Raw genomic sequence first — 57,671 nt, forward strand, 5'->3', positions numbered from 1 at the left:
GCCTGACCAGGCACACCCAACCCACCCGGCACAGACGGACCCGAAACACCCGGCGAGTTGGACACATTCGGTTGTCCGGCGCTAGCGGATCGGCCGGGTGCCGGAGCGCCAGCTTGCCCCGGCGGAGGAAAAACGCTCGGTTGTCCCGGTACGGCCGTGCCCGGCCGTGACCGCTGCTGATCCGGCCGACTCGACCATGGCGTCGCCGGGCCGGTCTGCTGATCTTCCGCCGTCTCCGGCTCTTGCGCTGCCACCTCGACCCCGGCGGGCCAGATTTCAGCAGAGGTCATGATCGTCCCCCGGTTGTCGGTGCCATCGGCAGGTGGAGGATGCCCGAACGATAGGTTCGAGCGGTGGGTCGCAGACGTTCATCCAACCCATCCTCACAAGTCGCTGTGAACTCATCTGGCAGCCTGGACAATTCGCGCATGTCAGTGTAGACGGATTCGGACCGGCCTCCCGGTTCTGCCAGCGCGCTGCTTCCCGTAGTTGGGAAGCCTCGACAATGAAGACGTCGAAAGTAGGTCTCACTCATGGTCGATCACCGCGTACGCCGCTCCGGTCGACGATGGGGAGTTCGATCGAAAGGCGGACTTTGCCGTGGTGAGGCACGAGCCTTGCGAGCCTCTGACCCAGGTCGGGTCGGCCGCGATGGACGCACGTGAAGACCAGCAAGCCGCCGTGCACCGGCGCTCCGCCTAGCATCTCGAGGTGATCCCATGCCCTTCGGCGTTTCATGGTCGTCTATCGGTAAGTTCGCGGTCACCACTGGTATCACCTTTGCCGGTGGTGCGCTCGGGTCGGTCATCCCGGGTGTCGGCACGGCGATCGGCGTTGCGGCGGCCAGTGCTCTGAGCGGCTTCGTCGCCGAGACGCTCTGGGACAAGACTGTCGAACACAAAAGCTGGGGCGAGTCCTTGGATAACGGCGTCGAAACCGGCGCCTTGTCATTGCTCGGAGGCGGGGCCGGTGGGGCCATGCGGGCCATGGCGAACGCGGGGGGACGAAATCTGCTCGCACGGGCGGCTACAGGCGCATTCAACCCTGCCATCCGTAACCCGGCTGCGAATATCGGAGCCGCGTGGACTGGACGAGGCGTGTCCTTGAATGCGGCCCGCGGTTGGTTGACCGGCGCCAGCGTGACTGCCGGGATTTCGGGCGTCGGGCATCAAGGGGGGCCGGGCTCGGCTCCGGGACAAGGGCAGTCATATCCGGCGACGCTGCCGACCAAGCCACTCAATGCGTCAACGACATTCAGCACTAGCTGAGGGGCGGTTCCATGACGGACATGCACCCGATGTTGATGCCCGACCGGAAGAAGATCCAGGAGGGCAATTATCCGGCCGAATGGGTCTTCTCGGTCTTCACCGATTCCTGCTTCAAGAGCCTGTATCAAAACTTCGACGGGATCTGGAAGAGCCTCGGAAAAGATTCGAAGAGTGATCCACCCAAAGCTCCGGATGTGCCACAGGTCGCCCCTGCGAATATCGGCAGTTTTACGAACTACGCGGAAGTGGCGGTGCAACTGAAGCGGTCGTACAGCGACCTGAACGGCAACGTCACCGAATTGGTGAACTCGATACGCGAATCCGGAAAATGGTCCGAGGCGGGGCAGCAAGCGACCAACAAGGTAATCGACGAGAAGGTCGTGGCGATGGCGCCTACCACGCCACCCCAGGGCATACAAATCGACAGTTATATCTTGACCTGGGTGACGGCCGCCAACGATTCCCTTGCCACCGAGATCGATACCGTCAGGCAGGGGCAGAGCGGCGTGGCCAAGGACATCGATGATCAGACCAAGATGATCAAGGAACTGCAAGATCAGATAAAGAAGCTGGAGGCGGCGGCGAACAACCCGGCAGGCACTCCGCCTCCCGTCGACACATCGAACTGGCCGACGACCCCCGGTGTCAACGACCCGACGATCCCCCCGGCCGTGGACAACAGTACCTTTCCCCCCGGCCTGGACGGCCTCGACGACCCGACCACTCCCAGCACGACGTTGCCCGATCTGGACACCCCCGGCAGCCCCGGCTCGACCGGTCAGACGCCGAGCAGCCTGGACCCGACCGGGACCACTACGCCGGGCGTGACGACACCCACCACGCCGAGTGTGCCGCAGACCCCCGTCAGTTCGCCGATGGGCTCCGGCATGGACCTGATGAGTTCCATGCTGCCGATGATGATGCAGCAGGCGATGATGCGGAACATGGCCGACCAGGACTTGAACAGCCGTCGCAGGGATCTGGATCCGAGCCGCTACGACGACGAGCTCGATGCGGTGGCTCCGCCGCCGGTCGCACCGCCGGTCACGGCCCAGCCCGCGGTCGCGCAGCCGTCCACGACGGCCCCGGCGACGCAGCACAGCGGGGCGCCCACCGGCACGACATCCACCCAGCCGACGGTCGCGCCCGGACGAACTCCGGATGCGGACGGCAGCGTGACCTACACCTTCCCCGACGGACGTACGCAGAAGGTGTCCGCTATGGTCGCCCAGGTCCTCGACGCGGCGTTCGGCAACCACGCGGACACCTCCGCGCAGAAGGCATACGAGAAGACGCCGGCGAAGTGGTCGGACAAGAAGCAGATCGGCAAACGTGTGGGTGACTTCGAGCTGATGACCGGCGACGTCGCCACATGGACGAACTCGACCGCGGTCCTCGTTGTGTTCCCCGCCGATCAAGGTGGCACATTGGAGGTCATCGTCAAGGGCGAGCTGAAGCCTTTCGACCCGAAGATGCCCGAGATCGCCTCGGAAACGAACACTTTCGAGGGCTTCGCGCATCCGAGCGGCATCGAAGTGACCGCGCCGGCGGACGGGGGCGCGCCCTCGGGTACGCCGGGCTCGGCCGATCAGTCCGCGGCCGCGGCAATGCCGGTTGCCGCGGCACCCGCGGGCTGATCGCGCGAGCAGTGCGGCAGATGAGGAGAGGAGGTCGCGATGGCGCTGAAGGTGGATCCGCAGGAACTTGTCGCTGCGGCGTCGAAACTCGCCGCGATGGCGCGCGATACCGGTGCGGCGATGCCCGGGGGGTGGGTCGTGCCCGCGGGCGCTGACCCGATTTCCGCCGCGGCGGTACCGCAACTCAACGCGCAGGCCGCCTCGTTGTTCAACGGAATGGCGGGTGTCCTCACCGATATCCAGCGGACCGCGTACAACATCGGCGCGGCCGCCGCCGATTACACCGCGGCCGACGACGACGGCGCTCGCAGGATCAACGGCAGCGGCGGTGAGTTGCTCGCCAATCCGGTCGGCGAAGTACAGGAGATCGGCCAACGGCGCCCGCCGGGTCTGCGGTTCCCCGCCGCGGGCGGAGCGGTCGACCCGTTGACTTTCGCTCAGCAGTTGCACTCGGGCCCCGGGCCCGGTGCGGCGAAGGGATTCGCGGACGCGCTGCGTAAATTCGCCGGCGGTCCGCATCTCGCGGCGATCGAGGGCGTGACCTCGGCGGCGAAGTCGATGCAGAACTGGGAACCGGTCGGCTCCGCGGCCGCCGCGGAGCTCGGCCAGCGCCGGGGGTGGCTGGACCAGCTCGGCCTCGGCCTCGGGATGCTGGCCGACGGAATCGACACCTACAGCGACGCGTTCCGGACCGCGAAAGCCAAACACCCCACGCCGGAGGAGATCATCGCCGCGCGCAAGGAGCTCATCGCGGCGATGCGCTCCAAGAACGAGCTCGGCATCCAGGCCGCCCTGGCGAAGTTCAACGAGCAGAACGCGCGTTCGGCGGAGACGATCACCGGCTACTCCACCGAGGTCGGCTCGAAGGTGGGCGCGAGCGAGGGAACCAGCGAAAGCGCCGGAAAGGGCAGCGGCAGCAGCGACAGCAGCGCGTTGACCCAGATGCTGCCCGCCCTGATGAGCGCGATGGCCTCGGCCGGCACGCCGTTGAGTCAACTCGGACAGTCGGATACCTCGGACGCCTACGACGACTACGGCCTCGACGACTACGGTTACGACGACCTCGGCATCCCCAGCGGGCTCGGTACGGGCAGCCCGAGCGGGATGCCCGTCGGCAGTCCCGGCCTCGGCATCCCGGATGTCGAAGCGGAAACCGTTACGGCGAGCGCCTTGCCGGTGGCCGCCGCGGCCAGCCTGGGTTCGGGCATGCCGCGCACACCGGTGATCGAACCTCTCGGTACGTCGTCGGCGGCCACCGCTGCCGCCGCGCGCGGTGGATCGCCGATGATGCCGTACATGCCGATGGCGCCCGGCATGGGCAACTCGGGTGGCAACAACGACCGAAACCGCGTCGTGGCGTGGCACCCCGACCGCTTGATGTACGTGGACGACACACCGCACACCGAAGCGGTGATCGGGGAACGGCCGACCATTGCCCCGACCGTGACTCCGCCGACGCCGGCGCCGAGCAACCAAACCCCTTCCCAACCCGGAGGTAACGCATGAGTGAGCGCAGCGAGGTGGCGTCGTGAGTTCCATCCACCCGGACGTGCAGGCGGCCTTGGACGCCGCCCGGGATCTGCGGCACCGGATCGCCGAGATGCGGGAGAAGATCGACAACATTCGCGCCCGCAGGCCCTCGCCCGGCGGCGCGGTCATCCCGGAGGTCGACGCGATGGGCAGGCTGACCGATCTCTACCTCGCGCCGGGCACGGCCGACCGGCTCACCTGCCCCGAACTGGTCACCGAGATCATGGCCGCGATCCGGGAGAGCACCGCCGACGCGGCGCGGCAGTACCAGAGCGTGATGGAGCGCCCCATCGACGCAGACGAGCCGGTCACCACCGCTTCCGGGCAGGCCTGATGACCGAACCCGCACCAGAGGTCACCGTCGCGGATACGGTGCGGTGGCTGCACGACGAGGGGCTGGTCCGGCTCGCCGGGGTAGCGGACGGCATCTCGGACCTAATCGTCGCCTACACGATCGATGTCGCCACCGGAACCGTCTCCGCGCATCCCGCCACAGGTGGCGGTGTCGGCGCGGACGTGGTGTCCCTGGCTGCCGACGACCTGCCGTATCCGACGGGAACGGCCCGCCGTCTGGTGGTCGCCGGTGTCACAACTACCGACGCGGTCCTGGTGATCGACCTGGCCGCGACCTTGACGATCGCGATCAACGCCGACCGTCCCGAGCAGACGGCCCGATCGTGGGTCCTGCAACTGCTGTTGAATCCGGAGGTCACCGTCACCACCAACAGCGCCGACGTCGCGATCGGCAGCAGTGCCAGGCTGCGGCAGAGTTTCATTCCCGGCGGCGGCGCGACGCTGGTGAACGTCGACGACACCCGTCCGCCGGTGACGGCGGTGACGTTGAACCCGGCCACCGAAGGTCCCGACCATCTCGACGTGGCCCCGGACGGCACCGGCGAGTTGTATCTCGGGGCCCGGTTCTGGCAGATGCGCCAAGTCATGCGCATCGAGGACGCCGCCTGGTCCGCGCTGGCCGCGCGCCTGGAGTCGATGACCGACGACGCCGACTACTTGATCAATCCGCAGCCCGGTGAACGATTCTCGGAGAGCAGCCGATGACCGACATACATTCGATCCACATGGACGATTACGACGTCGACGATGTCGATGATCTCGACGAGCGGGAAGCCGCCGCACCGGACTGGCGGAAGATGACCTACGAGGTGTTCAACCCCGACCACACCGTCGGCGTCGGATGCGACCGGGACGGCGAGATCATCGGCTTATACATCACCGATGACGCCCGCGAGAACGGCGACGAGTGGTTGGCCTCGCAGATCGTCAAGCTGGCGCGGCTGGCGCACGCGAAGTCGCGCGTCGGGCTGCGGGCGGAGATGGAGTACAAGGGCACCCGCTCCTACACGATCGATTCGTTCGACCTTCCGACCGAGGCGTCTTATCGCGCTATGGAGGAAGCCGAGTTCCGACGCGACACCTGAGTGCCGACCGCCGCAACGGCGAGACAGGACAGCGACATGACCGACAAATTCGATACCGACGATCCGCACGAGGTCGTCGCCGCCGCGCAGAAGTTCCACACCGCGATCACCACGGTCGGCGGCCAAGTTCAGCAGATCAGTAGTGGTTTCGTCGCGCCGAGGCGTCCCGAATCGGAGATCGATCGGCGACTGGTTGCGCACACACAGTGGATCAAGACCACGTTCGAGCGTGCGGTGCGCGCCAACGGCCGTCGTGTGGACGCGACGACAGCGGTCACCGCCCAAGTGTCGTACACCCATGGTGACGCCGATCGCGCGGGCGCCGCCGCGGTGCGCAGCCGTACCGAGTTCGTCTGACTCGCTGATGGAACCGGAGCGCGACAGTCCGTACTGGGACGCCATCGTCGGCGACAACTGGCCGGCGATCTCGCCGGGGGACTGGAGTGCGCTGGAACGCCTCGCGCGGGACGGCGCGGGGGCGTTGGACCTGCTCGACGCCGACCGCAGACGGCGTGACTTCGACGAACGGGTCCGCTCCAGTGCCGGTCTGCAACCGGTCAAGGACGACATGGCGCGCCAGCGGATGAACCCGCAGGCGTTCGCCGACGCGCTGGAGGCCGCGGCGGACACCTTCCGGGACTTCTCCGACCTGGTGTATCGGACCCGCAACAAGATCCTCGACATCGTCGAGGAGGCCACGGCGAGGGTCAACGCGACCAAGCGCGCGGCCGCGGCGGAAGACGACGAATCCGACGCCCAGGCCATCCGTAGCCGGATTCCCGGAATGATTGCCGCCGCACGGGAAGACGTGGAGGATGTCGTCCGGGCGGCGCTCAGCTCGATCAGCCCCCAGGGGCTGCCCAGTTTGGGCTTGATCGCCGACGCGCTGGGGCAGCCGGGCCCCTGGGACCCGGGCCATCGCAACGCGGACGACCACAGCGGCGGCGACCACCGTGCAGGCGACCGGGGACAGCACCGGCCCGCGACCGACCACTCCGGCGATCCACGGCACAACGGATCCCCCCGGACCGATCGGCCGAAGGACGATACGCCCGTTGTGGTGTTCCCGGAGAACGCGGATGAGCAGCCGGTCGTGGCTACCGTGGACCCGTCGGCGCCCGGAGACGAGGTCGGCAGGCAGCCGGATCCTCGCACCACCCAGGACACTTCGACCGAATCTCCGGTCACGGACCCGGTGCCCGGCCAGTATCCGCCCGGGGGAACGACGGCCGTCCCCGTCGGTCATACGCCCGGCGGGGCATCCGACGGCGGACCCGGCCTGACCGCCGCGGGCGGCCCGCCTCGCGGACAGCTCACGGACACCGAGCCCATGACTTCGGATCGGGAAGTGCTGGCGGACGGCGGCGACCACGATGCGCCCGGCTCGGACGCGCACGATCCGCACGGAAGGGGTTCGGATGTCTCGGTCGACGAGGCCGAATCCGGGACCCACGACCGCTCCACCACCGTTTCGGCGGCGGAAACGCACGACGCCGCCGCACCCGACCAGACCGGCGATGTCGCTGTGTCCGCGGGCGGCCCGGCGGCGGCGGTGGCGCCGCCATTGGTCCTTCCGCCACCCGTGGTGACGCCGGGTTCCCTGGCAGCATCGGCACCGGCCGCCTCGGCAGTCTCCAGCGGCCCGTCCGGACCGGCGGTCTCCGCTCCAGCGGCACAGGCCGGCTCGGGTCCGCCGCAAGTGCAGGCGAAGCAGACCACGGCTCCACCCGGCGAATCGCGCGGACCGGCCGCCGCGCCCAAGGTCACGGCGGTGAGCGCGGGACCGCCCCCCGGTGCGGGCGCGGTGGGGAAGACACAGCCGCCCGAGCGGACCGAGCAGCGCGCGGACGCGGACAAGGACGAGGCGGACGACAGCGACGATTCGATGCGCAATGTCGTCGGCGCTGCCATGACCTCGGCGGCGGCCCCCGCGTTCGTCCTGGGCGCACGAGTGGACGGAGACCTGGTGCTGGCCCGCACACTGCTCGCGGGCGTCCTTGCCGCGGGCGGCGAGGCGGTCCTCGGACTCGGGTGGGCGGTTTCGGTGATGCGCCACCAGAGCGGGATCACCGCGTTCGTCACCTCGAACGAGGGGCGCGGCTGGATACCCGCCGGGCTGTACCTGCCGCGTGAGATGTCCACGCCGTGGGTGTGGGAGGTGGCCGAGAGCGCGTGGGAGGGCGTCGCGGATCCCGCGCGCGTGCTGGCGGAGTTCGGGATCGCCTGGGGGCGCAAGTCCGGTGCGCGGTTGACCGCCGTCGTCTCCTCCGAAGAGGTCGACGCCGAACTGCGACGGCAGTTGGGCGAGGTGCCGATCGAAGGGGAAGTGGCCGCCTCGTCGGCGATGGACTTCAGCGCGCCGCGGCCCAGTCTGGTCGACCGCCTCGAACTCGTCGCGGCCCCGGCGCTGGTGCAGCGCGCCGCGGCCACGCCGGAGTCGGAGATCGGGCTGCGCTGCTGGGAGTTGGCCTCCGACGCACACGTTCGGGTCTACAGCGCCGGCCTGGGTTCCCCGGCCGCGCTGGGAGCGCCCGCGGCACGCGAACGGATCCTCGGCGCGCTGCGGCAGCGCCGCGAAGTGCGGCAGGAGTGGTGGGAGGAGCTCCGGGATGCCGACGATCTGCTCACGGCGACGATGTTGTCGCGGCGCGCCGATGTCTCGCGGGTCGCGTTGGGTGAGTTGCGCGCCGACCGAGCCGACGGCCGATACGCGTCGGAGATGAGCGCCCTGCGGGCCATGGTCTTCGAACGGCGTTGCGACGAACTCGTGCTGCTGCTGGCGGAGGCGGCGACACGACAGGTTCTGCGCGACGCGATATACGCGCACACGCAGATCGTGGGTCATCCGGCCTTCATTGCACCGGCTCCCGCGCCCGCCGCGGCTGCGCCTCGCCGCCCGACCATCACCGCGGGGCCAGGCCGCTGATCAGTAGCTGGATACCTTCGATCGTCGAAAAGCGTTGCCGCCCAACGCCGCTGCGCAAGTGCCGGAACGAGTTACGGCTGCGTACTCCCCACTCATGGGAAGGATCGACAATAGGGGGACGTGTGGTGGGAAAGGATCTGATCGAGCATGCCGAACAGCATGGAAATCGACCCTGCGGTTTTGCGTCAGCTGGCCGACCAACACAGTCGGGTGGCCGCCGATACCAGGGAATGGGCCAAGCCGCCGGTGGATTGGCTCGCGAGCTTCCTGCCCACCTATGGCAAGATCGCCTACCCGGTCTATGAAGCGCTGGAGCGATACTACGACGCACGGCAGCGTGCGGGCGAGGCGCTGGCCAGCGAACACGATCGCACCGCCGCCTCGTTGCGTGCGTCCGCGGACGCCTACGAGCAATCCGACGACGAGTTCGCCCAGCACATCCGGCAGGTGGCCGGCCTCACCGATCAGCCGTCCCCGGTGCCGGGAAGCTCCGCCGCTCCGTTCGGTACGGACCGCCCCACGACGCCGTCCCTGTCGACGCCCGGTGCATCGCCCGATGCCGACCCCGTGACGGCCGGTCCCGGTTCCGCCGGTCGGGATTCGGCCGCCCCCGACGGCACTCAGACCGACCCGCTCGGCACTTCGCAGGGCAAACCCGGCGAGGCGTCCCCGGCCGGAGCGGGCGTGCCCGGCGCGACCGCCGCGTCGACGGACCCGGTGAGCGCCAACGGCACCGGCACGCCGAACGCGACGGGAACGACTACACCCGGTGGCCCGTCGAGCACCGGCGTGACAGCGCCCTCGACCGCGGGCATGCCGCCCGCCGGGGTCGGCCCGCTCAACGGAGCCCCGGACGATCGAGGCGCTACGCAACCGCCCACCGGCGCGACGGGCCGGTCCGATCTGCCGCCCATGCCGGTGCAGGTGGGGAGCCCGTTCGCGGCCGCCGTCGCCTCGGCGAAGGACAAGGAGGCCGAACCCGCGTACGTGGTTGGCAGCCAGGTGAACGACGATCTCGTGCTGGCCAGGACGCTGCTCGGCAGCGTGCTCGCCGCGGTGGACTCCCCGGTGGGCATGGCCTGGGCCGTCTCGGTGATGCGGGGTCCCGGTGGAACGGGTGTCTTCATCACGTCGAACGAAGGACGTGGGTGGTTGCCCGCCGGATTGTTCCTGCCGCGTGAGGTTTCCACGCCGTGGAACTGGGACGAGTTGCTCGCCGCCGACGACGGCGCCGGATCGCCGTGGGAAGGAGTCACCGATCCGGCCCGGGTCCTGGCGGAGTTTGGGTTGGCCTGGGGTGCGAAGGCGAACGCGAGTCTGTCCGCCCTCGTGTCCTCCGGTCCGATCGATCCGGGGTTGCGCAACCGCTTCGGTGAAGCGGCGATGGAGGGGCTCGTCGCTCCGTCCTATGACGTCGACTTGCGCGAGTTCACCCCGGATACGGCCGACCGCCTCGGCCTCGCCGGTTCGATCTCCGGCCTGGAACAAGTCTCGTCGGTGCCCGATGCGCAGGTGCGATCGCGGTGCGTGGAACTGGCGGCCGACGCCCACGGGCAGGTCGGACGCTCCGGACCGGCGCCCGTGGAAGCCGCGACTTCGCGCCGGGTTCGGGAGCGAATTCTCGCCGAGCTGCAAGCCGGGAGGCCGGTGCCGCGCGAGCTGTGGGACGAACTGCGGGATGCCGACGATCTGCTGGCGGCCTCGATGCTGGGGCAGCGGGTCGACGTGGGCCGGGTGGAGATCGGGCAGCTTCGGCTGGACGCCGGGGCATCCCCGCTGCGCAGCATGGTTTTCGAGCGGCGCTGCAACGAATTGGTGCTGCTGCTGGCGGACGAGACGAGCAGACAGACCCTGCGCGACGCCGTCTACGCCCACGAACAGGTCACGCTGCATCCACAGTTCGTCTCGACACCGGCGCCGGTCTCCACCGCCGTGCAGCCCGAGCGTGTCGCCCCGCCCACAGTGGTTCCTTCGGTCACCGCACCGGCGGTCACCGCACCCGCGGTCGCCGGAGGGCCGCCGCCAACCGTCGTGGCCGCGCCTTCGACCCCGCCGCCGGTGGCGCCTCCGGAGCAGTCGTGAAAGCTCCGCGAGCGTAGGTCGATTCATTGGTCCGGGCGTGGCGTGGTGGGTGCGATCCCGCCGCGCCACGAGCCGGGCGTCGGTACGTCTGTCGCTGAGGGTCCTTCCGTGGAGTCCGGCCATACCGGCAGCCGGATGGCAACGTGGTGACGCCCGTGCGGATCGCCACCATCCGCGCTGCCGAATCGGCATCGGTGACCGTGCACACGATGTGCGCTCTCGTACGCAGGCGGCACTGCCAGTAGCCGTCCGGAACCGGAATCCCGCTTCTCGCGGTGTAGTACGACCGCCGCACTGCGGTCAACCAGCCCGAGGCGCTGTGTGGGCCACAGGAAAGCCGACTGGGTGATCAATGCACGCCGCGAACACGGGAGCCGGAACCGGCGCATGCCGAACCCGCCGACGGACTCGAGATGTTCGAACGCCTTCCGAAAGGCGGCTCGACGCGGCTACGCCTCGATGACGGGACTTTCTTCCGGAGTCGGTTCGCCCTCGGCCTCCGCGTCCTGGGCGGTCTCGCTGCCCGTCCGGGCGGGCGCGGACCCGTCTCTGGTCCGCCGAGCCGGGATCACGCTGGGTGACGGGGTAGCGGCAGGAGCTCCATCCTGCTCGGCGGGCGGCGCGGTATCGGCAGCAGGCGCCGCGGTGATGCCGCCGGGCTGTGCGGTTTCCGGCTGCGCGGCGGCGGGTTGGGCATTCGGATCGCCCTGCGGCGGCGCGGCCGCGGGCTGGCCTTGATTGCCGGGCGGCGGCGCCTGCCCCGGCTTACCCGGCGCGCCGTTGTTCTGGTTCTCCTCGGCCTTCTTCGCCTTGTCCTCTTCGGCCTTGTGCAGCATCTCAGGTATCTGGGAGACCAGCGGCATAGCTGCCATCGGCAGCATCGCGAGCATCGGCAGCAGCGAGGAGAGGCCACCGTCACCGCCGCCGCTGGTACCACCGGCCGTGCCGCCACCGCTGTTCTGGCCGCCGCCTTTCGAGTTGCCGTTGCCGCTGCCGTTGGCCATATCCTCGTTGAGGTCGGCGATCGCGGTGACCTTGTCGTACACCGCCTCCACGGCGGCGGCGACCGCCTTGAGCAACGGAAGCTCTTGGGCGGGCTTCAGTTTGGCGGTTCCCGCGGCCTTCAGCTTGGTGTTGAGGTCGGCCACGATGGTTTTGATGGACCGCAGCGCCTGCACTTGCTCGGCGGCCACAGTGACGGAGGTCTTGACGACCTTGTCGTCCATCTGCAGCAATTGCAGTTGCCTGGCCTCTACCTTGTCGATCGTCTTGCGGTACTCGTCGTCCGCTTCCCCTTTGCCGAGCGCCTTGTAGAAGGCGGGCTCGAGCAGGTCGGCGACTTTCGGCGGGGGAGTGGTCATGCCGCGCCCGAGCAGGTCTACGGCGGTTTGAATGGCGGTGTCCGCCATCGCGATGTAGGCGCGCAGCCCTTCCGAGGCCCCGGGCGGGCAATGCAGGTCGACCAACCAAAAATGTTTGACCTCGGAGGCCACGCTGGCCAGAGGGGTGGACGCGAGCGCCGATGCTTTTTTGGCTTTGGTCTCCGCCGCCGTTGTCGCCATACCGTCGCCACCGCCTTCCAGAAGTCACACCCATTGTCTCGGCTTCCCGATTATGGGAAGTGGCGCATAGTTCGATTACCCACCCACGAATGGGAATACGACCGATTCGGTTCGGGCGACACAATAGCTGGAGAGTGTGAGAGGCGGTCGGTGATGAGCGATGGCGAGTCGGTCGAATGGCACCGGCACTGACGAACGACCTGGACGGAGTGCTCCGATCGCTGCTTGCGCTGTACGGCGACGGCCAGCCCGCCGGCCAGGCGGCGACCACGACCCAAGCTCTCGCCGCCGATCTGCGTCCCCAGTCCGGAGCGGTGGCGCTGCGGTACGGCGAGGCGCACGGCATGCAGATGTCGATCGCGGAATCCCATGCGAGCAAGGACAGCATCGTCGGCAAAGCCGTGGGCGAGTCCGGTGACGGAACGGTCAACGGTCGCGGCCGCCTGAACAACCACATCGCGGATTTCCAGAGCCGGATACAGGCCATCGCTTCGGTGGGCGACACTCGCTTCAGCGGGCCCGCGCTGCTGGATGCCGCACAGACCACCATCTCGAATGCCACCAAGCAGGTCGACGCCGATGTCGCCGCCGCACGGCAGCAGGCCGCGCAGATCATGCCGCCCGCCACGCCGGCGACCCGGCCGACCAGGCACGGTCCGGCGCCGCGCAGGCGGCGCCGGACGCGCTCGAGGTCCAGTTCCTCGTCCCGGCTGCGCCGCAAGAGCACAGTCCGCTCGGACGGAACCAGAGGCGGAAACGCGGTGCTGGCCGCCAGCAGCTGGCTCGGCACCCCTTACGTGTGGGGCGGTGGCGGCGCGGGCGGTCCGAGCGGCGGTGGATTCGACTGCTCGGGTCTCACGCAATACGCCATCGCCCAGGCGAGCAACGGCGAAGTCGTGCTGCCCCGTACCACCTACGAGCAGATCTACAGCGGGGTCCGGGTGCACCCCGAGGATGTGCGTCCGGGTGACCTGGTGTTTCCCGGCTCCTCCTTCAGCACGCGAGGCCCGGAGCACGTGCAGCTGGCCGCGGGCAACGGCATGGTCATCGAGGCGCCCTACACGGGCTCGACGGTGAAGTGGTCACGCATGGACAGCAACTCCGTCGTCGTGCGGGTGCTGTGACGCGGTGACCATGGGGAGGATCGCGTGGCCATAAACATCCCCAGCGAGGTCGCGCTGTTCCTGAACATCTGCGGCATCCCCTACCCGGATATCAACGAGGACGACGTCCGGGCCCTCGCCGGGCATGTGCGCACCTTCGCTGCCCAGGTGCGGGACACGCACGACTCGGCGACCGGCGTGATCGATCAGATGGGCGCCTTCTACTCGGGTGAGTCGTATCAGCAACTTGTCGCCACCTGGGCGGGCATGAGCGCGTCTCACATGCGGCAACTCGACAGCGCGTGCAAGATCGTCGGTCAGGCCCTCGAGGTCGCGGCGACGGTGATCACCGCGGTGAAGATCGCCGTGCTGGCCGAACTCGCCGCCCTGGCCGCCACCTATGCCTCGATGATGATCACGCCGCCGCTGGCGCCTTCCGCGCCGCTGATCGCCGCGGCGGCGCGCAAGCTGTGTGAGCAGATGGCGCAGTACCTGATCGGCTATATCGTCGCCGAAGTCATCGGCAAGGCGATCGAACCGCTCGAACAGGCCATCGACGACATGGTCAAGGGGATCGTCTACGACGCGACCCGCGACGCGCTCGACGTCCCGTCGTCGGGCAGACCGGCGCCGCTGCGCATCGATCCCGACGCGGTGCAGCACTTCGCAAAGGTGCTCGACGATCACGCCGACGACATCATGCGGCACGCGGCGACATTCGCCGAGAACGTCTCCACACTCGATTTCACGACATCGACACCGTTCGACGACGCGGCGCAGCCCACCGAGGGGGATGCGGGCGCTCGGCGTGGTCCCGCCGCGACGGAGCGGGGAATCCCGTTCCAGCACGGCGAACAGCCGCAGTCGCGCTTCGGCCAGAACGTATCGGCGGCGACCACCGGTCTCCACGGACTCGGAGACGACGCGCGCGTCCCCGTCGCGCCGCGCGACGCCTCGGAGGCGATCGGCGCCGCGGAACGGCCGGTCGATCGAAACGTATCCCAAGGTGGCACAGAGACGCCGATCCCGACCGGCGAGCGATCTTTCTCGCCGACTGGGTCGGAACCTTTCGAGTCGGCCCGGGAGTTCGCGAACAAGACTGCGCCAGTGGGGGCCGCACCGAGCGGTGTGGGCATGGACGCGGCGGACCGACCGGCAGGAGTCGAAAGCCCTTCCGCGATATCCGCGCAGGCGGGAGCGGATGCCGGGCCGGTGGCTGCCCGCGAAGCGGCGCCCGAGGTCGGGGGGCGACCGGCGGTCGAGCCCGACGATGGCCGGTCCGGCTGGGCCACCGAAGCGGGCGGACCCGCCGACCATGTGCTCGCAGAGAACGCAGTCGCGGGCTCCGTCTCGGGTGATTCGCTGGGAGCTGCGCCCCTCGCACGGCAGAGTCCAGGTGCGGCGTCCACGCCTTGGGGCCGAGCCGTGCCGGGGCCGGGCGCGCCGGACCCCGCGCCGCCGAAATCCGAACGTCCGGCGAAGGCCACGCCCAAAGTGCGCAAGCCCGCGGTCACTCCGTGGACCAAAACCCGTCGTACCCGGGATGTCCCGGCCGTGGTGCACGCTCCGGCCACGCGGCCGCCACTGCGGTTGGTCCGGGAGAAGGGCTCCGAAGCGAACAGCGCCGACCTCGCCGACGCGATGCCCGCGCCCGCGCCGGCGCGGGCGACGGCTCCGGCATCCGATCGCACGGACTCGCCGCCTTCGCGCGCCTGACGGGGCGATCGGGCGAATACAGGCTTCCGACAAGAAAACCCATTCCCAGGCGCGGGAATGGGTTGCTGAGTGGAGGTGGCGGGAATGGTAGACGTAGACGAACCGCGCTACCGCACAGGGTGTCGTTCCCCTCGCAACGGCCGGTGGCCTGCCGGTGCCACCGGCCGTTGCTTTTGGGTTCAGATCGTCAGGATGAGGGACTGACGATCTGTGTTCAGACAGTACCCTCTTCTGTCGGAACGTTCAATAGTGTGCACCTAAATAGCGGCAAGAATTTCGAATCAAGCGTGCGACCTGCTGCGCGGCGGCTGGGTGGACCGGATCGCGGCTGGCCAGCCGCCGCCGAAGGGGCCATCTGCAGGCGGATGATTGCCGACCCCGAGGTAAACATACCGTTAACTGACGGCACGTTCAAAATTGGCATGTCGCGGAAGCGGCGTCGTCTCCGTCTCGACTTCCCAATGTTGGGAAGAAACCGAGTCCTGGGCGTGATCCCCGGAATCTATCGTTCGAGCAGGCTTGATCGGCGGAAGGGAAGTCCGAGTGTCAGCGGCCGAGGACGCGTTCTACACGGGTGTTCAGAATCTTGGGTTGGTCGCGGGTGGCGTGCGCAACGACCAGCACGCGGCGGCGGCGTTTCGGGCCGCTACCGATCTCGACCCGGACATGTGCGATGCCTGGCTCGGGCGTGCCATGGCCGGGGAGGTCACCTCGGAGGTGATCTACGGGGCCTACCGCTCGGTGCACAACCTCTACCGCGACCAGCAGCGGGCGGGTCTGGTCGATCGCGCCCTGTGGTGCCAGGTCGAGATCGGCATGTACGGCCTGCGCGTCGCGATGGCCGATCGCGATCAGATCGCCATCGCGCAGGCGTGCTCGTATGCCGAAGGCGGTGAATGGCAGGAAGCCGCGGCGATCCTCGACGAGGTCCCGCGCGACGACGTGTCCGACTTCGTGCGCATGTCGCTGTACTTCCGGACGAAGCAGTGGCCGGAGGTGCTCACGTTGCGCAACGCGCGGCCGGTGCTGGAGGACGGCCTGCTGGACATCGCCGCCGAGCTGATGACCGCGCAGTCGCTGGCGCACCTGGGCCGCTTCGGTGAAGCCATGCCGCGCGCGCAGCGAATCGTGGAGGACAGCTCCTCCGGTAGCCTGTCCTACATCTGGGCCGACGCGCACTTCCTGCTCGGCATGCTGATGCGGCACAACGGCGATCACGACGCCGCCGACAAGGTCCTCAAAGGGCTGCAGGGCTCGGCCCTCTGGCCGGACCGCGAGGAATGGCAGCGCGCGGTGCGCGACAAGTCGTACCGATTCGAGGTCGCCACCGCGGAACTCATCGCGTCCAGGACGAACAGGTGGGATCCCAAGACGGGCGACGACCCGCGCGAAGCGGCCGCCAGCGCAGCGCGCGCGGAACGGGAGAGTCTCCTCGCGGAGGCCTCCGACCTGCTGCAAGCGCAGATCGGCATGGATTCGGTCAAGGAGCAGGTCGACCGGCTCAAGTCCGGCGTGCTGATGGATCAGGTGCGCGCCAAGCGTGGACTCGCCGTGGATTCGAAGTCGCAGCACCTGATCTTCTCCGGCCCGCCCGGTACCGGTAAGACGACCATCGCCCGGGTGATCGCCAAGATCTTCGCCGGCCTGGGTGTCGTGGAGAACGCCGAGGTCATCGAGGTCTCCCGCAACGACATGGTCGGCACCCACCTGGGCCACACGGCACCCAAGACCAACGCGCTGATCGACTCGGCGCTCGGCGGGGTACTGTTCATCGACGAGGCGTACACCCTTATCCAGGAAGGTCTTTCCGGCGGGGACGCGTTCGGCAAGGAGGCGGTCGACACGCTGCTGGCTCGCATGGAGAACGATCGCGACAAGCTCGTCGTGATCATCGCGGGCTACGAGGACCAGATCGACCGGTTCCTGGCCTCGAACGACGGCCTTGCCTCTCGTTTCACCAAGCGGATCCGCTTCGCCAGTTACGACGCCGACGAACTGGTGCAGATCGCCGAACACATCGCGCGGAAGAAGGATTCGATCCTGTCCGAGCAGGCTCGCGAGGTGCTGCGCCTGAGGTGTGAGGAGCTGGCGGGACAGACCAAGAACGGCAGGCGGCTGATCGATCTGGCCGGTAACGGCCGTTTCGTGCGCAATGTGGTCGAGGCCGCCGAAGCCGAGCGTGATTATCGCTTCACCAGAGAGAACGCCGATATCGCCGCGATGACCGACGAGGAGCTCATGACGATCGACGCGTTCGACGTCACCGCGGCGCTGGAGGGCTTGGCGCCGAGCACGCGGGTGTGAGGCGTCCGCTGATCCGCTATCCCCAATGCTGGGTATAGCGGTCGTATTCATGCTGTGACCGCTGGTTACGGTTTGGTGAGGGCGGCGGAAGGAACGAGAACCGGTGGCGCGCTTCCGGGTTGTGACCAAACACCAGATTTCCGGCTGGCGTTTCCTGCTGCGCCGGATCGAGCACGCGCTGGTCCGTCGCGACGCGTCGATGATCGATGACCCGCAGCGCGGCCGCTCGACCGCGCTGACCATCGGCATCGCGCTCGCGTGCGTGCTCATCGCAGGCAGCGCCGTGCTGGCGTTCTTCAAGCCCGCCAAAAAGGTGGGGGACTCCAAGATCGTCGCCGAGAAGGACACCGGGGCGCTGTTCGTACGCGTCAACAACCGGCTGTTCCCGGCGCTCAATCTCACCTCGGCCCGGCTGATCGTCGGCTCTCCCGACAATCCGGTGCAGGTGTCCCGGGACGAGTTGTCGAAATACCCGCGTGGACCATGGGTCGGCATTCCCGGTGCACCCGGCAGCATCGTCGACAGCAACGAGAAGGATTCCTCGTGGACGGTGTGCGATACGACGCGCACCGGTGCGGCCGCGCCGGTGAACCCGGCGACCGGCCTGCCGACCGTCAGCCGGTCCGCGGTGCGAACGACGGCGATCGGCGGCCCGCTCGCCATCGACGGCGACGCCAACCGCCCGCTGGGTGACGGCGAGGCCCGCCTGCTGCGCGACGACACCACGACCTGGCTGGTGTACGCGGATGCCGAGAAAGGCGTGGTGCGCGCCGCGATCGACCTCGCGAACACCGCGGTGGCCATGGCGCTCGGCATCGACTCGACCGCTCCGGTGATGGCGGCCTCCAAGGGCTTGGTCAACGCGATTCCCGAAGCACCGCCGCTGCGGGTCCCCGACGTGCCGGGCAAGGGCGAGACCATCTCGCTCAACAACGGATTCACCACGCCGGTCGGGTCGGTGCTCACCGTGTCGACACCGGATCAAGGCGTCTCGTACTACCTCGTCTCCCAGTCCGGGCTGGTGCGGGTCAGTTCGGTGCTGGCGGCGATGGTCCGCAATGCGGACGCCCAAGGCTCGGTGACCACTCGCACCGTGGGACCCAACGTGATCGCGGCGAATCTGCGCCCTGGACAGTGGCCGGGCACCGCGACCTACCCGACCCGTCCCGTTCGCCTGGTCGACCCGGAACGTTCCGGCGTCACGTGCCTGCACTGGTCGCGCTCCGGGAGCGATCCGAACGCGATCACCGAACTACTGGTGGGCAGGCAGTTGCCGCTCACGCAGGACGAGCAGGGCCGCGCGGTCGACCTGGTGACATCCTCCGCTTCGCGCGGCACCACCGCGGATGCGGCGTACCTGCCGAGGGACACCGGGCGATTCGTACAGGTGACCGGTACCGAACCGGGATCGCCACTGCGTGAATCGCTCTACTGGGTCTCCGACAGCGGGGTGCGCTACGGCATCATCACCGAACCGAACAGCGCCGGCGGCACCGACCCCACCTTGCTCGCGCTCGCGCTACGAGCTCCGGTCCCCGCGCCGTGGAGCATCATCTCGCTGTTCGCGGTTGGTCCCGCTCTATCCCAGAAGGAAGCTCGCATCCAACACGACGGAATCCCGAACAACAATGTCGTCGCCGGGCTCGGGGGTACGCAGTGACCAGCACTCGCCGATTCGTCCGGCCCGCCCGCATGGTGCGCGGTCCCAAAGCGCCCGCCGTGACCGAGTTGCGGCTGCAACCGCCGACCGAGCTGCCCAAGCCGGTTCCGCCGTCGCGACTGCGGATGATCATGCCCGTGGTCATGGTGGCGGCCATGTGCGGGATGATGGTCATGATGTTCCGCGGGGGCGGAGCCGTGAACCCGATGATGCTGATGTTCCCGGCCATGATGCTGGTGTCGATGTTCGGCATGATGGGCGGCGCGCTCGGGGGCAACTCCGGCGGCGCGGCGAGCCTGAACGAGGAACGCAAGGACTACCTGCGCAGCATCACCGACAACCGCAAGACGGTGCACGCGGCGGAAGCCGAACTCCACGCCTACCTGCGCTACACCCATCCGGGTCCCGATGAGATCGCCCGGCTGATCGGGGGCAAGCGGATGTGGGAGGTGCAGGTCGCCAGTCCGCAGTTCCTGCGCGTGCGGGTGGGCCGCGGACGCATCGCCAACCAAGTGCGCGTGATCGTCCCGGAAGCCGCGCCCACGTCGGATCTGGACCCGGTCGGCGTCGTCGAGCTGACTCGATTCGCCAAGGCCTATTCCACGGTCGGCGGCATGCCGGTCGCGATCAATCTGCTGTCGGCGCCGCAAGTCGGCATCGACGGCGATCCGGAGCTCGTGGCCGGGTTGGTCCGCGCGATGATCGGCGAGGTGGCGGTGCTGCACGGGCCGGACCAGGTGGCGGTCGCCGCGGTGCTGTCCGATCCGGACGCGCCGGAGTGGTCCTGGCTGAAGTGGCTGCCGCACGCACAGCATCCGAGCGACAACGACGCGATCGGCTCGAGCCGCATGGTCTACCGCACCGTGGCCGAGTTGCGCACCAAGGTGCTCGCCGGACTCAACCGCGGTCCGTTCTCGGCGAATTCGCAGCCCACCCTGGATCGCACCCACTTCCTGCTCATCGTGGACGTCGAGGGCCCTGCCAGCGACCGCGACATCTCCGGCATCGACGGCTGCACCTGGCTGCGGTTGGGTCCCGCGGAGCAGAATCTGCCGAGGGCGTTGCGCTTCACCGTCACCGAGGACCGGTCGCTGAACGAGGTGACCCCGCGCGGGCTGCGTCGCGTGGGTGTGGCCGATTCGCTGTCCACGGCGGCGATCACGGCCATGGCGCGCAACCTTTCGCCGTACCGGCTGTCCACGGTGGTGGAGGCGGTGGCCGCCGAGCAGGCCAGCGGTGGTACATCCTGGGAGGAGATGGTCGGCATCGACGACCCGGGCGTCATCCGGGTCGAGCAAGCGTGGATCCGGCGTCGCGATCAGGACCGGGCACGGCTGAACATTCCGTTCGGCCATGACCCGGCCGGTGGTGTCGTCTATCTCGACATCAAGGAATCGGCCGAGGAAGGCATGGGCCCGCACGGCATGTGCATCGGCGCGACCGGATCGGGTAAGTCGGAATTCCTGCGCACTCTGGTGCTCTCGGCGGTGGCGACACATTCGCCGGATGTCCTGAACCTGCTGCTCGTCGACTTCAAAGGTGGCGCGACCTTCCTCGGTTTCGACCGACTGTCGCATGTGACGGCCATCGTGACGAACATGGAGGAAGAAGCCGACCTCGTCACCCGTATGGAAGACGTCATCAACGGTGAAATGGCGCGTCGGCAGCGGATTCTGCGTGACGCGGGCAATTTCGCCAGCGTCGCCGATTACGAACGTGCCCGGGAGCAGGGCGCGGACCTGCGACCGCTGCCGACGCTGCTGATCATTCTCGACGAGTTCGCCGAGCTGCTCGAGCAGCATCCGAACTTCTCGAAACTCTTCGTGGCCATCGGCAGGCTCGGCCGATCATTGCGCATCCACCTGCTGCTCGCGTCACAGAAGGTGCCCGCCAACCGGATGGGCGAGTTGGAAGCCCACCTTTCCTACCGAGTGGCGTTGCGTACCAACCAGACCAGCGACTCGCGCGACGCGATCGGCACCGCGGATGCCTACCACCTGCCGAAGAAGCCCGGTTCGGGGTATCTGCGGGTCGGCTCGGGTGACCTCCAGCGTTTCCAGGCCGCGTACGTGGGCGAGAAGTACTCGGCCCCCGCGCAGGTGTCCGCGTCCTCCGCGCAGCGCGCGCGACGGCCCGGTGGCGGGTACCGGCCGCCGCAGCGCTTCATCGCCGGCCATATCGCCGACACCAGGCCCGCGGTGGTCGAGCCGGTGGTGGTCCAAGATGCGCCGGAAACGGCCGACGGCGAGTCGATCACGGTGATGGAAGCGGTGTTGCAGCAGTTGGCTCGGCACGGCCAGCCCGCGCACAAGATGTGGCTGCCGCCGTTGGGCACGCCGCCGACTCTCGATCGGATGATCCGCGCCGTGCCGCAAGGCGTCTTGCAGATGCCGTTGGCGCTGGTCGACAAGCCTCGGCAGCAGCGTCAGGACGTCTGGTGGGTCGACATGTCGGGCGCGGGTGGGCACATGGCCATCGTCGGCGGCACGCAGGCGGGCAAATCGACCGCGCTGCAGACGTTCATCATGTCCGCCGCGCTGACCCACACCCCGGAACAGGTGCAGTTCTACTGCCTGGACTTCTCCGGTGGCGGCTTGGCGGCGCTGACGAACCTTCCGCACGTGGGATCGGTCGCCGCGGCCAGGGACGGCGATCGCATCCGCCGCACGATCGCGTTGGTGACGAACCTGCTCGAGAGCAGGCAGTCGATGTTCACCGAGTTCGGTATCGATTCGATCCGAAAGTTCCGCACGCTGCGGGACGGCGGGGGCAGGCCGCCGTGGCACGACCGCGATCCCTACGGTGACGTCTTCCTGGTCATCGATGGATGGGATGTCGGATTCGGTACGAACGGCCCGTACTACGACGAATACACCCCGGTGATGGAGTCCATCGCCCTGCAGGGCTTGAACTACGGCATCCACCTGGTGGTCAGCAGTTCGCGCTGGATCGCGATTCGTCCCGCGATCAAGGACCTGATGCAGACACGCGTCGAGATGCGGCTGGGTGACCTGGCCGATACGACCTTCAACACCCACCGCAATGTCGTCGCGGCGATCCCCGCCAATCGACCGGGCCGCTGCATCTCGACCGACGGTCTGCACATGCTCACGGCGTTGCCTCGCATCGATGGTGTGGGCGATCCGAATTCGGCCGCCGAAGGCCTCGCCGCCGCGGCCGCCGAGATCACGCAGCGCTACCCGGGAAGGCGTGCGCCGCAGGTGAAATTGCTGCCGCCACAGGTGGGCATCGATGAGGTGCGGGCCGGATGGCCGGTGCCGCAAACGCTCGCGCAGCGTCTTGTCGTACCGTTCGGCGTCCGGGAATCCGATCTGAGCCCGGCGACGATCGATTTCGGTGTGTCGACCCATTTCATCGTGCTCGGCTCGACCGGATCGGGGAAATCGACCACCCTGGCCGCGCTGCTGGAATCCATCAAACGCCAGTACGACCCGTCACAGGCGCGCGTGTTGCTGATCGACTATCGGCGCAGGCATTTGGAGACGGTGCCGCAGGAGATGCTCATCGGGCATGTGACCAGCGAGCGGGATGTGCGCGAGGCGCTGCCGGCGCTGGTGGAGAAGATGCGCTCGCGGCGCCCACCGGACAACGTGACGACCAGGCAGCTCGCGGAGCGCTCCTGGTGGTCCGGGCCCGAGGTATTCGTCGTGATCGACGACTACCACATGGTGGTGCAGCGTGGCGGGATGAATCCGCTGGAACCGTTGAAGGACATCATCGTCGACGGTCGCGACACCGGCTTGCACGTCGTCGCGGCGCGCAATATCGCCCAAGCGGACACGGCGTTGTACGACAACGTGATCGGTCAGATGAAGAACCTCAATTCCTCGGGTCTGATCATGGACGGTTCGAAGCTCGACGGCATCCTGATCGGCGATGTGCGACCCACCAAGCAGCCGCCGGGCCGTGGAATCTTTGTGGAGCCCATGTCTTCTCGCCGAGATCTCGTCCAGGTGGCCTGGGTGCCCCAGCAGATGTGACTTCGGCGCCCATCCCAAGGTTGGGAATAAATTACCGTTTTCCTTAGCAGCCGCTCGATCCGAGCTGGTAGTCACGCTCGATTGGAGTCTCATCATGGCACTCCCGGATGTCGGCATCGCCCCGCCGGGCATGCGGGAGGCCGTGACCGACCCATTCTGGATGCCACTGGAAGTCGGTGAGGGCGCCGCCGTTCTGCCGGGAGGCCGCGGCCCGCACGGTGCTATCGCCCCGCCTCGGGACGTCACCGATACGACGGGTATCCGAGATCCGGCGGCGGCAGTCGTTCCCGGAGAAACCCAGGAGGTGCCGGTACTGGAGAAAGCCCCGGTAATCGGTGTGACCGAGGCAGTCGATGGCCTGAGTCGCGCATCGACGCTTCCGACACACACGCTGTCAACGTCCTCGGCGAATCCGTCCGAGGCAAGGTAAACGCCTTACAGGATAGGAATAGATATGGCAACCGGATACACCGGCGACCCGACCGAGATCACCGCAGCCGCCAAGAAGTTCTTCACGCACGCCGACACCTTCCGGAACCACTTGGGTATTCTCGAGGGCATCAAGATGGAGTATGCGCCCGCCGTTCAGGGTGCAACCGGAAACGCCATTCAGACGGCCATGCAGGGTGCTCTCGACAAGGGTGGCAAGCTGCATCAGACCTTCATGGAGATCGTCGACGTGCTGAATTCCGCCGGCGCGAACTTCGATAGCAAAGACCAAGAGAACGCGGCGCAGGTCAACAAATACAACATGAATTTCTGATGCGCGGTTAACGCCAGAATGCAATCGGGAAAGGTTTCGAAAAATGGCTTTGAAGAATGATTACGATGCGGTTGAGGGCCTGGTCATCCGGACCGACAAGGTGCTCAGCGACATGACCGTCGACGCGGGCGAGCGGGACACGCTCGCCAAGCTGCTCGCGGAGAACTTTCAGGGTGACGCCGGTAGTGAGAACTACGCCCTGCAGGTTCGCATCATGAAGTTGATCGAACAGTACAATCAGGCACTGACCGATCTCAAGGCGGCCACAAAGGTCGTGTCCGGCATCGACGGTGAGTTCCGCGTCGTCGACACCGGTCAGGCCATGCGGTTCTCGCAGATCGGAACCGGCGGGGCTATGTAGTAGCCGAGATCGCCATCTCCGGTTCGGAGATGGCCGATCGAACACGGACGCGGCGCTCGCGTTGTGCCGGTGCCGCGGCCGGTCGGAATCGAATGCAATCGCCCTCGACGAATTCGTTCACGAACATCGTCGAGGGCGATCGCATGTCCTGGATGCCGGTCGGCGGGGTGGGCGGACGACTCGTGTCACGTGACGCGTCCGTTCGGGTTTCAAGGGTCTTCTGAGGGCGGCGAGGGGGTGGCCGGCAGGGATGAATGCGAGCTCCGTGCCGAATCCCCATCTCTGGGAATAGCTTAACGTTCTGATTGCACCGCTCGATGTCGATGTACTACTCGCCAAGAGTGGGTACTGGTTGTTAGGAGACTTCCATGCATCTCGCTGTCGATTGGGATCATCTCCCGGTTATCGCTTCGCAACTGGGCGTCAGCGCGGAGGATCTGATGCTGATGCTGGGGGCGGCCGCTCCCGCCGCTGTCCCGGCACCGCCGGGTCTCGATGACGTGAGCGCGCTCATCCCCGTCGCGTGCGCCAAGCAGGCGGGGCTGTTCTTCCCCACCACGGCAAACGGAATCGCCCTTGGCACCGATGGTGCGGGCGCTCTACCGGAAGTGGGCGCCGCCTTCGCTGCCGGCGACATCGTCGGCCATGGCCAGGTGCTCAGCAGAGCAGCCGCGTTCTAGGCGCGGACAGCGCGAGCGAAAGCTGACGAGATGCTTGCTGTGGTACTCGGCGCGCTGGGGCCGGAGGGGATCATCGCCCCGGTGCTCGCCGGCGATGGGGTCGCCACGACGCGGGCGACCGCCAAGGTTTATACGGCAATGGCCGCGCGATTGAATGCCGCCGCGGCCAACACCGACAGTTCGATGCTCCAGATGAGTGCGACGTTCCAAGCGCTCACCGCGGACCAGGCACAGGCGGCATTCCGCAAACATGCGGCATGGTTGCGTGAGCAGGCGACCGTGGCCGAGGCAACCGGCCAGTTGCTGGACCGAGCGGCTGACATCTCCACTGCGGCGAAGGCCGCCATGGGGGTCCTCGCCGCCAAGGCCGCTCAGGTCCGGGCCCAAGAGGGTATCGCGCTCGGCGGCGGCTTCGGACCGTTGAGCGGGGCGGCCCTCCTCGAAGCCGAAGCCGAGTTGCTCGCGCTCAGAGGGGCCGCCCTCGGCGTCATGGGCGCTTATGCCAACGCGCTGGTGCCCACGCTCGCCGCATTGCCGCCACCGCTCGAGGCGCCCCCGATTGTGACGGGCGGGCCAGGGCCGGGCCCGCAGACGCAAAACGTGTCTTACGACAACCCGACCGACTACACCGGTAGCGACTTCACCAAGACGGACCTATCGTCGACGTCTACGGGCGATGGGCCGACCGGAACGGACAACAACACCGGATCGGGCGGTGATCAGAACCCCACCGACACCACACAGCCCACCGACACCACCCAGCCAACTGATCCCACTCAGCCCGCGGATCCGACCCAGCCGACGGATCCGATGGACCCGGCCACGAATCCCGAGCAATTGTCGCCGGACCCGAACGCCAATGGCTGGTCCGGGGATTCGGGAATGAACGGCATGGGAGACGGAGCCACGAACGATTCCTGGCTCTACGGCACGTCGCAGAACTCGCCGACGTTGGCCGCATTGAGCGGTGGGGCCGGGAGTCTCGTCGCGCTCAATATGGCCCGCGGCGGCCTCGGATCGATGCCAGGAGCCGCGACCGGTTTCCGGATGCCGACCAACTGGAATCCAGGAGCCGGGCGGGCCTTCGGCGCCATGCCGCAGCAAGCGGCGTCCGGACCGATGGCCAGGAAGGGCCCGCCGCGCGGTGCGGTTGCGCCCAAGGCGCGAATGCGACGACGCCGCGACGACGAGAAGAGGTCGTCGAAGGTGTTCGTCCCTGGCGAACCGCAGGATGTTCCGGTACTCGAGCAACCTCCTGTCATCGGGGTCATCGAGTACGAGGACCGGGACGGCCGAGACGAGCCGATGCTCGAATCGGTGCTGGCGGTCGGCGTCATCGAGCGAAACGACAACGAAGACGAAGCGGTGCTCGCCTCCCCAGAACGTCCTCGGTGAAGCGCGCCGAGGCCGATCCAGTCGAAGGAGATGATCACAATACATTCGAGGAAGGTGTGGAAGACGATCCGGTCGCAATCGACCTGAATGTCGATGCGGCCCTGCTGTTACAGCATCTGGTCGACATCGAGTCCTATCCGCCGGTATTGGCGCTGCTGCCGAACATCTACCGCATCGAGGATCGGGATCGGGTACATGCCGTAGTCGCCGCGCAGCTCACCGAAGTGGGCGTGCTCGAGGACGGACGCGTGCACCCGGTCGTCGAGCATTGGCTGCGGTGCCTGTACCGGCCGGACGTGGAAATGGCGGTACGGATCCTGGACACCGGCTTGGATGGCCAGCCGAAAGGAATGGTGCGGATGTCACTGGTGCGCGCGGGCGAGACCCATGTACTCGCGGTGCGCTCCGACGACCATGTCGTCATCCAGTCGGTGTTCCAGCAGGACGACCAGCTCGACACCTTGCCGGCGGCCGTTCTCGCCGCTCTCGGTCCGGCGCCGGTGTTGCAGTTCGAGCCGGTCGCCGCGACGGTGGAGCAATTCGGCGAGATTCCCGATGAACAGGACGAACGGCGGCGCGCCCTGGTAGAACTCGGGGCGGAACCGCATGCCGCCGCGGTGCTGAGCCGGGTGCTGGACGAGGTGGTCCGACGGGCCGAAGTGGTGATCATCGAGCACCACGACGGCAGCTCCGCGCAGTCCGTATCCAGCGTGAACGTGGTGGATACGCTGTCGGGGCGATTCATCGTGACTCCGAGCGTCGCGATGGACGGACGGAAGTGGGCAAGATATGCGCCGGGCGATGACGCGGCCCTACGGTCGGGTATCGGGGCGTTGATCGACCTGCTGCCCGGTCGAAGTTGGTTCGACACCAGCAGAACGAGCTGAACGTCGGACCGTGTTTGTCGAGAGGACGACGGAAATGAACCGAGCACCGAGCAGAAACGGTCATGAGGCCGAGTCCGCGCGCGCTCGCGGCGGTTACGACGCGTACTTCGCACCGACGAACGAGCTGACCGACGCGGCTGTCGCACCGGGCCCCGCCCCCGAGGCCCGGCAGGACGCCGACAACCCCACGCCCGCTGACCCCGTGATCGGCCCGCCGCGTGAGCCACGGCCGCCCGCCGGGGAACCCGATCCACGCTCGACCCAGGCAATGGTGACGCCGCCGACTGGCGCGAGCACGCTGCCTCCGCAAATGAATGCGCAGGCAAGCACGCCGCCGCCCCAGACGAATGTCCCGCCCGCGCAGACGAGTACGCCACCACCTCAGTTCAATTCCGCTCCGCCGCAGGCGGGTACGCCTTCGCCGGATTACTCGGCGCCGCCTGCGGCAGCGCCGAGAGCAGCGCAACAGTATTCGGCACAGCAGCGGTCCGCCGAGCAGTACCGAGCCGAGCAGCAGTCCGCCACGCAGTCTCAAGCGATCGCGCGCACCGACGCCGCATCCGCGAATGAGGAGTGGTCGTCCGGCTCGGCGACCCCCTGGGTCCCCGAGCGCGTCGACCGCACCGCCTATGAGCCGACGCCGCGGATCGAGGTGCTGCCCGCCGCGCTCAGTTCGATCGAACTGCTCGCCGACATCTCCGCCGCGAAACGCGCGCAGCTGCGCTCCTCCTCCGGAATGCGGGGTGCGCTCAACAAAGTCGGTTTCAACCTCGGGCTCTCGCCCGCTGAACAGCGTGCCGAGGACCGCAAAGCGCGAATCCGGACCCAGCTGACCACGACTTATCAGATCGCGGTGATCAGCGTGAAGGGCGGCGTCGGCCGCACCACCACCGCGGCGACGCTCGGCTCGACTTTCGCGGGCCTGCGCCCGGACCGGGTGGTCGCGATCGACGCGAACCCGGACTTCGGCGACCTCTCGACCCGTACCTGCAGGCACCCGTACGGCTTGACCCTGCGCGATCTGGCGCAGTCGCAGAATCTCGACGCGTTCTCCGCGGTGCAGTCGTTCACCTCGATCAACTCCTCCGACCTCGCGGTGATCGCCTCGCCGTGGAGCACGGAGGCCACCGAGGCGTTGTCCGGCCGGGAGTACAGCACCGCCGTGGAAGTCCTGCGCAAGCACTTCAATCTGCTGGTGGTCGACTGCGGGACCGGCGTACTGGATTCGGTGACGTCGACGGTGCTGCAGACCAGCGACGCCGTCGTGGTCGTCACCCCGGCCACCGTCGGCGGCGTCACGGGCGCGGTGGCCACCTTGAACTGGCTGAGCTCCCATGGCCTGCAACACCTGATCGCGAAGTCGATCGTCGGCATCGTGCACCACCAGCCGCTGAAGCCGACCGTCGACGTGGACGCGATCGAGAAGCTGTTCGAAACCGCGCAGCGCCCCACCTGCGTGCTGCCCTACGATGCGCACCTGGCCGAAGGCGGCGAGATCGACCTGCGGTTGTTGGAAAAGGAGACCGTGCTCGCGTTCGAGGAGCTGGCCGCCTGGCTGGCCGATGGATTCCCTGGATACCTCTCCAGCGGCGCCGACAACTCCGGTGACCGCGGAGGGTGGCGATGAGTACTGCCGTCGCGCCCGCGCCTGCCGGGACGCAGCCGTCGGCGGAGGTCGCACGGGCTCGGATCGCCGTGATGATCTCCACGTATCAGGTCGATGTGGTGGTGCCGACCAAGTTCACCATCGAGACGTTCATCGACGACCTGCTGGTCGTGCTGGCCTCGGCGATCGACGACGAGAACGTCGATTTCACGCCGCCCCAGGGGCAGTGGAGCTTGGCCCGCCCGGGCGAGCCGCCGATTCCGCGCTGGCGCAGCCTCGCCGACCACGACGTCACCGACGGCACGGTGCTGATGCTGTCGGTGGTCGAGTCGGCGGAGGTGTTCACGCCGGTGGTGGAGGACATCACCGACGCCCTCGCTCTGATCAACGAGCGCGAGTTCGCCGAGTTCGACACGAACACCGCCGCGATCGTCGGTCTGGCCGTGCTCGGGATCGGGGCCTCGGCGGTGGCCGCCATGCTGGCCTGGTCGTGGACCATGACCGGTTCGACCTTGTGGTGCGGCCTGCCCGCCCTGTTGCTCGGCGGGCTGTGCTGGGCGGGCGCCGCGCTGTCGCGCAGGCGCAACACTCCGGCGATGATCACCCTCGGCTTGACGCTGGCGGCGACGCCGCTGCTGTTCGCCGGAGGTGCCATGCTGGTCCCGCCCGCCTACGGTCAGCCGGGCCCGCTCGCCGCGGCCAATCTGGCCGCTGGAGCGGTGGTCGCCGCGGTGGCCGCCGCCACCATGATGCGGTTGAGCAGGATGGGTATCGCGACCCTGATGGCGGTCACGGTGCTCGGCATCGCGTTGACCGTCGCCGCCTTGCCGCTGACCTATGTGGAGCTGTCCGTCGGGCAGGTCGCGGGTGGAGTGGTGTTCGTCGGAATCGTGCTGCTGACCATGGCGCCGCGTTTGGCCGTGGTCATCGCGCGCATCCGGCCGCCGGATCTGCCCGACCCGGGCAACGAGGTCTCGCCGACGACGCTGACCGACATCTTCGACGCGGAGACGGTGCGCGAAGGGGACGAGCACACCGCGGTCGGCGAACGGCAGCGCACCGCGGAGGAGGCCGGTATCGAGGGCCGCGCGCGGCTCGCGGTGACCAGCCTGCGCGGCCTGATCGCCGCGATCTCCACGGTGCTGGCCCTCTCTTCGGTGATCTCGGCCGCGGTCAGCCCCGGTGGCATCCGCGAGATCGTCATGGGGGCCGCGATCGGCGGCCTGCTCGCGATGCGCGCGCGCTGGCACCCCGACCGGGTCCAGGCGATCGCGCTGATCGCCGGGTCCGTCGTCACCGTGTGCGGGATCGGCTTCGTCGAGGTGGGCGCCTACGAGACCCCGATCGCGCGTCTCGTGGTCGGACTCGTGGTGGCGTTGGCGGCGTGCGCGGCGTGTGTCGCCGCGCTGCGGTTGCCGGGCAAGCGGCTGTCCCCGGTCACCCGCCGTGTCATCGACTTGGTGGAATACGCCCTGATCCTGGTGGTTCCGGTGATCGCCTTCTGGATCATGGGCGTTTACACCGCTATGCGAGGAATCTGATGAAGGTCGGCAGTGCCGCGGTCGCGGTTCTCGCCGGGGTGATGCTGGCGATCACCGCCGCCCCCGCTGTCGCGCTGGAGCCGCCGCAGGTCGTGGTCGGCTCGCCGCCCGCGGACGACCCGCCGGGCCCCGAGGAGCCGATGAAGCAGCAGAAGGGCTGCCTTGCCTCGGGCGTGCTGCCCGACAGCGACCTCAGTCGCACCCCACCGGCGGAACTCGCGCTGGATCTGCGCCGCGCCAAGGCGCTGAGCCGGGGCGCCGGAGTGACTGTCGCCGTCATCGATACGGGGGTGCAGCCTCACCCGCGTCTGCCCAACCTGGTCGGTGGTGGCGACTACCTCGCCGCCGGCGGCGACGGACTGTCCGACTGCGACGCGCACGGCACGCTGGTCGCCGGAATCGTCGGCGCCACAGCGGATCCCACGGACGGATTCTCCGGTGTGGCGCCGGACGCGCGGATCATCTCCATCCGCACCCGTTCCGGCGCGTTCAGCCCCGAGCGCCCGAGCTCCGATCCGAGCCAGCGGATCGCCGTCGAGATCCGGACCCTGGCCAGGGCGATCACTCGCGCCGCTAACCAAGGCGCCGGTGTGATCATCGTGTCGCTGCCGATCTGCATGCCGGTGGACGCGCAGGCGGATCAGTCCATGCTCTCGGCTGCCATCGGCTATGCCGTTCATGTGCGCGGAGCGCTCATCGTGACCGGCGCGGGCAACGCCGGGGGTGGCGCCAATTGCGCGCAGAACCCTGACATCGATTCGACGCGCCCCGCCGACCCTCGCAACTGGCGCGACGTGAAGACGATCTCCACACCGGGGTGGTTCGGCGCCGACGTGCTCACGGTGGGATTCACCACCGCGACCGGCGCGCCCATGCCGGATTCCCTCACCGGACCGTGGGTTTCGGTCGCCGCACCCGGCACCGGCATCGAGTCGCTCGGCCCGAGCGGCGGCGGCCTGATCAATGGCGTCGGCGAACCGGACAAGCTGGTGCCGGTCGGCGGCGCGTCGTTCGCCGCGGCTTATGTGGGCGGTGTGGCCGCGCTGTTGCGCTCGCGGTTCCCCAACGAGACTCCGCGAGAGATCGCCTCCCGCCTGCAAGCCAGCGCGCACGCTCCGGCGCGCGGCATCGACAACATGGTGGGCGCTGGGATGATCGACCCGCTGGCCGCCCTCAGCTACCGCACACCGCCCCAGCAACCCGCGGGCCTGTTCCGGTCCTCGGAACTGCCGATTCCTCCTCCGCCGCGGGCCAAGGATCTGCGTCCCGCCGTCACCGCGACCGTCGTCATCCTCGCTGCCGTGCTGCTCGGGTTGGCGGGAAGCCACCTGAGTTCCGCGATGCGGAGGCGCCGGTGAGTTTTCCGAGCGTACGGGTCGCCGGCGTCGAGCGTGGTCCGTTCGCCGCCTTCGTCGTCGTGGGCAGCCCCCTGTTGGTCGGGCTGTCGGCCAAGACGCCGTGGTGGGTAAGCGCGGTGGTGGTCACGGTCCTGGTCACGACGGTGACCGTCCGGGTGAACGGGCGGACCGCGATGCGCTGGCTGCTGGACTGGGCGGCCTACCGCACCGGCCGGACCGCGCGGGCGCGCGAACGCACACAGTCGGCGAAGATCCAGGACGTACAGGTGGCCGCGGGCGTGTGCGGTGTGAACGAGGCGGGCGACACGCTGATCGCGATGATCCAGCTCGCGCCCAACCTCGATCTGCCCACTGTGATCGCCGAGCGAACCCTCTACACCGAGGACACCATCCCGGTGGACCTGCTGCTACCGATGCTGGACCAGTTCGGCATCGCGGTCGACATCGACATCGTCACGACCGGTCAGCGGGTCCGCTCCACCGGCAGCTACAGCATGCTCTACGACCAGCTGATCGGCTCCCACCCGGTGGTGGGCGACCGGCTGACCTGGCTGGTGGTCCGGCTCGATCAGGAACGCAATCTGGCGGCGCTGAGCAAGCGCGGGCCGTGCTCGGTGGTCGCCCCCAAAGCGCTGGCCAGCGCCACGCATCGGATCGCGGGGCGGCTGCGCGAGCGTGGCATCGCCGCGCAACCGTTGCCCGCCGCCGCCCTGCGGGACGCGACGCGCCTGCTGCACGCCGGAATCGAACTGTCCGACCTTCGGGAGACCTGGAGCAATCTGCAGACGTCGGTCCCCGGCCGGTGCGTGACCAGCTTCCTGATCGACTGGTCCCGATTGGGCGGGGTGGGCCTGGACGACTGCTGGACCTGGAACCGCGGCCGCACCACCCTGGTGGTGAGCCTGACCTCCGACACCGATGGGCCACGCGCCCTGGTCCGGTTCATCGGCCCGGCTGTCACCACCGAACCGCCGGACTACCTGCGGCTATTGGGCGGCGACCAGTCGAAGGCCCTGCTGGCGTCGTTGCCGACCGGCGGCTCCATCCGCGCCTTGCGCGGCTTCGAGTCCGGCGCTGACATCGCGCCCGAGGATCTCGCTGCCGAGCTGGCCATCGCGATCGGTCCGAACGGCCAGATCCTCGGCGCGATCAGCGGCCAGCCGCGCCACACCCTGGCGTTGCCGCTGTTCGACCCGGCCCGGTTCAACCCGCGCAGGCGCACCATCGACGTTCACGCCAAGCTGCCCGTCGCTCAGCAGATCATCCTGCGGGCGATGGTGGTCGGCGCGGACGTGGAGATCCATTCGGCGCGGCCGGACAGCTGGCGCCAGCTCGTGACCGCGGTCGGCGACCCGCGCTCCATGCGCTTGGCCGACCCTGGCGACGAGCACACCGGCGCAGCGAATGCGGAGGCGGAGATCCCGGCCACCATCGCGGTCTTCGACCATCTGCCGCCGCGTGCGTCCAACGCGCACACGACGGTCACCATCAGCGAGCCCGGCGGTCCGCGCAGGCGTGCGGTCGATCTCGCGATCAACCAGGTCAGCGCGACCGCGGTGGACGTGAGCATTCCGATGCGCACGGTGCGGGTTGACCTCATCGAGCCGAGAGGCGAAACCCGATATTTCGATACTGTCGACGGCCCGCCCGCGCATCCCGCGGGGGCATCCGGACCCGTGGTTGCACCTCCGCAACCCGGTGGCCGTCGCGTGAGCTGATGGGAGCGGTCGGTTAATGTCTATCACCGTGGTAGCGGACACCCATTCCGATGGTGGCGAACTCCCTCATCAGGACGCCGGGGACGCTCTGACCCCGAGACAGGCAGCTGCGGCGATCTTCTCCAGCCGGTTATCGGAGCTGATCGCGGAATCCGTCGTATCGACCGAGGACGGATCGACGCGGTCGCTGACGCTCTACTCGCTGGCGCAGCACCTGGAACTGGCCTACCCGGACGTGCCGGTGTCGCAGTCCGGCCTGTACCGGCTGATCCACGGTGACGCGATCCCGCGCCTGGATTTGGTGATCGCGCTGGCTCGGGTCTTCGACGTGCCGCCGGAGTACTTCGTGACCGAGGAGAAGAAGCGCTGACCCGGACGGTCGGCTGTTCTCTCCACCGGGAATAGCGTCGGCTCGGCGGGCGGCTCCGTCCGGTTACGATCCGGACCATGCCCGCCGAGGACCCGGGAGACGTTTTTCTCCGTCATCGAGGTGCGGTCCTCGACACGCTGCTCGCCGATCCTTCGCTCGGGTCCTCTGCCGCGTCGTCCGGCGTCGACTTCGACGGCGGGGCGGAGCTGGGCGGTGCGGAGAACAGCGTCGCGTCGCTGGGATTGCCCGATCTCGACTCGGAGCCGCGTGACGTCGCGCCGCGGCGTCGCACCGGCGATGGGCCGAAGGCGAGCGAACGAATTCTCGCACTGCTGAACGGGCAGGCGCAGGATTCGACCCCGGCGATGGATCTCGCCAACGACTACTCCTCGGTCGCCGCCCGAACGAACGCGCCGTCCGAGCCGGAGCCGGAGCCGGAACGCACGTCCACCGCCACGGCCAACCGGCTCCCGCCCGCCCAGCAGATCGCCAAGGATGCGCTGGTCCAGCTGCGCAAGCCCAAAGTCGCGTTGATCGTCGCCGCGGTGGTCGCCGTGCTGCTGTTGCTGTTGCTGATCACCACCGGTGGCGGGGAGAAGAACACGGCGCAGAGCCAGCTTCTGGTGGTCACGCCGCCGCCGACCTCTGCCGCGTCCTCGGCCTCGCCCGCGCCGCCGTCGAGCTCGATCATCCAGCCGAAGTCCGCGGAGTCGAAGTGCCCGCCCGGGAGTACCTCCGGGATGGACGCTTTCGGCGGGCAGACGGGCAAGGCCTGGTCCTGCGTGCGCGCGTACAAGGTCGATGGTCAGGTCATCACCATCGATCTGGGCAAGACCTATCAGATCGACTCGATCGGCATCGTGCCCGGCTGGGATCACATCAGTGCGGACGGCACCGACCAGTGGGCGAAGTATCGGACCGTCAGCCGGGTTTCGTACCAGTTCGACGACGGCAACAAGACCGTCTACACGCAGCCGACCCTCGATCAGCGGACGTTGGTGGTGACCAAGATGGAGCCGGCGGTGAGCGCCTCGAAGATCGTGCTGACCGTGCTGGAGTCCAAGGGCGACGCATCGATCAACACCACTGCCATCGCGTCCATCGTCATCACGGGGCACTGAGGTGTCTGCGCTGCCCGAACTCGCCTGCCAGTACTGCGGCCACCGCAACACCGGCGCCGATTCCCGCTGTGCGCATTGCGGAGCGCCGCTGCGCGCGGCCGTGGACGCGGTGCGATCCGCTGCGGAGAAGCTGCCCGCCCAGGCCGCCGAAGTCGCCGAGAAGGTCGGCGGCGAGGCGAAAAGGTTTGTCGACAAGGCATATCCGCGCTGGCAGTGGCGGGCGGCCGGGGTGCTCGGGTTGCTGATGGTCGTGGCCGTCGTCTGGGGTCTACGCTCCTGTTCGCCGTCGCTGCCGTCGCTTGCGCAGGGGAGCGCGCCGGTCCGGGCCATGCCGGATCTGCTGCGCACGGCGGCGACCTGTCAACCGCTGGATTCCGGCGGGCAGCGGGAGAAGTGCGTCATCGCCGCCACCGACCCGATGTTGTTCGGCAATATCGCGGGCGGCCGGGACCTGACCTTCTACGCCGAACTCCTACCGCAGGATCGTCTGGCCGACAGCATCTCTCGATGGCGCGGCGCAGGCGGGACGGCGCTGGTCGACGGTCCCGTCTACGCGGCGATCGGCCCGTCGGCAACCGTCTGGTACGCGGACACCCGGACCGGCTTCCGGTTGGAGACAAGCAACTTCGCCGGTCGAACGGGCGCGCAGACCTTCCTGTCGCGTGCGGGGCTGGTCCGCTGACGTAGCAGCCCCGCGTCAGCCGGGCTCGGAAAATCCCTGATCCGGACGCCGTAACCCATGTCCGCCAGGGAAAATTATTGTTACACTGTTGATTGTGCCGTTATCCAGCGGTACGTTATGTGAAGTACGAAACACGTACGAGCGCAGTTCTCGGGAAGGCAACGGATCGATGGTGGCAACCACCCAGCAGACGATTTCATCGAAGCGGTTCCGCGATGATCCGACCGATCTGGAAGCGGCGTACTTCCGGTGGATCCAGCCGGGGTCCTCGACGTCGGCGATCACGGATCGGGCCGAGCGGATCTTCCGTCAGCATCTGGAACTGGCGGCCACGCGCGCGCCCGGTTCGGCGACCACCCACGTCTACCGGCCGGACGACAGCGCCGGGGTCGGCGCCGCGATCCAGATCGTCAACGACGACATGCCGTTGCTGGTCGACTCGGTGACCGCCGCGCTGCGCCGCCTGGGTGCCACGGTCACCGAGGTCGTGCATCCGGTGTTCGACGTGTCGCGCGACGCCGACGGCCGGGCGCTGTCCATCGCGCCCCGCGACGGTGTGGCCGAACCGGCGGCGGAGACCGACGGTCGGGCGTTGCGCGAGTCGTGGATCCACGTGCAGCTGGGCGCGGGTCTGTCCGACGAACTGGTCGACCGGATCGAACAGGCCCTGCCGCCGCTGCTGGCCGACCTGCGCCGCGTGGCCGACGACACGCCGACCATGGTCGAAGTGCTCAATACCGTTGCCGACCAGCTCGATCAGGCGGCGCAATGGGCGGGCGACGCGGAGATCCCGCAGACCGCCGGTCTGCTGCGTTGGCTGTCGGACGGGCACTTCACCCCGCTCGGCTACGGCTACTACCACTTCCGCCGCTCCGCGCCGAGCGCCGACGCCCCCTTCGAGCCGTGGCAGCTGCCCGGCACCGGGCTCGGCATCCTCGGCAACGGCGCCACCGCGGACATCAGCGTGCCCGTGGTCGGCGCGAAGCGCACCGTGCTGCGGATGGCCAACGGCTCCGTGGACTCGCTGCTGCCCGGCTCCCGCGATCTGTACTTCATCAGCGTGGCCGATTACGGCGCGAGCGACCCGAGCGGCCGTGCGGCCTGGGGCGATACCGTGAAGATGGTCAAGGGCGAACACGTCTTCGTCGGCACCTTCACCGTCGCGGGCCTGCACGAGAACATTCTCGACATCCCCGTCATCTCCCGGCGCGTGCTGCAGGTCATCGAATGGGCGGGCTTCGGCCTGGACTCGTTCTCCGGGCAGGCCATGCTGGAGATGATGCAGTCGTTCCCGCGGGTCGAGCTGTTCTCCACCGACGCGCGCAGGCTGTTCGAAACCGTCTCCGCGGTCATGAATCTGGGTCTGCGGCGGCAGGTGCGGCTGTTCATCCGGCGCGATTCGCGCAGCGACACCATCTACTGCCTGGTCTACATGCCGCGCGACCGCTACTCCACCGAGGTCCGCGTGCGCATGGGCGAGATCTTGCGCGAGCAGTTCGACGCCGAACAGATCGCGTACTCGGCGCGGGCCACCGAATCGGAGCTGGCCGTCGTCTACTTCACGGTGCACCGCAAGCCGGGCGCCGACGCCGCCGACATCTCCGAGGAGAATCGCGAGCGGATCCAGGAGCTGCTGCTGGCGACGACGTGGACCTGGGGCGACCGGCTGGTCGCCGAGGCCGCGGGCGCGTCCGACGTACCGCAGGCGCTGGCCACCGACTACGCGGCGGCCTTCCCCACCGGCTACCAGCAGGAGCACGAGCCCGCGCACGCGCTCACCGATCTGCGCCGCCTCGAGCGGCTGTCCGATGGGGAGATCGACACCGATCTGTACCGCCAGGGCGACTCCGCCGCACCGGAATGGCGTTTCACGCTCTACGTCGCGGGCGAGGGCATCTCGTTGAGCCGCGTGCTGCCGGTGCTGCACAGCCTCGGTGTGGAGGTGGTCGACGAGCGGCCCTACCGTGTCGTGCTGGCGGACCGGCCGGACCGCTGGATCTACGACTTCGGGCTGCGGGTGACCGCGGCGCCGTTGCGGGAAGCGCTCGCCGTCGAGCCGCTCGCGCAGCTGGCGCACTCCGTCGAGGCCGCGTCGCTGCCGGAAACCAGTGTGCGACGGCGTTTCCCGGATGCCGTGACCGCGATGTGGTTCGGCCGCGCCGAAGTCGACGGCCTCAACGAACTGGTCCTGCGCGCCGGCCTGCACTGGCGTGAGGTCGCCCTGCTGCGGGCCTACGCGAAGTACTTGCAGCAAGCCGGATTCGCCTACACCTTCGGCAACATCACCCGCGTGCTGCTCACCCATCCGGCGACGGCGCGGTCGTGCATCGAGTTGTTCGCGGCGTACTTCGACCCGGACGGCGTCGAGGCGGAGGCCGCGGGCCGGGCCGCGGAGATCGCCGAGCGGGTGCAGACCGAGATCGACGCGGTGGTCAGCCTGGACACCGACCGCATCCTGCGCGCGCTGTTCGGTCTGATCGAGGCGACCCTGCGCACCAACTACTACCGGCGCGACGCGGCCGGAGCCGCGCTGGATTACCTGTCGCTCAAGCTCAATCCGCACGCGATCGCCGAACTGCCCAAGCCGAAGCCGCAGTTCGAGATCTTCGTGTACTCGCCGCGGGTGGAAGGCGTGCACCTGCGCTTCGGTTCGGTCGCGCGTGGCGGTCTGCGGTGGTCGGACCGGTTGGAGGACTTCCGCACCGAGATTCTCGGTCTGGTCAAAGCGCAAGCGGTGAAGAACGCGGTGATCGTGCCGGTCGGCGCCAAGGGCGGTTTCGTGGTCAAGCAGCCACCGGCGGCCACCGGCGATCCGGCGGCCGACCGGCAGGCCTTCGGCGCGGAAGGCGTCGCCTGCTATCGCACGTTCATCTCCGGCCTGCTGGACATCACCGACAACGTCGATCGCGCGACCGGCGAAGTGCTTCCGCCCGCGCAGGTGGTGCGCCGGGACGGTGACGACACCTATCTCGTGGTGGCCGCCGACAAGGGCACCGCGACGTTCTCCGATATCGCCAACGATGTGGCTCAGAGCTACGGTTTCTGGCTCGGTGACGCGTTCGCTTCCGGTGGTTCGGCGGGTTATGACCACAAGGCGATGGGCATCACCGCCAAGGGTGCGTGGGAAAGCGTCAAGCGGCATTTCCGTGAGATGGAGATCGATACCCAGACCCAGGACTTCACGGTGGTCGGTGTGGGTGACATGAGTGGTGATGTGTTCGGCAACGGCATGTTGTTGTCCGAGCACATTCGTCTGGTGGCCGCTTTCGACCACCGCCACATCTTCCTCGACCCGATTCCCGACGCCGCGCGTTCCTATCAGGAGCGGAAGCGGATGTTCGCGTTGCCGAGATCGTCGTGGGCAGATTACGACACGTCGCTGATCAGCCCCGGCGGCGGCGTCTACGATCGCTCAGCCAAGGCGATCCCGGTGACGCCCGAGGTGCGCGCGGCGCTCGACCTGCCCGCGAACGTCACCACCCTGTCGCCGCCGGAGATGATCAAAGCCATTCTCCTGGCTCCGGTGGATCTGCTCTGGAACGGCGGTATCGGCACCTACATCAAGGCGAGCACCGAGACCAACGCCGAGGTGGGCGACAAGTCCAACGACGCGGTCAGGGTGAATGCCGACCAGCTCCGGGTCAAAGTGATCGGCGAGGGCGGCAACCTGGGCGCGACGGCGCTGGGCCGGATCGAGTTCTCGCGCAACGGCGGACGGATGAACACCGACGCGCTGGACAACTCGGCGGGCGTGGACTGCTCCGACCACGAGGTCAACATCAAGATCCTGCTCGACGCCGTGGTCTCCAGCGGTGAACTCGCCGTCGACGAGCGCAACCCGTTGCTGGCCTCGATGACCGACGAGGTCTCCGAACTCGTGCTGCGCGACAACATCTCGCAGAACTTCCGGCTCGGGATGTCGCGGGCCGACGCGGCGGGCATGTCCGGGGTGCACGGCAGGCTGATCAACGACCTGGAGCAGCGCCGCGGTCTGGACCGCGAACTCGAGGCACTGCCGACCGAGGCGGAACTGGCTCGCCGCGCCGCCGAGGGGTTCGGGCTCAGCTCGCCCGAGCTGGCGAATCTGATGGCGCACGTCAAACTCTCGCTCAAGGCCGACCTGCTGGCCGGCGATCTGCTCGACAGCGCGGCGTTCGCGTCGGTGCTGCCCGCCTACTTCCCCGCGCCGCTGCGGGAGCGGTTCGCCACGGCGATCGGCAGGCACCCGCTGCGGCGCGAGATCGTGGCCACCGTCGTGATCAACGAGATGGTGGACTACGGCGGCATCACCTACGCCTTCCGGCTCGCGGAAGAGGCCGGGGCGACCACCGACGACGCGGTGCGCGCGTACAAGGCGGCGGTGGAGATCTTCGATCTGCACGCGCTGTGGGAGCGGATCAGGCAGACGCCGATGTCCACGGCGGCGCGCAACGAGCTGGAGCTGGAGACCAAGCGCACGCTGGATCGGGCCGCGCGCTGGCTGCTGTCCAACCGGCCGCAGCCGATCGCGATCGGCGCGGACATCGCCAGGTACCGCGACGGCGTGCGCGCCCTCTCCGGCCAGGTGCCCGGGTGGCTGACCGGCTACCTCAGCGACGACCTCGCCGAGCGTTCGCGGCGGTCGATCACCCGCGGCGCGCCGCGGGAACTCGCCGAGGAAGCGTTCGGCTTGATCCACCGCTTCCCGCTGCTGGACGTGATCGACCTGGCCGACATCGCCGATCGCGATCCCGCCGAGGTCGCGGCGCTGTACTACGCGCTCAACGAGCACTTCCAGATCGAACGGCTGGTGACCGCGGTGGGCGAGCTGGAGCGCGGCGGGCGCTGGCGGGCGCTGGCCCGGCTGGCGGTCCGCGAGGATCTCTACGATTCGCTGCGGTCGCTGACCCGCGACGTACTGACCGCGACCGAACCGCAGGACAGCACCGCGGAGAAGATCGCGTACTGGGAATCGACCAACCGGTCTCGGCTGGCCCGTGCCGGCGCGGCGCTGGCGCAGATCTTCGCGTCCGAGACGCACGATCTCGCGGCGCTCTCGGTGGCGGCGCGGCAGGTGCGCGGCATGGTGAGCGGCGGTGAGTCGACCGTCGCACCGACGGTCGCGGGCTGATCTTCCACCCGATGCCCGGAGGCAGGCGCTCGGCGTCAGCCTCCGGGCATCGGCGTTCCGCAGTTGCCGCAGAACTTGGCGCCGGGCGTCGCTTCCGAACCGCAGTTCGGGCAGTGCCGCGGTTGCGGGGCGAGACGCGCTCCGCAGTTCATGCAGAACTTCGCGCCCGCGGGATTCGCGGACTGGCAAGCGGCGCATGACGTCTGGGCCGTCTCGGGCGCGGCGGCGGGCAATTGCGGCGCCGGGGAGGGGCTGCCGACGTGATGGCCGATCGCGTTCAAACTCAGCGCCGCGCCGAGGAATCCGCCTTCGACGCCGTGGTGGTGCCCGCGCGCGAAGCCTTGGCTCGCGCCGAGTGCGAGCTCGCCCGCGGCATAGCGCTGGAAATCGCCGGTGAGGTTGATGTACTTGACGTCTTTGGCCAGCCGCTTCAGCCGGTCGGCGTCCTCCGGCGCGAGGCTGATGTCGAAGTTACCCATCCGAGGGATGCGCAGCCCGTATTCGTAGAGCGCGGTGTTGGTCTGGCGCAACACGGCCTGCTCGATGGGTTGCAGCTGTGCCGAGAGGCCCAGCACCGGCCAGTCGCCGCCTGCGACCCCCCTGGTCACCGCCATCTTCATGGATTTGAGCAGCAGGTCGGCGCACCAGTTCTGCACCCGTTCCTGGTCGGTGAGATCGGCCGTGCCCGCGAGCGCGGTGAGCAGTTCGGCCGGATCGCGGACGCTCACGGCGAATTCGCCGAAGACGCGCAGCGTCACCACCTGCTCGCTGACCGGGTCGAGGATGTCGTCCAGTCGGCCGCCGAAGCGAATCCCCGGAAACTCGCGCGTGGAGACGAAATACAGTTCGGCGCGGTAGTAGTTGCCGCCGGTGAGGGTGTCGACGAGCGCGCCGAGCACCGGTAGCTCGTCGGCGTCGATGCGGTGGCGTCCCGGGCCCATCGCGCCCACCACACGCCCGGACTTCAGGAAGAGGGCGATCTGGTCGGCGTTGACCATCGCGCGGCTGTACCGGCGGATGTTGACGTCCGGCCACTTGTAGACCAATTGGTTCTTGCGGTCCTCGGGGACCGCGATGAATTCCCGCTCGAACCAGGCCATCTGCGCTCCCTCATCCGATTTGTCTCATCTAGCGTACCGATACGCGGTGGCACGATCAACGAATGTCGCGGCGATCGTCGCTGATCGGACGCCCTTTTTTCAAAGACTTTGATGTCCAGCGTGTTACAAGTCGCGACTCGCTATTGAACGTGCCGCTACATAACGGTACATTGAGCGAAGTTATGATCGCCGTCACGTGAAAGGCCACCGCCATGACCACAGTTCGACCACCCGCGGATGCGCCCGCGCAGGCTGCCGCGCTCGAAGACGAGGACTCGGGCTATCACAAGTCGCTGCGCCCGCGTCAGCTGCAGATGATCGCGATCGGTGGGGCGATCGGCACCGGCCTGTTCCTCGGCGCGGGTGGCCGGCTGGCCAGCGCGGGCCCCGGCCTGTTCCTCGTGTACGCCATCTGTGGCGTGTTCGTGTTCTTCATCCTGCGGGCGCTCGGTGAGCTGGTGCTGCATCGCCCCTCCTCGGGATCGTTCGTCTCCTACGCCCGCGAGTTCTACGGCGAGAAACTGGCGTTCGCGGTCGGGTGGATGTACTTCTTCCACTGGTGCATGACCGGGATCGTAGACATCACCGCGATCGCGACGTATGTCCATTACTGGGGAGCGTTCGAGGCGATACCGCAGTGGACGATCGCCCTGGTCTCGCTCGCGATCGTGGTCAGCATCAATCTCGTCTCGGTGAAGTGGTTCGGCGAGCTCGAGTTCTGGGCCGCGCTGATCAAGGTGGTCGCGCTGGTGACCTTCCTGATCGTCGGCACGGTGTTCCTCGCGGGCCGCTTCAAGATCGACGGCCAGACCACCGGTCCGAGCGTGATCGCCGACCACGGCGGGCTGTTCCCGACCGGGCTCCTCCCGCTGGTCCTGGTCACCACCGGTGTCGTATTCGCCTACGCCGCCGTGGAACTGGTCGGCACCGCGGCCGGTGAGGCGGAGAACCCGGAGAAGATCATGCCGCGCGCGATCAACTCGGTGATCGCCCGGATCGCGCTGTTCTACGTGGGTTCGCTGGTCCTGCTCGCGCTGCTGCTGCCCTACACCGCGTTCAAGAACGGCGAGAGCCCCTTCGTCACCTTCTTCTCGCGGCTCGGCGTGGAGGGCGCGGGCTCCGTGATGAACCTGGTCGTGCTGACCGCGGCGTTCTCCAGCCTGAACGCCGGTCTCTACTCGACCGGCCGCATCCTGCGCTCGATGTCGATGAACGGCAGCGCGCCCACCATCGCGGCGCGGATGTCCAGCGGCGGCGTGCCCTACGTCGGCATCCTCGCCACCGGCGCGGTCGCGCTCATCGGCGTCGGCCTGAACGCGGTGGTGCCGGATCAGGCCTTCGAGATCGTGCTGAACATGTCGGCGCTGGGCACCATCTTCGCGTGGACCGCCATCGTGGTCTGCCAGCTGCAGCTGTGGCGCTGGTCGCGCACCGGCCGCGCGCAGCGTCCGTCGTTCCGGCTGATCGGCGCGCCGTACACGAGCTTCGCGACGCTGGTGTTCCTCGCCGTCGTGGTCGGGCTGATGGCCTTCAGCGACGACCACGTGCAGCGCGGTGCGGTGATCGCGATGGTCGTCATCATGGCCCCCGCGCTGGTGGGCGGCTGGTTCCTCGCCCGAAAGCGGGTGCTGCAGATCGCGGAGATCCGCCAGGGCATCACCGGTCAGTTCCCGGTCCTGGCCGAGCGCCCGCGCCGCGAATCGGGCGATCCGGTGGTGATCCTCGACAAGCCCGACGAAGAGTAAGGCAGTATCCGCCCCGGGCCGTTCGTCCGGGGCGGATCTATTCCCAATGTCGGGAACAAAACCAGCGCGCATCGACAGGCGACGGACCAGAATGAAACCGCGATCACACGGCGGGTCTGAGAGGTTCGTATGCCGGAGCACCCCAGCGCATCCGACCGTCCACTTGCGCACCCTTGGGCGAATCGGCGCATGCGCGGTACCGACGTGCCCCGGCGAACTGCTCACCCCTGGGCAACTCGGCACCTGCTCAAGACCGAAGTGCCTCCGCTACCACCCAATCCGTGGTCGACTCCACGGTATGTCGAGAAACCACGTGCCGTGGCAGTCGACTCGGTTCCGAGCGCCGTCGAACCGGCCGACCGGGACGGCGACGAGCACACCATCGGGACCGCCGAGTTGTTGCTCGGCGCACTCGAGTCCGACCCCGGTTCCGGGCGCAGCGCGCGCTCGCGGCCGAGCGGGCGCAGACTGGGCGGCGGCCTGGTGTCCATGCCCAAGGTGAGCCCCCTCGACCCGCGCACCGCGGTGATGCAGAACCCGGAAGTGCCCGAGCACAAACGGTTTTGCTGGAAATGCCAGCAGCCGGTCGGCCGCACCACCGAAGCGCGGCCCGGCGCCGTAGAAGGCGAATGCGGAAGATGCGCCTCGCCGTTCAACTTCCGGCCCCTGCTCCAGCCGGGGGAGATGGTCGCCGACCAGTACGAAGTGCAGGGCTGCCTGGCCCACGGCGGGCTCGGATGGATCTACCTTGCGATCGATCGCAATGTGAGCGACCGCTGGGTGGTGTTGAAGGGGTTGCAGAACCCGCTCGACTTCGAGGCGCACGTGGTGGCCCTCGCCGAACGCCAATTCCTTTCCGAGGTGGCCTATCCCGGCATCGTCAAGATCCACAACTTCGTCAAGCACCGTTCCGGGCGCGACGTGGCCGACGGCTACATCGTCATGGAGTACGTCGGCGGACGCTCGCTGAAGAAAATGCTGGATCTGCGTGCGCCGGAACGTATTCCGGCGTCCGAGGCGATCGCGTTCATGATGGAGATCCTGCCCGCGCTGGACTATCTGCACTCGTTCGGCCTGGCCTACAACGATCTCAAGCCCGACAACATCATGGTCAGCGAGGACGAGGTCAAGCTGATCGACCTCGGCGCGGTGGCCGCGATGGAGTCCTACGGCAGCATCTACGGCACCCCGGGCTATCAGGCGCCCGAGATCACCGAGACCGGCCCGACGGTCGCCTCGGACATCTACACCGTGGGGCGGACGCTGGCCGCGCTGGTGCTGGACATGCCCAAGAACGCCGACGGACACCAACTGCCCGGCGTCCCTTCGCCGGACGATCAGCCGCTGCTGCGGGAATATCCGGCGTTGCGCAGGCTGCTGTGCCGGGCGACCGATCCGGATCCGCGGCGCCGCTTCCCGACCGCCTACGCGATGTACGGCCAGCTCGCCGGCGTGCTGCGGATGGTGCTGGCCTACGACACCGGGAAGGAACATCCGCAGGCGTCGCTGGAATTCGGCGCGATGCGCGGCGATTTCGGGATCGAGACGTTGATCGGCCAGACCGACGGCATGACCGACGGGCGGCATCGCCTGCCCGCGCTGGACGCGCCGAGCGTCGTCGCCGCCCTGCCGGTGCCGCTGATCGACAGCGAGGATCCCAGCGCCGATCTGCTGTCCACACTGCTGCACGGCGATCCGAGGCACGCCCTGGACGCGTTGCGCCGCACCGCCGACCGGATCGTCTCCGGGACCATCCCGGAGCCGGAGACGTTCGAACTGGAGGGCACGCTCACCGCGGTGCGCGCGCACCTGGACCTGGGCGAGGTGGTGCCCGCCTGCGACCGGCTCGCCGATCTGCGGCCGGACTACGGCACGGACTGGCGCATCGAGTGGTACTCGGCCGTCGCCGCCCTGCTGGACGGGCAGTACGAGCGCGCCTACGAGTACTTCGACCTGGTGCACGGCATGCTGCCCGGTGAGATCGCCCCCGCGCTGGCGCTGGCGGCCACCGCCGAGCTCACCCTCCAGCATCTCGGGGATGCCGCGGGCGACCACTGGCATCGGCTCGCCGAGGAGTACTACCGCACGGTCTGGCGGACCAATCACGGCGTGGTGAGCGCGGCGTTCGGCCTGGCCCGCAGGCTCGCCGCCGACGGCGGCCTGCTGGAAGCCGTCGAGGTGCTCGATCAGGTGCCGGAGGCGTCGCGGTATCAGAACGTGGCGCGCATGACCGGGTGTCTGCTGCTGGTCTCGCAACCGATCCCGGAGACCACCGAGGCCGACCTGCTGGAGGCGGCCGCGCGGCTGGACGCCGCGCCGGACGAACCGCGGGCGCTGCAACTGCAGGTGATCGTGGTGGGCGCGGCGCTGGAGTGGGTGCGCGCGGGCGGTCAGGCCGCCACTGCGGAGGCCACCCTGCTCGGTTTCCCGTTCACCCCGCTGGGGCTGCAACGCGGGCTCGAGTCGAGCCTCCGGGCGCTGGCCCGGATCGCCCCGCACCGGCTGCACCGTTACCGCCTGGTCGACCTGGCCAACTACGTGCGGCCGAAGTCGAGGTGGTGAGCGGTCTCAGGTGGTGCGCGCGGTGAGCATGAAAAGCGCTGGCGCGGCCAATATCATCAGCAGCCACAGCCAGTTGCCCGTGGTCACCGCGAGCACCACCGAGAAGACCACGGCCGCGCCGGCCAGCACCACCAGGCGCGGCAGCGGGTTGACCGGGGTGACCTCGGCCGGGGGCGGTGTGCTGCCCGGCAGGTCGGCGAACAGTTCGGCCAGTTGACTCTTGCTGGTCGCGGCCGCGACGGCCGCGCTGAGTTCGTCGAACTCGGCCAGGCTCAACCGTCCGGTGCCCAGGTGGTGGGTCAGCTCGCGCATCGCGCGCTCGCGGTCGGCGAGACTGGCCGGAAGACCCGCGGATTCACCCATGCCGGAAGGATAGGCGCAGCGGCGGAACCGGGCGTCGGATGGATTTCCAGAGGCGGGAAGAACGGCTGGTGGGCGCGCCCTCGGGAGGCCGCGTCGCAGCACGCCAGTGATGTTTGCTGAAATGTCGCTAGAGACCGGTCGGTCGTCCCGGCAATGGCCGCGCACCGGCGGTCGTCACGTGTTGCGATGTGGTTTCCTTGAGGTATGACTGCGGGTGTGGAATACACGATCGACGAGCTGGCGCGGGAGGCCGGTACGACCGTGCGCAGCCTGCGCGTTTACCACGAACGCGGTGTGCTGCCGCCCCCGCAGGTCAAGGGGCGTACCGGGTTCTACGGTGCCGACCACCTCAATCGGGTGCGCACCATCAGCAGGTTGCTCGATCGTGGGATCAAGCTCAACGGCATCAAGGAATTGCTCAACGCCTGGGACCGTGGCGACGACCTGGGGGACATTCTCGGTGTCGGCGAGCCCGGCGCGACCGAGCCGCTCGTCGTGGACGCCGGGGAAACGATCGCGGCGACCGAACTGGCGGAGCGCTATCGCGACGTGCCCAACGGTCTGGCCCGGGTCGTCGCCGCGGGTCTGTACGAGCCCGTCGACGCCGCGACCTACCGGATCGCGGACCGCCGTCTGACCCAGAGTCTCGACCAGATGGCGGCCGCGGGCATCCCGGCCGACGAGGTCCTCGGCGAGTTGGAGAAGCTGCGCGCCGACGCGGAGCGGATCGCCCGCCGCTACGTGGACCTGTTCCGGCGCACCGCGTGGGCGTCGTTCCAGGACTCCGAACGCGGTCCGGCGCAGGTCGCCGAGCTCGCCCAGCGCCTGGCGGCGACCAGGCCGGTCCCGGCGGAGACCACCGCCGAACTCGTGAACCGGCTCGTCGCAAGGTATCTCGACCAGGACGCCGAGCTGGCCGAGGCGCTGCCGGAAGCCTGATCCGACCGCCTGGCGTCGCCGACCGAAGAATTTCTGTTTCAGATTCCCATCATTGGCGATACGTGGCGGTAACGTGCCGTTGATCAACGGTATATTGGGACCATCCGGCGCGCGATCGCGGCGCCGAGTCGCCTGACATCCCTACTTAGGTATGTCTGCGGGCAACCTACCGATGCGCCGAAGTGTCGCTCCCCCCGACAATCTGAATGTCGCACAAGGGCAGCAGATGGGTGTGGGCACATGGGAAGCGTGACACTGTGGATGCAGATGTCGCTCGACGGCTTCGCGGAAGGGCCGGATCAGGAGGTCCACTGGCCGGTGGTGGACGAGGAACTGTGCGAGTCGTTCCTGGACGAATTGCGCTCGGCCGACTTGTTCCTCTACGGCCGCAAGACCTACGAGATCATGGCGTCGTTCTGGCCGACCGCCGACGTGGATCCGGCGATCTCGGAGTTCTACGTGGACTTCGCGCGGTGCTGGAAAGAGACGCCGAAACTGGTCTTCTCGCGCACCATGGCCTGCGCGGGGTGGAACACCCGCGTGGTCAGGGAGGACCTCGTCGAGGAGGTCACGGCGTTGCGCGCGCAGCCGGGATGCGACATGGTCCTGTTCGGCGGCGCGGAGACGGCGTCGGCGTTCATGAAGCACGACCTGATCGACGAGTACCGGCTGTTCGTGCATCCCATCCTGCTCGGTGGCGGGATTCCGCTGTTCCCGACGCCCGCGGTGGTGTCGGGCTTGCAGCTGGTGGACGTGATGACCTTCGACAGCGCGGTGGTCCAGATGCACTACCAGCAGATGGCCTCCGCCAGGTAGGAACCGGCGCGGGAAGCGGGTACCGGACCGGCGACCGCGCGAGCGGACGGCTTCACCGTCGACGTAACCTCTGATTGTCGAGCGCTTTGCCGCGTCGTCGGCTAACTTTCGTTTTATGTCCCTGGTTCAGGCACGTGGCGACGTGCTGCCTGCATCCACCAGTGAATTCGTCGGCCGGGAAACGGAATTGGACCGGCTGGGCACGCTGCTGGACGGCGGCGCCCGCCTGATCACCCTGGTCGGCCCGGGCGGGATCGGCAAAACCCGATTAGCCGCGGAGGCCCTACGCCGTGGCGCCCGCGTGCGGGGCAGGCCGGTGTACTGGGCGCGATTGGCCGGGCTGGAGGCCGACAGCACCGCCACCGCGCAGGACGTGATGCAGTCGGCCGTGTGCGCCGATGCCGGTTCGCCGCCGGCCCGCGACGCGCTGGTGCGCACCTTCACCAGCGGAGACCGTCGCACCGAGCGCGCCGTGCTAGTCCTGGACAACTGCGAACACCTGCTCGGCGCGGTGGCGGCGATGATCGCCGAGTTGCTGGAAGGCACACCGGGACTGACCATCCTGGCCACCAGCCGCGAACCGATCGGCTGGGCCGACGAGTACATCCTGCCCGTACCGCCGCTGTCGCCGCGGCAGTCGCTCGAATTGTTCCGGCAGCGGGCCGAACTCATCGGACGCGCGATCCCGGACGAGCGCGAGGCGACGGCCGTTGCCGCGCGGATCTGCCGCCGGGTCGACCACAACCCGCTGTTCATCCGACTTGCCGCGGCGCGCCTGCGGCATCAACCGCCGATCATGGTGCTGCACGAACTCACCGGCGACGCGGATGACAAGCGGTTGCACTGGACCCACGGAGCACGTGCGGGCGCCGAGCGGCGCCACCGCGGCGTCTACGACGTGATCGCGTGGTCGTTCGCGCTGTGCGGGGCCTCCGAGCAGTTGCTGCTCGAGCGGCTGTCGGTCTTCGCCGCCGGATACGAGACCGACGACGAGTCGCTGCGCGGGGGCATCGACCTCGACGCCGCGATCGCGGTATGCGCCGATGACGACCTGCCCGCCGGTGAGATCGAGCATCTGCTGGAGCGGCTCACCGAACAGTCGCTGTTGTCCGCGCACCTCACCGCGACCACGGTCAGTTGGTACCTGGTGGGCAGCGTCCGGGTGTTCGCCAGGGAGCGGCTGTGCCGCCGGGGCCGCGCCGAGCTCGACCGGCTCGCCGGACGGCACCGCCGGTATCTGCGGGACAAGGTGGTCGCCGGACAGGCCCTCTGGCTCGGTCCGCAGGATCAGACCTGGCTGGCATGGGCGCGGTCGGCGTGGAACGACATCGTGCTCGGCATCGAATCCGGGTTGGCGGACCCGGCCGAAGCCGTGGTCGCCCTCGAGATCGCCACCGTCCTGCTCTCGATGAAGGTGCCGTACGTCAAGTCCGGCGCCGGCGCGCTGACCCGGTTGACCGAACGCGCGCTGGAGGCCACCCGCGGCTCCGGCCCCGGCACCTCCGGGCTCGCCGACCTGGCCACCGCTCTGCTCGGCTGGAACTCGCTGTGGCAGGGGCGGACCGATCACATCCCGCAACTGCTCGCCGACCGCGCGGCCCTGCCGTCGGATGCGGGCCCGCGATACACCGACACAGATTTCGGGCTGCCCGCGCCGGTCGAGTGGATGTGGGGCCTCGAACTGATGCTTGTGCGCGGCGACCGGCGCGCGATCACCATCCTCACCCGGGCCCGCCACAAGTTCGCCGAACAGGGCGATCGCATCGGCGCGGAGCGCAGTGACGTGTTCGTGGTGTTCTGCGCCGCTCTCGTCGGCGACCGGACGCAGGCGCTGGAGCACACCGCGCGGTTCCTGGCGCGGTCGGCATCGTCGGGCTCGACGTTGTCGCGAGCCTGGGCCGAGATCGCGCGCGCGGTGGCGCTGGCCAAGCACGGGTCCGCCGCCGAGGCGCTGACGCTGACCCATGGTGTGCTCACGCGCCACCGCGGTGAGCAGGACACTTGGACGGCGAGCTGGGCGGTGGGCGCGCACATCGTCGCGCTGGCCCAGGTCCTGCTCGCGCAGCGCGCCGAGGGCCGCGATCGCGCCGCGTGCGCCGACACCGCGACGGAGATCGCGTATCTGGTCGGCAGTTTCAAGACGCGGCAGCGTTCGATGGGCATCTCCGTCGAACGCGTTCCATTGATCGCCGCCGAACTCCGCGGCGCGGCGGAGGCCGCCCGCGCGGTGCTCGGCGACCGGGCCTATGCCGCCGCCGAGCGCAGAACGCGACTGCGGCCCGAACTGGACGCACTGTGGTGTTCCACCGCGGATCCGGTCCCGGCCTCCCGGCGCCCGGATCGCCCGGCGGCCTCCCGGCCGGTGTCGCGGCGGCCCGCTTCCCGCTGGAACGATCTGTCGGACGCCGAGCGCGATGTCGCCGTCTTCGCGGCGGCCGGCTGGCCCAACAGCGCCATCGCCGGGCGGCGGCGCAGCTCCATCCGCACGGTCGACGCGCAGGTCGCCGCCATCCGGCAGAAGCTGGAGATCGCCTCGCGCGCCGACATCGCGGCCCACATCCCCGACGAGCTCGCCGATCGGGTGCGCTACGAATCCGAGCGGCGGCCCAGCCGGCGCCGTCGAGGGGGGAGCCGGGATCGATAGACGACTGCCTCCCCGGCGACCGGGCCGGAGGCGTGCGAAACTCTTCCCCCGGCCGCGCCCATTAGGCTGCTCGAGCGGTGATTGTCTGGATCGGTAGGTGCGTCGGCATGTCGGAGGTGAACAGCGGTGGTGACAACGGTCCCGCCGCGCCCGTCGAGTTCGTGGGCAGGCATGCCGAACTGCGGCGGATAGAAGCCCTGCTGAGCTCGTCCAGCGCCCGGTTGATCACCCTGGTCGGGCCCGGCGGCATCGGCAAGACGACGTTGGCGGTGGAAGCCGTACGGCGCTATCGCGGCGCGGCGCGGCACCCGGTGTATTGGACGCGCCTGGCCCGGCTGGTGCCCGGCGCGGAGACCGGGGCGGTCGCCGAGGAGGTGCTGCTGTCCGTCGCGAAGAACGGCATCGCGGGCCGCTCCGCCTGGGACGGCTTGGTGGAGATCTTCGCCGACGGTCTCGCCGATGGCGAGACGCACCGGACCATCCTGGTGCTGGACAACTGCGAACACGTGCTGGCCGGAGTCGGCCCGCTGATCATCGGACTGCTCCAGGCGGCCCCCGGCTTGACCATCGTCGCGACCAGCCGGGAGCCGATCGGCTGGATCGACGAGCAGCTGGTAGCCGTGCCTCCGCTGTCCAGCGTGCACGCCCTCGAACTGTTCCGGCGGCGAGCCGAGCGCACCGGGCGGCCGATCTCCGAGGATCCGGGCCAGCTCGCCATCGCCACCCGCATCTGCGGGCACGTCGACAACAACCCGCTGTTCATCCGCCTGGCCGCGGCGCGGCTGCTGCACCGGCCACCGGCGATCCTGTTGCGCGAGTTGTCCGGTGACACCGACGATCGCCGCCTGCAGTGGACGCACGGGGCCAGGGGCGGCATCGGCGAACGGCACCGCAGCGTGCGTGACGTGATCGCCTGGTCCTACGGCCTGTGTACCGCGTCGGAGCAGTTGCTGCTGGACCGCTTGTCCGTGTTCGCCACCGGTTGCGACGCCGAGGACGACGAGACGCCGTGCGGCGGGGCCGACGTGGACGCGATCGTCGCGGTGTGCGCGGACGCGACGTTGCCCGCGGAGCGAATCGAGGGGCTGCTCGAGCGCCTGGTGGAACGCTCGCTGCTGTCGGCCCGTATCACCACCTCGACGGTGCGCTACTACCTGTTGGAAAGCGTTCGGGTGTTCGTGCGCGACCGGCTGTCGGCCCGCGGCGATCACCTGGACGAGGCGCGGCTGTTCGCCCGGCATCGGCGGCACTATCGCGACCGCGTGGCAGCGGGCCCGGCCACCTGGTACGGCCCGCGGGAGCAGGAGTGGATCGCCTGGGCCCGGGCGGCCTGGGACAACATCCTCATCGCCGTCGAGACCAGTCTCGCCGATCCGGAGGAGGCCGTGGTCGGGCTGGAGACCGCCGCGACGCTGATGGCGTTGCGCGTGCCGTTCATCACCGGGTCCAACCGCGCCATCACCAGCCTGACCGAACAGGCGCTGGAAGTCACCGCGCAGGTGGAGCCGCCGCCGACCCGGCTGCGGATCAACGCGACCGCGCTGGTGGGCTGGATCGCCATCTGGCAGGGCAGACACGCCTATACCGCGCAGTTGTTGGACGAATGCGCCGCGGAGTGCCTGTCCGACGCGGAGCTTCGGCGCGGCTGGCGGGAGACGACGGCGACCGATGTCGGCCTGCCCGCCGCGGTGGAGTTCACCTGGGGACTCGAACTGCTGCTGATCCATCTCGACATCCGGGCGGTGGACGTGCTGGCCAGGGCGCGCAGGAAATTCGCCACCTTGGGCGACCGGGCCGGAGAGCAGCGCAGCGAATTGTTCGAGGCGCTCACGTACGCGAACCTTGGTGACGCGGACGTCGCGCTCGGGGCCGCGCGCAGGCATCTGGACCGGGCCGTCGCTTCCGACGCGGGCTGGGCGACCTCATGGGCGGAGCTGGCCTGGATGATCGCGGTGTCCCGGCACGGCGATCCGCGAGAGGCGGTCACGCTCGGGCGGTCCACCCTGGAACGCCTGCTGATCACGGGGGACACCTGGACGGCGGGCTGGGTCGCGCATTTCATGATGATGGCGCTGACCTACCTGCTGTCCGCCCGGATCGAGGCGGGGGACACCGACAGCGCCGAAGCGATCGCCGCCGCCACCGAGATCGCCCATCTGCAAGGCGGGATCGCTACGCTGCACCGCTCCATGGGCATCGTCGCAGACCGGGTGACCCTGGTGGCCAGGGGCACCGCTCAGGCGGTCGCGGCGGTCACCGCGGTCCTCGGCGCTGAGGCGCACGAAGCGGCGGTTCAGCGCGGCGCCCGCCTGCGTCCCGAACGCGACGAACTGCAATTACTGCTGCTGGGCAGGTTGCCCGCCGATCGGCTGCTGCCTGCGCGGCGGTCGCAGGCCAGGTCGACGGCCTCGCGCTGGGACGAGTTGACGCCCGCGGAACGCGAGGTCGCCGTGCTGGCCGCCGCGGGCTGGGCCAACAGCGCCATCGCCGCGCGCAGGGGCAGCTCGATCCGGACGGTCGATGCGCAGGTGGCGACCGTACGCAGAAAGCTGATGGCGGCTACCAGGGCCGACATCAGCTGGCACGTACCGGATCACCTCGAGGAGCGGATTCGGCTGGAATCGGAGCGAAGGCCCGCGCGAACGCGAACACGCCCGTAACCGCGGCGGCGGTCACGGGCGTGCCGGTAGGAAGGTCGGTCAGGGGTCAGGTCAGGGAGCCGTCGTAGCACAGGCTCGACGACCGCCAGGAATGCTGCGGCCCGGTGCCGGGATCGAAGGCCCACTGGTCGATCGATCCCGCGGCCTTCCACCACACGGAGCCGCGTCCGTCCGAGACGACCTGGTAGACGTCCTCGGAACCCTCGATGAGCTGGCTTCCGACGCAGTAGTCGTTGTATTCCGTGCCGTACTGGCGGGCGCCGGGGCTGAACAGGCCCGCGGGGTGGGTGTACGCGCCCGGGTTGGGCACGGTGCTGGCCTGCCGCACATTGTGTCCGCGGTGCCAGTAGGGCGCGCCGACCCCGTCGGTGCCGCAGGTGAAGGTCGAGCCCCCCGCGACGACGGTGGTGCCCTGGCCGTAGGCGCCACCGGCCCAGAGGCAGGCAGCGCCCTGAGCCTCGGCGGTGCCCGCGCCGAGGCTCAGGCCGCCCGCCGCCACCGCTGCCGCCGCCAGCAGGGTGAGCGTCCGTGCCGTGCCGCGCTTGTCGTTACACGCGGTCGTCCGGCGAAGCCCGTTAATGTTGATCATTGGCGTTTCTCTTTCGTGCGCTATCCCGGCCGGAGTGGATTTCCGGGATTGGTGATACTTCAAGTAATGTGCCGCTAGACAGCGGTACGATCAGTCCAGAAGGACGTCGCGGAAGATTGTGGGTGCGAGTGAGTGAGCCGGTCCGGCGATCACTGGCACCAGCGGGCCTGCGGGCGGCAGACGGTGTAGCCGCTGCCGTCCGGGCGGGCGACGCGCGACCAGCTGGGGCTGACGGAATTGTTGCCCGTGGTGGTGTCGGCCGGCGCAGGGGTGCTCTGGCGCTGGTGGTAGTCGCGGATGGCGTCGTCGTGCTCGTCTGCGCGGAGCGGGTCGTTGTCGCGGTGGTTGTAGCCCATCGGGTCGATCTGGTGCCAGCCGTTGGTGTCGCCGGTGCCGTTGCGCGGGTCGGAGGGGCCCGAGTGCGACTCGGCGCCCGCGATGCCGACGGCGCCGGCGGTGAGGATGCCGACGATCGCGGTACAGGCGAGCAGTCGCCGTGCGGCGGAGTTGGTCGTGGCGGTCATCGTAAGTCTCCGTTCGGAATTCGAGCCGTGCGCGGCGACACGGTTCGAGCGGCGGCGGTGCGGCGAACGTCGATGGTCGGGGTTGCCGCGCGAGGTGGGGGCGGGGAAGGGATCGGGGCGGCATCCGTCGCGGACGTCTGGTCCGCGGGCCGGTGCCGGTCGGCTCGGTCCCGGTTGTCGGGATGGGAAGAGCCCGGCCTGTCGTCTCCGTGGCGGCCCGGGTCTGCGGGGCGCGGTGCCGCGACGATCGCGTCGGGCCCGGCCAGCGCTTCGGCCGGCGCCGGGGTTTCCGGCGTGGCCGCTATCGCGCTCACGATCAGCGGGCGGACGAGCCAGGTCTGTGTCCGTCGCTGGTGCGGCGTGATGCCGGTCATCGTTCGCGTCCGTTCATCTCGCCACCTCGGGATCGGAGATCGGCCCGGTGTGGTCCGATCGGCGGGTCCCTATCTATCGTGCCGTTGGATAACGTCACATTAATCGACGGGTCGATACCTTGTCGAGTGCTTTCCCATACTTGGGAAGAATTGCGGAGTTTCCGGCGTGGGTCGGCGTCTTGACCAGGGGTGATGCCGACCGCCTGTAACCCGGGGGCTTTGCGAAACTTGCTCGACGCGATGCTTTTTCGGGACGGTGCGGCCTTCCGGCGGGCCGGGTAGGGGGCGCGGCAGTGATGCGGCGCTCTCGCCGAAAGTGACGTGGGTAGCACGACCGGCCGGGGCACGGGGGCTGTGTCTTCGTTGCACTCACCACGCCAGGGCCGTGCTGACCGCGGAGGTGGAGCCGGCATGCGCGCGGGATGCGGGGGCGAAGAAGGGCAGCGGCAGTGCCGCGCGGCTCGCCGCTGTGGGCTGATGAACGGGCTGCGACGGAAAGCCCTTCGCGCATACACGAAAAGGGCGCCTGCCGCGATGGCAGACGCCCTTTTAGGGTTGCTGGATCAGGCCTCGGTGACCGCCGCGTATGCCGGGGCCCCTGAACCCGTGGCCGCCGCGGGCGCGCGGCTCGGCTTCGCGGCGGCGGGGTCGCGGAACGGGGCTTCGATCACGGCGCGCTCCTGCCACAGGTAGTACAGCGCCATGGCGAAGATGCTCGTGCCGATCACGTTGGCCAGGAAATGCCACCAGATGCGGTAGGTCGACGCACCGGCTCCCGGGTCGAGCAGGCCGAAGAAGGTCGACAGGCCGATCGCTTTGGTGCCGAAGGCGACCGTCAGGGTGAGCGCGAGATGCTCGAGTCCGTGGATGCCCTGCATCAGTACGCCCATGCGGCCCCACTTGCGCGCCTTGCTCTCCAGGGCGTGGTGGGTGACCAGTGCGACACCGACCAGTCCGGCGAGGAAGTGGAAATTGCCGACCAAGTGCAAGATTTCCATCCCGAGCGACGGCTTCATATGGTTGACCTGGCCGAATCCATTGGCCAAGCCGGTGCCCCACGGCGTCATCCACGCCGGTGAGTTTGGGTGCTGGACCCAGTATCCGACCTGTGCCACGTGCTCCTGGAAGTGACCTATCTGGGCGATGACGCCCAACGCGATCACACCGAGCGCGGTGCGGAACATCCATGGTCGCAACGGTTTGCGCATCGCGATGGCGAGCACGCCGACGGCCGCCCACATGACGACCATCCAGGCCACCATCAAGATCGCACCTAGGATTTCGAACCCGGTCGCCTCGGCTGTGTGGTTCATGGGGAACCGCCCTTCTGCGCGCCCTCCGGCAACGGCGACGGATGGGGGAGTTGCTTCGGAAACGCGCGGAACGCGTTGTTCGCAAGATACAAGGTCGTGCGGGCTCGTGTCCGAGATTTCCGAATGTCCTGGTACCTGCGACAATTCGATTCGAGTCATACTCAACGCGTATAGCGCGAGTTCACGATGGTCGCAGAAAGCCTTCGACGATGCGGTGGGCGCGGTCGGCGGCCTCCGGATCACCGATCCGCAGCGCGGTATTCGTCGCGCAGAGCACCGCATCGATCTGGAAGGCGACCAGATCGGCGTCCAGTTGAGGGATCTCACCGGCGGACGCCGCCGCGCGCAGCTCCCGCGCCAGCAGCCGAACCCACGCTCCCTGATCGCGGAGCAGGGCGTCGCGCACCGGGCCCGGCTTGCTGTCGTGCTCGGCCATGGTCGCGACGCGGAAGCATCCGCCCGCGAACAGCGGCGTCGTGGCATAGACCATCCAGTGCTCCACCAAGGCCCGCAGACGGGCGACGCCGTGCGGCGCGGACCGTGCGGGTTCGGCGACCGCTTCCACGAAGCGGTCGCGTGCGTGATCGATGGTGGCCAGTTGGAGTGCTTCCTTGGTGCGGAAGAGGGTCTGGATTCCGGCCTTGCTCAGACCGGTGTCTTCGGCCAGCCTGCCGAAACTCAGGCCGTCCAATCCGTCGAGCGAGGCGATGTCGACCGCATGCCGCAGCACCGTGGCACGCGTCTTCGCACCGCGCAACAGGCGCTTGTCGGTGATCTCGGCGGTTCGCTGACCACTTTCCATACGGTCGATCGTACTTTCTACCGCCGGGTTCGTGGGGCTCAGTTCCGCTGGTAAGGCCAGTTCCAGTCGGCGACCTCGGGGAGGTCCTCGCCGTGTTCCCTGGTCCACGCACGGGCCGTCCACCGCGCGTCGACCATCTCTTGCCGCAGCCCCGCGGCCCGCTCGCGCAGGGACGGCACCCGATCGATCACGTCCATCACCAAGTGGTAGCGGTCCAGATCGTTCAGCATCACCATGTCGAACGGCGTGGTCGTGGTGCCGCGCTCCCGATAGCCGCGCACGTGCAGTTCGTCGTGGTTGGTGCGCCGATAGGTCAGCCGGTGGATCAGCCACGGATAGCCGTGGAAAGCGAAGATCACCGGCCGGTCCTGGGTGAAGAGCGTGTCGAACTCACTGTCCGGCAGGCCGTGCGGGTGCTCG

The 57,671-nt window shown here is 68.6% G+C and carries 41 protein-coding genes (1 of these 41 running past the window's edge); 33 read left to right on the forward strand and 8 right to left on the reverse strand.

The window, feature by feature from the left end; all coding sequences use genetic code 11:
* Positions 1 to 719 precede the first annotated feature (719 nt).
* The 9 genes from ACL03I_RS19275 (at position 720) to ACL03I_RS19315 (ending at position 10,882) form a co-directional block, all read left to right on the forward strand.
* Positions 720 to 1,268: a hypothetical protein gene (locus ACL03I_RS19275; RefSeq protein WP_412806607.1), complete on the forward strand. Its 549-nt coding sequence runs from the start codon at positions 720 to 722 to the stop codon at positions 1,266 to 1,268.
* An 11-nt stretch (positions 1,269 to 1,279) separates the two neighbouring features.
* A complete protein-coding gene (locus ACL03I_RS19280) occupies positions 1,280 to 2,905 on the forward strand; it encodes a hypothetical protein (RefSeq protein ID WP_412806608.1) in 1,626 nt (541 codons plus the stop codon).
* Positions 2,906 to 2,944: 39 nt separating this feature from the next.
* A complete protein-coding gene (locus tag ACL03I_RS19285; protein ID WP_412806609.1) occupies positions 2,945 to 4,411 on the forward strand; it encodes a PPE domain-containing protein in 1,467 nt (488 codons plus the stop codon).
* A gap of 22 nt (positions 4,412 to 4,433) precedes the next feature.
* Positions 4,434 to 4,769 (forward strand): YbaB/EbfC family nucleoid-associated protein, encoded by a 336-nt coding sequence (locus ACL03I_RS19290; protein WP_355072163.1) that lies wholly within the window; start codon positions 4,434 to 4,436, stop codon positions 4,767 to 4,769.
* On the forward strand, positions 4,769 to 5,494 hold the full coding sequence (locus ACL03I_RS19295; protein WP_355072165.1) for a hypothetical protein: 726 nt from the start codon (positions 4,769 to 4,771) through the stop codon (positions 5,492 to 5,494). The genes ACL03I_RS19290 and ACL03I_RS19295 overlap by 1 nt, the downstream gene beginning before the upstream one ends.
* Complete coding sequence (locus ACL03I_RS19300; RefSeq protein WP_355072167.1) at positions 5,491 to 5,874, forward strand: hypothetical protein; 384 nt, start codon at positions 5,491 to 5,493, stop codon at positions 5,872 to 5,874. Before ACL03I_RS19295 ends, ACL03I_RS19300 begins: the two co-directional genes overlap by 4 nt.
* Before the next feature lie 36 nt (positions 5,875 to 5,910).
* Entirely contained in the window at positions 5,911 to 6,231 is a 321-nt protein-coding gene (locus ACL03I_RS19305) for a hypothetical protein (RefSeq protein WP_355072169.1), read from the forward strand.
* A gap of 7 nt (positions 6,232 to 6,238) precedes the next feature.
* Positions 6,239 to 8,800 carry a hypothetical protein gene (locus tag ACL03I_RS19310; protein ID WP_412806610.1) on the forward strand — a complete coding sequence of 854 codons (2,562 nt, stop codon included), beginning with the start codon at positions 6,239 to 6,241 and terminating at the stop codon, positions 8,798 to 8,800.
* A gap of 147 nt (positions 8,801 to 8,947) precedes the next feature.
* A complete protein-coding gene (locus ACL03I_RS19315; RefSeq protein WP_412806611.1) occupies positions 8,948 to 10,882 on the forward strand; it encodes a type VII secretion target in 1,935 nt (644 codons plus the stop codon).
* A 449-nt stretch (positions 10,883 to 11,331) separates the two neighbouring features.
* Here the strand turns inward: ACL03I_RS19315 and ACL03I_RS19320 are convergent, their stop codons facing one another.
* Positions 11,332 to 12,444 (reverse strand): hypothetical protein, encoded by a 1,113-nt coding sequence (locus tag ACL03I_RS19320; RefSeq protein ID WP_412806612.1) that lies wholly within the window; start codon positions 12,442 to 12,444, stop codon positions 11,332 to 11,334.
* A 176-nt stretch (positions 12,445 to 12,620) separates the two neighbouring features.
* On the opposite strand from ACL03I_RS19320, the gene ACL03I_RS19325 reads away from it, so the two are divergent.
* The 18 genes from ACL03I_RS19325 to ACL03I_RS19410 all read left to right on the forward strand — a co-directional run bounded on the left by ACL03I_RS19325 (position 12,621) and on the right by ACL03I_RS19410 (position 40,820).
* Complete coding sequence (locus ACL03I_RS19325) at positions 12,621 to 13,568, forward strand: C40 family peptidase (RefSeq protein WP_412806613.1); 948 nt, start codon at positions 12,621 to 12,623, stop codon at positions 13,566 to 13,568.
* Between the two features lie 24 nt (positions 13,569 to 13,592).
* Positions 13,593 to 15,263, forward strand: a complete 1,671-nt coding sequence (locus ACL03I_RS19330; RefSeq protein ID WP_412806614.1) for a WXG100-like domain-containing protein — start codon at positions 13,593 to 13,595, stop codon at positions 15,261 to 15,263.
* 543 nt (positions 15,264 to 15,806) lie between these two features.
* Positions 15,807 to 17,567 carry a type VII secretion AAA-ATPase EccA gene (eccA, locus tag ACL03I_RS19335; RefSeq protein WP_355072181.1) on the forward strand — a complete coding sequence of 587 codons (1,761 nt, stop codon included), beginning with the start codon at positions 15,807 to 15,809 and terminating at the stop codon, positions 17,565 to 17,567.
* Positions 17,568 to 17,670: 103 nt separating this feature from the next.
* Entirely contained in the window at positions 17,671 to 19,227 is a 1,557-nt protein-coding gene (gene eccB, locus ACL03I_RS19340; protein WP_355072183.1) for a type VII secretion protein EccB, read from the forward strand.
* On the forward strand, positions 19,224 to 23,228 hold the full coding sequence (gene eccCa, locus ACL03I_RS19345; RefSeq protein WP_355072185.1) for a type VII secretion protein EccCa: 4,005 nt from the start codon (positions 19,224 to 19,226) through the stop codon (positions 23,226 to 23,228). The genes eccB and eccCa overlap by 4 nt, the downstream gene beginning before the upstream one ends.
* Positions 23,229 to 23,682: 454 nt before the next feature.
* Complete coding sequence (locus ACL03I_RS19350; RefSeq protein ID WP_355072187.1) at positions 23,683 to 23,991, forward strand: WXG100 family type VII secretion target; 309 nt, start codon at positions 23,683 to 23,685, stop codon at positions 23,989 to 23,991.
* Between the two features lie 43 nt (positions 23,992 to 24,034).
* Positions 24,035 to 24,352 carry a hypothetical protein gene (locus ACL03I_RS19355; protein WP_412806615.1) on the forward strand — a complete coding sequence of 106 codons (318 nt, stop codon included), beginning with the start codon at positions 24,035 to 24,037 and terminating at the stop codon, positions 24,350 to 24,352.
* A 368-nt stretch (positions 24,353 to 24,720) separates the two neighbouring features.
* The gene (locus ACL03I_RS19360) at positions 24,721 to 25,032 is read left to right on the forward strand and encodes a hypothetical protein (protein ID WP_355072191.1); all 312 of its coding nucleotides are present in this window, start codon (positions 24,721 to 24,723) and stop codon (positions 25,030 to 25,032) included.
* A 30-nt stretch (positions 25,033 to 25,062) separates the two neighbouring features.
* Positions 25,063 to 26,427 (forward strand): PPE domain-containing protein, encoded by a 1,365-nt coding sequence (locus ACL03I_RS19365; protein WP_412806616.1) that lies wholly within the window; start codon positions 25,063 to 25,065, stop codon positions 26,425 to 26,427.
* A 56-nt stretch (positions 26,428 to 26,483) separates the two neighbouring features.
* Positions 26,484 to 27,314: an ESX secretion-associated protein EspG gene (locus ACL03I_RS19370; protein WP_355072195.1), complete on the forward strand. Its 831-nt coding sequence runs from the start codon at positions 26,484 to 26,486 to the stop codon at positions 27,312 to 27,314.
* 34 nt (positions 27,315 to 27,348) lie between these two features.
* Positions 27,349 to 28,941 carry an AAA family ATPase gene (locus ACL03I_RS19375; RefSeq protein ID WP_355072197.1) on the forward strand — a complete coding sequence of 531 codons (1,593 nt, stop codon included), beginning with the start codon at positions 27,349 to 27,351 and terminating at the stop codon, positions 28,939 to 28,941.
* Positions 28,938 to 30,461: a type VII secretion integral membrane protein EccD gene (gene eccD, locus ACL03I_RS19380; protein WP_412806617.1), complete on the forward strand. Its 1,524-nt coding sequence runs from the start codon at positions 28,938 to 28,940 to the stop codon at positions 30,459 to 30,461. The genes ACL03I_RS19375 and eccD overlap by 4 nt, the downstream gene beginning before the upstream one ends.
* On the forward strand, positions 30,461 to 31,819 hold the full coding sequence (gene mycP, locus ACL03I_RS19385; RefSeq protein ID WP_355072201.1) for a type VII secretion-associated serine protease mycosin: 1,359 nt from the start codon (positions 30,461 to 30,463) through the stop codon (positions 31,817 to 31,819). Before eccD ends, mycP begins: the two co-directional genes overlap by 1 nt.
* A complete protein-coding gene (gene eccE / locus ACL03I_RS19390; protein ID WP_412806618.1) occupies positions 31,816 to 33,537 on the forward strand; it encodes a type VII secretion protein EccE in 1,722 nt (573 codons plus the stop codon). The genes mycP and eccE overlap by 4 nt, the downstream gene beginning before the upstream one ends.
* Positions 33,538 to 33,553: 16 nt before the next feature.
* Positions 33,554 to 33,907 carry a helix-turn-helix domain-containing protein gene (locus ACL03I_RS19395; RefSeq protein ID WP_039804933.1) on the forward strand — a complete coding sequence of 118 codons (354 nt, stop codon included), beginning with the start codon at positions 33,554 to 33,556 and terminating at the stop codon, positions 33,905 to 33,907.
* A gap of 77 nt (positions 33,908 to 33,984) precedes the next feature.
* Positions 33,985 to 35,028, forward strand: a complete 1,044-nt coding sequence (locus tag ACL03I_RS19400) for a discoidin domain-containing protein (RefSeq protein ID WP_412806619.1) — start codon at positions 33,985 to 33,987, stop codon at positions 35,026 to 35,028.
* A 1-nt stretch (position 35,029) separates the two neighbouring features.
* On the forward strand, positions 35,030 to 35,710 hold the full coding sequence (locus ACL03I_RS19405; RefSeq protein ID WP_412806620.1) for a hypothetical protein: 681 nt from the start codon (positions 35,030 to 35,032) through the stop codon (positions 35,708 to 35,710).
* A gap of 169 nt (positions 35,711 to 35,879) precedes the next feature.
* Complete coding sequence (locus ACL03I_RS19410; protein WP_412806621.1) at positions 35,880 to 40,820, forward strand: NAD-glutamate dehydrogenase; 4,941 nt, start codon at positions 35,880 to 35,882, stop codon at positions 40,818 to 40,820.
* 35 nt (positions 40,821 to 40,855) lie between these two features.
* Here the strand turns inward: ACL03I_RS19410 and ACL03I_RS19415 are convergent, their stop codons facing one another.
* A complete protein-coding gene (locus tag ACL03I_RS19415; protein ID WP_355072211.1) occupies positions 40,856 to 41,920 on the reverse strand; it encodes an SPFH domain-containing protein in 1,065 nt (354 codons plus the stop codon).
* Positions 41,921 to 42,132: 212 nt separating this feature from the next.
* On the opposite strand from ACL03I_RS19415, the gene ACL03I_RS19420 reads away from it, so the two are divergent.
* Both ACL03I_RS19420 and ACL03I_RS19425 read left to right on the forward strand, forming a co-directional pair.
* Positions 42,133 to 43,665 carry an amino acid permease gene (locus tag ACL03I_RS19420; RefSeq protein WP_355072213.1) on the forward strand — a complete coding sequence of 511 codons (1,533 nt, stop codon included), beginning with the start codon at positions 42,133 to 42,135 and terminating at the stop codon, positions 43,663 to 43,665.
* A gap of 258 nt (positions 43,666 to 43,923) precedes the next feature.
* On the forward strand, positions 43,924 to 46,227 hold the full coding sequence (locus ACL03I_RS19425; RefSeq protein WP_379254592.1) for a serine/threonine-protein kinase: 2,304 nt from the start codon (positions 43,924 to 43,926) through the stop codon (positions 46,225 to 46,227).
* Positions 46,228 to 46,233: 6 nt separating this feature from the next.
* Here ACL03I_RS19425 and ACL03I_RS19430 read toward each other — a convergent pair whose 3' ends face one another.
* Positions 46,234 to 46,590 (reverse strand): DUF1707 SHOCT-like domain-containing protein, encoded by a 357-nt coding sequence (locus tag ACL03I_RS19430; protein WP_356966539.1) that lies wholly within the window; start codon positions 46,588 to 46,590, stop codon positions 46,234 to 46,236.
* 204 nt (positions 46,591 to 46,794) lie between these two features.
* On the opposite strand from ACL03I_RS19430, the gene ACL03I_RS19435 reads away from it, so the two are divergent.
* The 4 genes from ACL03I_RS19435 (at position 46,795) to ACL03I_RS19450 (ending at position 53,649) form a co-directional block, all read left to right on the forward strand.
* Positions 46,795 to 47,529, forward strand: coding sequence for a MerR family transcriptional regulator (locus ACL03I_RS19435; RefSeq protein ID WP_355072219.1), 735 nt, complete (start codon positions 46,795 to 46,797; stop codon positions 47,527 to 47,529).
* A gap of 240 nt (positions 47,530 to 47,769) precedes the next feature.
* Positions 47,770 to 48,345: a dihydrofolate reductase family protein gene (locus ACL03I_RS19440; protein ID WP_355072221.1), complete on the forward strand. Its 576-nt coding sequence runs from the start codon at positions 47,770 to 47,772 to the stop codon at positions 48,343 to 48,345.
* Positions 48,346 to 48,460: 115 nt separating this feature from the next.
* The gene (locus tag ACL03I_RS19445) at positions 48,461 to 50,989 is read left to right on the forward strand and encodes an ATP-binding protein (protein WP_355072223.1); all 2,529 of its coding nucleotides are present in this window, start codon (positions 48,461 to 48,463) and stop codon (positions 50,987 to 50,989) included.
* Between the two features lie 107 nt (positions 50,990 to 51,096).
* The gene (locus ACL03I_RS19450) at positions 51,097 to 53,649 is read left to right on the forward strand and encodes an ATP-binding protein (protein ID WP_355072225.1); all 2,553 of its coding nucleotides are present in this window, start codon (positions 51,097 to 51,099) and stop codon (positions 53,647 to 53,649) included.
* A 46-nt stretch (positions 53,650 to 53,695) separates the two neighbouring features.
* Here the strand turns inward: ACL03I_RS19450 and ACL03I_RS19455 are convergent, their stop codons facing one another.
* From ACL03I_RS19455 to ACL03I_RS19475, 5 genes are all read right to left on the reverse strand, one after another.
* Complete coding sequence (locus ACL03I_RS19455) at positions 53,696 to 54,238, reverse strand: hypothetical protein (RefSeq protein WP_355072227.1); 543 nt, start codon at positions 54,236 to 54,238, stop codon at positions 53,696 to 53,698.
* A 149-nt stretch (positions 54,239 to 54,387) separates the two neighbouring features.
* Entirely contained in the window at positions 54,388 to 54,762 is a 375-nt protein-coding gene (locus tag ACL03I_RS19460) for a hypothetical protein (protein ID WP_364431897.1), read from the reverse strand.
* Positions 54,763 to 55,699: 937 nt separating this feature from the next.
* Complete coding sequence (locus ACL03I_RS19465) at positions 55,700 to 56,449, reverse strand: DUF6008 family protein (protein WP_412806622.1); 750 nt, start codon at positions 56,447 to 56,449, stop codon at positions 55,700 to 55,702.
* A gap of 181 nt (positions 56,450 to 56,630) precedes the next feature.
* Positions 56,631 to 57,251, reverse strand: a complete 621-nt coding sequence (locus ACL03I_RS19470; protein ID WP_412806623.1) for a TetR/AcrR family transcriptional regulator — start codon at positions 57,249 to 57,251, stop codon at positions 56,631 to 56,633.
* 38 nt (positions 57,252 to 57,289) lie between these two features.
* Positions 57,290 to 57,671 carry the end of a phosphoketolase family protein gene (locus ACL03I_RS19475; RefSeq protein ID WP_412806624.1) on the reverse strand. 2,087 nt of this gene lie beyond the right edge of the window, so 382 of the gene's 2,469 nt are visible here — the last part of the coding sequence; the start codon falls outside the window, past its right edge — the gene reads right to left on this strand; it ends in the stop codon at positions 57,290 to 57,292.

Source organism: Nocardia sichangensis (assembly GCF_047200615.1).
Taxonomy (GTDB): Bacteria; Actinomycetota; Actinomycetes; order Mycobacteriales; family Mycobacteriaceae; genus Nocardia; species Nocardia sichangensis.

Bases quoted from the DNA above. Each gene is read 5' to 3' on its own strand.
- ACL03I_RS19275 (WP_412806607.1), top strand. From the start codon at position 720: ATGCCCTTCGGCGTTTCATGGTCGTCTATCGGTAAGTTCGCGGTCACC.
- ACL03I_RS19280 (WP_412806608.1), top strand. From the start codon at position 1,280: ATGACGGACATGCACCCGATGTTGATGCCCGACCGGAAGAAGATCCAG.
- ACL03I_RS19285 (WP_412806609.1), top strand. From the start codon at position 2,945: ATGGCGCTGAAGGTGGATCCGCAGGAACTTGTCGCTGCGGCGTCGAAA.
- ACL03I_RS19295 (WP_355072165.1), top strand. From the start codon at position 4,769: ATGACCGAACCCGCACCAGAGGTCACCGTCGCGGATACGGTGCGGTGG.
- ACL03I_RS19300 (WP_355072167.1), top strand. From the start codon at position 5,491: ATGACCGACATACATTCGATCCACATGGACGATTACGACGTCGACGAT.
- ACL03I_RS19305 (WP_355072169.1), top strand. From the start codon at position 5,911: ATGACCGACAAATTCGATACCGACGATCCGCACGAGGTCGTCGCCGCC.
- ACL03I_RS19310 (WP_412806610.1), top strand. From the start codon at position 6,239: ATGGAACCGGAGCGCGACAGTCCGTACTGGGACGCCATCGTCGGCGAC.
- ACL03I_RS19315 (WP_412806611.1), top strand. From the start codon at position 8,948: ATGCCGAACAGCATGGAAATCGACCCTGCGGTTTTGCGTCAGCTGGCC.
- ACL03I_RS19320 (WP_412806612.1), bottom strand. From the start codon at position 12,444: ATGGCGACAACGGCGGCGGAGACCAAAGCCAAAAAAGCATCGGCGCTC.
- ACL03I_RS19325 (WP_412806613.1), top strand. From the start codon at position 12,621: ATGGCACCGGCACTGACGAACGACCTGGACGGAGTGCTCCGATCGCTG.
- ACL03I_RS19350 (WP_355072187.1), top strand. From the start codon at position 23,683: ATGGCAACCGGATACACCGGCGACCCGACCGAGATCACCGCAGCCGCC.
- ACL03I_RS19355 (WP_412806615.1), top strand. From the start codon at position 24,035: ATGGCTTTGAAGAATGATTACGATGCGGTTGAGGGCCTGGTCATCCGG.
- ACL03I_RS19360 (WP_355072191.1), top strand. From the start codon at position 24,721: ATGCATCTCGCTGTCGATTGGGATCATCTCCCGGTTATCGCTTCGCAA.
- ACL03I_RS19365 (WP_412806616.1), top strand. From the start codon at position 25,063: ATGCTTGCTGTGGTACTCGGCGCGCTGGGGCCGGAGGGGATCATCGCC.
- ACL03I_RS19375 (WP_355072197.1), top strand. From the start codon at position 27,349: ATGAACCGAGCACCGAGCAGAAACGGTCATGAGGCCGAGTCCGCGCGC.
- eccD (WP_412806617.1), top strand. From the start codon at position 28,938: ATGAGTACTGCCGTCGCGCCCGCGCCTGCCGGGACGCAGCCGTCGGCG.
- mycP (WP_355072201.1), top strand. From the start codon at position 30,461: ATGAAGGTCGGCAGTGCCGCGGTCGCGGTTCTCGCCGGGGTGATGCTG.
- ACL03I_RS19395 (WP_039804933.1), top strand. From the start codon at position 33,554: ATGTCTATCACCGTGGTAGCGGACACCCATTCCGATGGTGGCGAACTC.
- ACL03I_RS19400 (WP_412806619.1), top strand. From the start codon at position 33,985: ATGCCCGCCGAGGACCCGGGAGACGTTTTTCTCCGTCATCGAGGTGCG.
- ACL03I_RS19410 (WP_412806621.1), top strand. From the start codon at position 35,880: ATGGTGGCAACCACCCAGCAGACGATTTCATCGAAGCGGTTCCGCGAT.
- ACL03I_RS19415 (WP_355072211.1), bottom strand. From the start codon at position 41,920: ATGGCCTGGTTCGAGCGGGAATTCATCGCGGTCCCCGAGGACCGCAAG.
- ACL03I_RS19420 (WP_355072213.1), top strand. From the start codon at position 42,133: ATGACCACAGTTCGACCACCCGCGGATGCGCCCGCGCAGGCTGCCGCG.
- ACL03I_RS19430 (WP_356966539.1), bottom strand. From the start codon at position 46,590: ATGGGTGAATCCGCGGGTCTTCCGGCCAGTCTCGCCGACCGCGAGCGC.
- ACL03I_RS19435 (WP_355072219.1), top strand. From the start codon at position 46,795: ATGACTGCGGGTGTGGAATACACGATCGACGAGCTGGCGCGGGAGGCC.
- ACL03I_RS19440 (WP_355072221.1), top strand. From the start codon at position 47,770: ATGGGAAGCGTGACACTGTGGATGCAGATGTCGCTCGACGGCTTCGCG.
- ACL03I_RS19445 (WP_355072223.1), top strand. From the start codon at position 48,461: ATGTCCCTGGTTCAGGCACGTGGCGACGTGCTGCCTGCATCCACCAGT.
- ACL03I_RS19450 (WP_355072225.1), top strand. From the start codon at position 51,097: ATGTCGGAGGTGAACAGCGGTGGTGACAACGGTCCCGCCGCGCCCGTC.
- ACL03I_RS19455 (WP_355072227.1), bottom strand. From the start codon at position 54,238: ATGATCAACATTAACGGGCTTCGCCGGACGACCGCGTGTAACGACAAG.
- ACL03I_RS19460 (WP_364431897.1), bottom strand. From the start codon at position 54,762: ATGACCGCCACGACCAACTCCGCCGCACGGCGACTGCTCGCCTGTACC.
- ACL03I_RS19465 (WP_412806622.1), bottom strand. From the start codon at position 56,449: ATGAACCACACAGCCGAGGCGACCGGGTTCGAAATCCTAGGTGCGATC.
- ACL03I_RS19470 (WP_412806623.1), bottom strand. From the start codon at position 57,251: ATGGAAAGTGGTCAGCGAACCGCCGAGATCACCGACAAGCGCCTGTTG.